This window comes from Hungatella sp. (assembly GCF_046966825.1).
In genome coordinates this window covers 1-57671 of record NZ_JBKVCZ010000011.1, presented here as the reverse complement: position 1 = coordinate 57671, position 57671 = coordinate 1, and the positions used below count along the sequence as shown (strand labels likewise).

The 57671-nt window shown below is 48.6% G+C and carries 49 protein-coding genes and 3 pseudogenes (1 of these 52 running past the window's edge); 44 read left to right on the top strand and 8 right to left on the bottom strand.

Annotated features, from left to right (window positions below; genetic code table 11):
- The 5 genes from ACLTD4_RS05610 to ACLTD4_RS05590 all read left to right on the top strand — a co-directional run.
- Positions 1-754, top strand: partial view of a triose-phosphate isomerase gene (locus ACLTD4_RS05610; protein WP_055656156.1) — the 3' portion only. Its footprint begins 83 nt before the window's first position; 754 of the gene's 837 nt are visible here — the last part of the coding sequence; its start codon lies beyond the left edge, outside the window; it ends in the stop codon at positions 752-754.
- Between the two features lie 29 nt (positions 755-783).
- Positions 784-2277: a lactate racemase domain-containing protein gene (locus tag ACLTD4_RS05605; protein ID WP_002600838.1), complete on the top strand. Its 1494-nt coding sequence runs from the start codon at positions 784-786 to the stop codon at positions 2275-2277.
- Positions 2278-2451: 174 nt separating this feature from the next.
- Positions 2452-3597, top strand: coding sequence for an N-acetylglucosamine-6-phosphate deacetylase (gene nagA, locus ACLTD4_RS05600; RefSeq protein WP_243008258.1), 1146 nt, complete (start codon positions 2452-2454; stop codon positions 3595-3597).
- Between the two features lie 36 nt (positions 3598-3633).
- Complete coding sequence (locus ACLTD4_RS05595) at positions 3634-4431, top strand: sulfite exporter TauE/SafE family protein (protein WP_055656153.1); 798 nt, start codon at positions 3634-3636, stop codon at positions 4429-4431.
- Positions 4432-4614: 183 nt separating this feature from the next.
- Positions 4615-5346: a sulfite exporter TauE/SafE family protein gene (locus ACLTD4_RS05590; protein WP_117620874.1), complete on the top strand. Its 732-nt coding sequence runs from the start codon at positions 4615-4617 to the stop codon at positions 5344-5346.
- A 117-nt stretch (positions 5347-5463) separates the two neighbouring features.
- Here ACLTD4_RS05590 and ACLTD4_RS05585 read toward each other — a convergent pair.
- Positions 5464-5556, bottom strand: a pseudogene (locus ACLTD4_RS05585) (hypothetical protein); the annotation flags it as partial.
- Positions 5557-6683: 1127 nt separating this feature from the next.
- On the opposite strand from ACLTD4_RS05585, the gene ACLTD4_RS05580 reads away from it, so the two are divergent.
- From ACLTD4_RS05580 to ACLTD4_RS05530, 11 genes are all read left to right on the top strand, one after another.
- Positions 6684-8045, top strand: coding sequence for an ABC transporter substrate-binding protein (locus ACLTD4_RS05580; RefSeq protein ID WP_117620873.1), 1362 nt, complete (start codon positions 6684-6686; stop codon positions 8043-8045).
- A 21-nt stretch (positions 8046-8066) separates the two neighbouring features.
- A complete protein-coding gene (locus tag ACLTD4_RS05575; protein ID WP_055656148.1) occupies positions 8067-9269 on the top strand; it encodes an AGE family epimerase/isomerase in 1203 nt (400 codons plus the stop codon).
- Positions 9270-9297: 28 nt separating this feature from the next.
- Entirely contained in the window at positions 9298-10731 is a 1434-nt protein-coding gene (locus ACLTD4_RS05570) for an ABC transporter substrate-binding protein (protein ID WP_117620872.1), read from the top strand.
- A gap of 245 nt (positions 10732-10976) precedes the next feature.
- Positions 10977-12320, top strand: coding sequence for an L-fucose/L-arabinose isomerase family protein (locus ACLTD4_RS05565; RefSeq protein WP_117620871.1), 1344 nt, complete (start codon positions 10977-10979; stop codon positions 12318-12320).
- Positions 12321-12420: 100 nt separating this feature from the next.
- Entirely contained in the window at positions 12421-13431 is a 1011-nt protein-coding gene (locus ACLTD4_RS05560) for a LacI family DNA-binding transcriptional regulator (RefSeq protein WP_117620870.1), read from the top strand.
- A gap of 216 nt (positions 13432-13647) precedes the next feature.
- Entirely contained in the window at positions 13648-15003 is a 1356-nt protein-coding gene (locus ACLTD4_RS05555) for an ABC transporter substrate-binding protein (RefSeq protein WP_117620869.1), read from the top strand.
- Between the two features lie 51 nt (positions 15004-15054).
- Positions 15055-16461, top strand: a complete 1407-nt coding sequence (locus ACLTD4_RS05550; RefSeq protein WP_117620868.1) for a sulfatase-like hydrolase/transferase — start codon at positions 15055-15057, stop codon at positions 16459-16461.
- Positions 16462-16475: 14 nt separating this feature from the next.
- A complete protein-coding gene (locus ACLTD4_RS05545; RefSeq protein WP_055656136.1) occupies positions 16476-17396 on the top strand; it encodes a carbohydrate ABC transporter permease in 921 nt (306 codons plus the stop codon).
- Positions 17397-17412: 16 nt separating this feature from the next.
- Positions 17413-18252, top strand: coding sequence for a carbohydrate ABC transporter permease (locus tag ACLTD4_RS05540; protein ID WP_055656134.1), 840 nt, complete (start codon positions 17413-17415; stop codon positions 18250-18252).
- Between the two features lie 16 nt (positions 18253-18268).
- Positions 18269-19123 (top strand): class II fructose-bisphosphate aldolase, encoded by an 855-nt coding sequence (locus ACLTD4_RS05535; protein ID WP_055656132.1) that lies wholly within the window; start codon positions 18269-18271, stop codon positions 19121-19123.
- 23 nt (positions 19124-19146) lie between these two features.
- Positions 19147-20202, top strand: a complete 1056-nt coding sequence (locus ACLTD4_RS05530) for an SIS domain-containing protein (protein ID WP_055656130.1) — start codon at positions 19147-19149, stop codon at positions 20200-20202.
- A gap of 183 nt (positions 20203-20385) precedes the next feature.
- On the opposite strand, the gene ACLTD4_RS05525 is transcribed toward ACLTD4_RS05530, so the two are convergent.
- Positions 20386-21978 carry a response regulator transcription factor gene (locus tag ACLTD4_RS05525; RefSeq protein ID WP_117620867.1) on the bottom strand — a complete coding sequence of 531 codons (1593 nt, stop codon included), beginning with the start codon at positions 21976-21978 and terminating at the stop codon, positions 20386-20388.
- A gap of 23 nt (positions 21979-22001) precedes the next feature.
- The gene (locus tag ACLTD4_RS05520; RefSeq protein ID WP_412331197.1) at positions 22002-23927 is read right to left on the bottom strand and encodes a sensor histidine kinase; all 1926 of its coding nucleotides are present in this window, start codon (positions 23925-23927) and stop codon (positions 22002-22004) included.
- A gap of 177 nt (positions 23928-24104) precedes the next feature.
- Between ACLTD4_RS05520 and ACLTD4_RS05515 the strand changes: the two genes are divergently transcribed.
- From ACLTD4_RS05515 to larE, 21 genes and pseudogenes are all read left to right on the top strand, one after another.
- On the top strand, positions 24105-25016 hold the full coding sequence (locus tag ACLTD4_RS05515) for a carbohydrate ABC transporter permease (protein WP_081034251.1): 912 nt from the start codon (positions 24105-24107) through the stop codon (positions 25014-25016).
- Positions 25016-25846 (top strand): carbohydrate ABC transporter permease, encoded by an 831-nt coding sequence (locus ACLTD4_RS05510; protein ID WP_055656124.1) that lies wholly within the window; start codon positions 25016-25018, stop codon positions 25844-25846. Before ACLTD4_RS05515 ends, ACLTD4_RS05510 begins: the two co-directional genes overlap by 1 nt.
- Positions 25847-25917: 71 nt before the next feature.
- Complete coding sequence (locus tag ACLTD4_RS05505; RefSeq protein WP_117620865.1) at positions 25918-27306, top strand: ABC transporter substrate-binding protein; 1389 nt, start codon at positions 25918-25920, stop codon at positions 27304-27306.
- Between the two features lie 31 nt (positions 27307-27337).
- Positions 27338-28090 carry a hypothetical protein gene (locus ACLTD4_RS05500; RefSeq protein ID WP_147335883.1) on the top strand — a complete coding sequence of 251 codons (753 nt, stop codon included), beginning with the start codon at positions 27338-27340 and terminating at the stop codon, positions 28088-28090.
- Positions 28090-28866 (top strand): hypothetical protein, encoded by a 777-nt coding sequence (locus ACLTD4_RS05495; RefSeq protein ID WP_181988605.1) that lies wholly within the window; start codon positions 28090-28092, stop codon positions 28864-28866. Before ACLTD4_RS05500 ends, ACLTD4_RS05495 begins: the two co-directional genes overlap by 1 nt.
- A 14-nt stretch (positions 28867-28880) precedes the next feature.
- Entirely contained in the window at positions 28881-29627 is a 747-nt protein-coding gene (locus tag ACLTD4_RS05490; protein WP_117620863.1) for a hypothetical protein, read from the top strand.
- A 243-nt stretch (positions 29628-29870) separates the two neighbouring features.
- Positions 29871-30596 (top strand): transglycosylase domain-containing protein, encoded by a 726-nt coding sequence (locus ACLTD4_RS05485; protein ID WP_055660867.1) that lies wholly within the window; start codon positions 29871-29873, stop codon positions 30594-30596.
- 325 nt (positions 30597-30921) lie between these two features.
- Positions 30922-31485 (top strand): Uma2 family endonuclease, encoded by a 564-nt coding sequence (locus ACLTD4_RS05480; RefSeq protein WP_412331196.1) that lies wholly within the window; start codon positions 30922-30924, stop codon positions 31483-31485.
- An 82-nt stretch (positions 31486-31567) separates the two neighbouring features.
- Positions 31568-32242 carry a PolC-type DNA polymerase III gene (locus tag ACLTD4_RS05475; protein WP_117620862.1) on the top strand — a complete coding sequence of 225 codons (675 nt, stop codon included), beginning with the start codon at positions 31568-31570 and terminating at the stop codon, positions 32240-32242.
- Positions 32243-32335: 93 nt separating this feature from the next.
- Positions 32336-32512: a hypothetical protein gene (locus ACLTD4_RS05470; RefSeq protein WP_002600821.1), complete on the top strand. Its 177-nt coding sequence runs from the start codon at positions 32336-32338 to the stop codon at positions 32510-32512.
- A gap of 38 nt (positions 32513-32550) precedes the next feature.
- Positions 32551-33132, top strand: a complete 582-nt coding sequence (locus ACLTD4_RS05465) for a VanZ family protein (protein ID WP_412331195.1) — start codon at positions 32551-32553, stop codon at positions 33130-33132.
- On the top strand, positions 33129-33659 hold the full coding sequence (locus ACLTD4_RS05460; protein WP_117620860.1) for a GNAT family N-acetyltransferase: 531 nt from the start codon (positions 33129-33131) through the stop codon (positions 33657-33659). Before ACLTD4_RS05465 ends, ACLTD4_RS05460 begins: the two co-directional genes overlap by 4 nt.
- A 66-nt stretch (positions 33660-33725) precedes the next feature.
- Entirely contained in the window at positions 33726-34685 is a 960-nt protein-coding gene (locus ACLTD4_RS05455) for an adenosine deaminase (RefSeq protein ID WP_117620859.1), read from the top strand.
- Between the two features lie 585 nt (positions 34686-35270).
- The gene (locus tag ACLTD4_RS05450) at positions 35271-36950 is read left to right on the top strand and encodes an ABC transporter substrate-binding protein (RefSeq protein ID WP_117620858.1); all 1680 of its coding nucleotides are present in this window, start codon (positions 35271-35273) and stop codon (positions 36948-36950) included.
- 104 nt (positions 36951-37054) lie between these two features.
- Positions 37055-38003 (top strand): annotated as a pseudogene (locus tag ACLTD4_RS05445) (ABC transporter permease).
- A complete protein-coding gene (locus ACLTD4_RS05440) occupies positions 38000-38815 on the top strand; it encodes an ABC transporter permease (protein WP_412331194.1) in 816 nt (271 codons plus the stop codon). Before ACLTD4_RS05445 ends, ACLTD4_RS05440 begins: the two are co-directional and overlap by 4 nt.
- Before the next feature lie 88 nt (positions 38816-38903).
- A complete protein-coding gene (locus ACLTD4_RS05435; protein ID WP_117620857.1) occupies positions 38904-39887 on the top strand; it encodes an ABC transporter ATP-binding protein in 984 nt (327 codons plus the stop codon).
- Positions 39850-40449 carry an ABC transporter ATP-binding protein gene (locus ACLTD4_RS05430; protein WP_055660881.1) on the top strand — a complete coding sequence of 200 codons (600 nt, stop codon included), beginning with the start codon at positions 39850-39852 and terminating at the stop codon, positions 40447-40449. The genes ACLTD4_RS05435 and ACLTD4_RS05430 overlap by 38 nt, the downstream gene beginning before the upstream one ends.
- A 95-nt stretch (positions 40450-40544) precedes the next feature.
- Positions 40545-41288 (top strand): nickel pincer cofactor biosynthesis protein LarB, encoded by a 744-nt coding sequence (gene larB / locus ACLTD4_RS05425; RefSeq protein ID WP_110321606.1) that lies wholly within the window; start codon positions 40545-40547, stop codon positions 41286-41288.
- Positions 41289-42578, top strand: coding sequence for a nickel pincer cofactor biosynthesis protein LarC (larC, locus tag ACLTD4_RS05420; RefSeq protein WP_117620856.1), 1290 nt, complete (start codon positions 41289-41291; stop codon positions 42576-42578). It abuts the gene before it with no gap.
- A gap of 30 nt (positions 42579-42608) precedes the next feature.
- Positions 42609-43430, top strand: a complete 822-nt coding sequence (gene larE, locus ACLTD4_RS05415; protein WP_117620855.1) for an ATP-dependent sacrificial sulfur transferase LarE — start codon at positions 42609-42611, stop codon at positions 43428-43430.
- Between the two features lie 82 nt (positions 43431-43512).
- Here the strand turns inward: larE and ACLTD4_RS05410 are convergent, their stop codons facing one another.
- Both ACLTD4_RS05410 and ACLTD4_RS05405 read right to left on the bottom strand, forming a co-directional pair.
- Entirely contained in the window at positions 43513-44430 is a 918-nt protein-coding gene (locus tag ACLTD4_RS05410) for a ketopantoate reductase family protein (protein ID WP_117620854.1), read from the bottom strand.
- A gap of 473 nt (positions 44431-44903) precedes the next feature.
- Entirely contained in the window at positions 44904-45836 is a 933-nt protein-coding gene (locus ACLTD4_RS05405; RefSeq protein ID WP_055657239.1) for a LysR family transcriptional regulator, read from the bottom strand.
- A 169-nt stretch (positions 45837-46005) separates the two neighbouring features.
- On the opposite strand from ACLTD4_RS05405, the gene ACLTD4_RS05400 reads away from it, so the two are divergent.
- From ACLTD4_RS05400 to ytvI, 7 genes are all read left to right on the top strand, one after another.
- Entirely contained in the window at positions 46006-46839 is an 834-nt protein-coding gene (locus ACLTD4_RS05400) for an ABC transporter permease (RefSeq protein WP_025530094.1), read from the top strand.
- Positions 46832-47614 (top strand): ABC transporter permease, encoded by a 783-nt coding sequence (locus ACLTD4_RS05395; protein WP_055657241.1) that lies wholly within the window; start codon positions 46832-46834, stop codon positions 47612-47614. The genes ACLTD4_RS05400 and ACLTD4_RS05395 overlap by 8 nt, the downstream gene beginning before the upstream one ends.
- 47 nt (positions 47615-47661) lie before the next feature.
- Positions 47662-48720 carry an ABC transporter ATP-binding protein gene (locus tag ACLTD4_RS05390; RefSeq protein ID WP_117620853.1) on the top strand — a complete coding sequence of 353 codons (1059 nt, stop codon included), beginning with the start codon at positions 47662-47664 and terminating at the stop codon, positions 48718-48720.
- A gap of 29 nt (positions 48721-48749) precedes the next feature.
- The gene (locus tag ACLTD4_RS05385) at positions 48750-49805 is read left to right on the top strand and encodes an ABC transporter substrate-binding protein (RefSeq protein ID WP_002600803.1); all 1056 of its coding nucleotides are present in this window, start codon (positions 48750-48752) and stop codon (positions 49803-49805) included.
- A 314-nt stretch (positions 49806-50119) separates the two neighbouring features.
- Positions 50120-52009, top strand: a complete 1890-nt coding sequence (locus ACLTD4_RS05380; RefSeq protein WP_243008257.1) for an adenine deaminase C-terminal domain-containing protein — start codon at positions 50120-50122, stop codon at positions 52007-52009.
- Positions 52006-53367: an amidohydrolase gene (locus tag ACLTD4_RS05375; RefSeq protein WP_117620852.1), complete on the top strand. Its 1362-nt coding sequence runs from the start codon at positions 52006-52008 to the stop codon at positions 53365-53367. The genes ACLTD4_RS05380 and ACLTD4_RS05375 overlap by 4 nt, the downstream gene beginning before the upstream one ends.
- 447 nt (positions 53368-53814) lie before the next feature.
- On the top strand, positions 53815-54909 hold the full coding sequence (gene ytvI / locus ACLTD4_RS05370; protein ID WP_117620851.1) for a sporulation integral membrane protein YtvI: 1095 nt from the start codon (positions 53815-53817) through the stop codon (positions 54907-54909).
- Positions 54910-54987: 78 nt separating this feature from the next.
- Here ytvI and ACLTD4_RS05365 read toward each other — a convergent pair whose 3' ends face one another.
- The 3 genes and pseudogenes from ACLTD4_RS05365 to ACLTD4_RS05355 all read right to left on the bottom strand — a co-directional run.
- Entirely contained in the window at positions 54988-55725 is a 738-nt protein-coding gene (locus ACLTD4_RS05365) for an SDR family NAD(P)-dependent oxidoreductase (RefSeq protein WP_025530099.1), read from the bottom strand.
- 4 nt (positions 55726-55729) lie between these two features.
- Complete coding sequence (locus tag ACLTD4_RS05360; protein WP_025530101.1) at positions 55730-57025, bottom strand: purine/pyrimidine permease; 1296 nt, start codon at positions 57023-57025, stop codon at positions 55730-55732.
- Positions 57026-57056: 31 nt separating this feature from the next.
- Positions 57057-57671 (bottom strand): annotated as a pseudogene (locus ACLTD4_RS05355) (pyrimidine reductase); the annotation flags it as partial.

Here is a 57671-nt window from a genome sequence, read left to right as displayed (position 1 = left end):
GTGGGGAAGCTTTATTGTATCCAATACCCAGGAGCAGTTAAAAAAATATGCCGGTGAAGACGTGGAATTTGCCATGTATTTTCCGGAGGCCCACTTGATTCCGGCCGCAGGCGCACTGTGTGAGGACAGCCCGGTTAAGGTTGGATGCCAGAGCGTATACCGCGACGATACGGCGGCCTACGGCAATTTCGGCGCATTTACCACCAACAGGACGGCTAACGCGGCGAAAGCCATCGGCTGCACCACGACAATTATCGGCCACTGTGAAGAGAGAAAAGACAAGGCGGGAATCCTGGCGGAAGCTGGAGTGACGGATACAAAGGCGGTGAACCGTCTGCTGAATCAGGAGATAAAAAAGGCTGTTTCTTCCGGTCTGTCTGTGTTATACTGTATCGGAGAGTCCTCTGAAGAGCAGGAGAGATGGAAAGAGGTATTAAAGGAGCAGATTACTGTCGGCCTGGAAGGCGTGGATAAGAGCCTGGTTACCATTGCGTATGAACCGATCTGGGCCATCGGACCTGGAAAGATTCCGCCGGATAAGGACTATATCACCATGATCGGCACTTATATTAAGGAAATCACCGATGGATGCGATGTTGTGTACGGCGGTGGATTAAAGGTGGATAATGCAGAGATGCTGGCTTCCGTTCCGGTAATGGACGGCGGGCTTATCGCACTGACCAGATTCCAGGGAGAGATTGGATTTTACCCGGAAGAGTATCTGGAAATCATTAAAACCTACATGGGACATTGATTGCAAATCAAAAGCAGGAGGAAATTTATATGAAATTATCATTTGAATACGGCGCCGGCCTTATGGCGGCAGAACTTCCCGATACAACTGACATCTTTATTCCGGGTGAGACCGTGCCGGATCCGGCATGCATTCCGGAGGACCGTCTGGTAGAGGAGACTTTAAAATCCATCAGAAACCCTATGGGTATGGAACCTCTCTCTGAACTGGCGCATAAGGGCTCCAAGGTTACCATTATTTTCCCGGACCGTGTAAAAGGCGGAGAGCAGCCGACGTCCCACCGCAAGATTTCCATTAAACTGATTTTGGACGAACTGTATGCGGCTGGTGTGGAGAAAAAAGATATTTTACTGATCTGTTCCAACGGCCTTCACCGGAAGAATACAGAGCAGGAGATTCATAATATTCTGGGCGACGAGCTGTTCCATGAGTTCTGGCATACCCATCAGATCATCAATCACGACAGCGAGGATTACGATCATCTGGTAGATTTAGGAACCACGGACAGAGGCGACCCTGTTCTGATGAATAAGTATGTTTACGACAGTGATGTCGCTATTCTGATCGGCCATACACAGGGGAATCCTTATGGCGGATATTCAGGCGGCTACAAGCACTGCGCGACAGGAATTACGCACTGGCGTTCCATCGCCTCCCACCATGTGCCGGAGGTTATGCACCGGAAGGACTTTACTCCGGTCAGCGGTACGTCACTGATGAGAACAAAGTTTGACGAGATCGGACAGCACATGGAGAAATGCATGGGCAAGAAATTCTTCTGCTGTGACGCGGTTCTCGATACGAAATCCAGACAGATTGAGATCAACAGCGGATACGCAAAGGTAATGCAGCCTCACTCCTGGATCATGGCAGACAAGAGAACGTATGTGCCGTGGGCAGAGAAGAAGTACGATGTTATGGTGTTTGGTATGCCTCAGTTCTTCCACTACGGAGAAGGCATGGGAACCAATCCGATCATGCTGCTTCAGGCTATTTCCGCCCAGGTCATCAGACATAAGAGAATCATGAGCGATAACTGTGTAATTATCTGCGCTTCTCTCTGCAACGGATACTTCCATGATGAACTGTGGCCGTATCTTAGAGAGATGTACGATATGTTCCAGCACGACTATATGAATACACTTCCGGATATGAACCGCTATGGCGAGTACTTTGCAACCAATGAGGAGTATATCAGAAAGTATCGTTACTGCAACGCGTTCCATCCATTCCACGGCTTCTCCATGATCAGCTGCGGCCACATTGCAGAGATGAACACTTCCGCAATCTATCTCTGCGGCGCTCAGGATCCGGGATATGCAAGAGGAATGGGACTTAAGACGAGAGCAACCATCGAAGAGGCGCTGGAGGATGCAAAGAAGAAATTTGTAGGACCGAATCCGAACATTCTTGCTCTTCCGCAGACATTTAAGCTGGGAGCCGTTCATCTGATGATGAAGGATGACGTATATGAGGGAAAGGGCGCGGAAGACTGTGCCTGTGCGGCTCATATGCACCACTAAAGGGTGTTTGATGATTTCTGATTAAAACAATGACGGAACGGCCTTACAGCGGCAGAACCTTGTGGCTGACGGGCCGTTCTAAGTAATGCCCGGGGTATTGCTTTATACAGTTAACCCAGTGCTGACTGGCGTATTTACGCCGGACGGTACTAATTTATGGAAGGGGGTTTTTTAGTGAAAACATTGATTAAAAATGCATCTGTCTATCACAACCACCGTTTTGAGACGCTGGATCTTCTGCTGAAGGACGGCCGGATTGCCCGTATGGGCGGCTGTGGAGATGAGTCCTGTGACAAGGTGATTGATGCCGGCGGAAGCCGTGTGGTTCCCGGCTTCCTTGATATTCACACCCACGGAGCGGTCGGCGTGGACGTCAATGGGGCGGACGCGGAAGGCTTTGAGAAAATCTGCCGTTTCTTCGCTTCGCAGGGAACGACCAGCTGGCTCTGTTCCGTCCTTACGGATACGAAGGAGCAGACGATGCAGGCCATCGATATGTATAAAGAATGGAAGAAGACGGAGCATCATGGTGCGAATCTGATGGGAATCCATCTGGAGGGACCATTCTTATGTCCGGATTACAAAGGAGCCATGCCGGAGCACCTCTTAAAGAAGCCTGACATGGAGCTTTTAAAGGCTTATCAGGAAGAGGCGGAAGGGGAGGTCCGCTATATTACGGTTTCGCCTGAGGTGGAAGGCATCGTAGATTTCATCCCCTACATCAAGAGCCTGGGCATCCAGGTTGCCATCGGCCATTCAGGCGCGGATTATGATACGGCGCGAAAAGCCATACAAAACGGTGCGTTAGGGGCAACTCATACCGGCAACGCCATGAAGCTGCTGCATCAGCATTTCCCGGCGATCTGGGGAGCTGTACTGGAGGATGACGATGTGTACTGTGAAATGATTTGTGACGGCAGACACCTTCATCCGGGCACAGTCCGTTTTATCATTAAGATTAAGGGGCTGGACCGTGTGGTTGCGATCACGGATTCCATCATGGCCGCCGGACTTCCGGATGGCAATTATAAGCTGGGAGTCAATGACGTGGTGGTAGTGGACGGCGATGCGAAGCTGGCTACCGACGGAACCCGCGCAGGCAGCACGCTGACAACCGGAAAGGCGCTTAAGAATCTTCTGGAATTTACGGGCCGTTCTCTGACGGATATCATTCCTATGCTGACAGAGAATCCGGCCAGACTGATTGGTGTCTATGACCGGGTAGGCTCCATCGAGCCAGGCAAGGATGCGGATCTCGTATTTTTAGATGAGGAATGTAATGTTGTGCGCACCTTTGTTAAGGGGAAAGAGTGTTACTAAATATATAAAAATGAGTGAGAAAGAGACGGTTAGATAATGAGTGGATATCTTTATATTTTATTCTGGATTGTCAGCTTCGGGGCATCCATAGCAGGAGCGATCTGTGGAATTGGCGGAGGTGTCATCATAAAGCCTACGCTTGACGCATTTGGAGTCTTAAGCGTTTCAACTATCAGTTTCCTGTCAGGCTGCACGGTGCTGGCCATGACCTGCTATTCCGTAATCAAGGGAAAGATGAGCGGGGAATCATTGATTGACATGAAGACGGGGACACCCTTAGCGATTGGTGCCGCGATCGGAGGCGTAGTTGGAAAATCCATGTTCCAGGCGCTTTCCGACATGTTTGTGAATAAAGATATGGTGGGAGCAGTTCAGGCAGGATGTCTGCTCATTATCACACTGGGAACTCTAATTTATACGCTAAAAAAGGATAAGATAAAAACGCTTCACGTGACGAATGCGGCATTATGTATCGTCATAGGTATCGTGCTGGGAATTTTCTCCTCCTTCCTGGGAATCGGAGGAGGCCCGATCAATCTGGTTGTCCTGTTCTATTTCTTCTCGATGGAGACAAAAACAGCGGCCCAGAATTCCCTATACATCATTCTCTTCTCCCAAATCACCAGCCTGATAAATTCCCTGGTCACCAGAACCGTACCAGAGTTCACCATGTGGCTTCTAGTGCTCATGGTAATCGGCGGCATTCTGGGCGGAATGAGCGGCCGGATCATCAATAAAAAAATTGATTCCAAAGTGGTCGACAAGTTATTCATCATTTTAATGATTGTGATCATATTTATCAATATTTACAATATTTATCAATTTGCACGTTAGCAATGAGCAGTGCGAAAAAAGCCAAAGGAAAATTTGTGTTGTGCTCGCACATAAACAAATTTTCCTTTGGCTTTTTTCATAGGGCGAAGCCCGTGACCGAAGTGGAGCGGAGCGGAACTGAGGTGCACTGCGGACCAGCGGGCAGCGGAACTGAGGTGCCCAGCAACCAGCAAAGGAGATGCGATGGAACAGATACTAATAGTAATTTTCTCCTCCTTCTGCGGAGGACTCGTGCAGGCAGTTACAGGATTTGGCGGTGCAGTAATCATCATGATTTTTCTTCCGCTTATACTAAATATGACGGCGGCCCCGGCACTTAGCGATGTCATAACCATGACACTGTCATTTTCCATGTTTTGGAGATACCGTAAGGCGGTGCATTATAAAAGCATCCTGATACCGGCCGCCGTTTATCTGGTTACCAGCACACTGGCGATCCATGGTTCCGCCTATGTGGACGCGGGAAAGCTGAAAGGATTTTTCGGTGTATTTCTGATTTTACTGTCGGTATACTTCTTTGCCTTTTCAGGCAAACTTTCGGTGAAACCGACATTCTTTATGAAGCTTGGATGCGGCGCTCTGGCTGGCATCTGCGGCGGTTTATTTGGAATCAGCGGGCCGCCGGCCAGTCTGTTTTATCTGGCAGCGACGGATACAAAAGAAGAGTATTTAGGAACCCTGAATGCATTTTTTTCCTTCACGGTAATTTTTAACCTGATATCCAGGATCTGCAATGGCTTTCTGACTGTATCACTGATCCCTCTGATGGGGGTCGGGATTGCTGCCATCTTAACCGGATGTGTCCTTGGAAGCAGGATTGTTAAGAAGATCAACATTGATGTTATGAGAAAGTGTGTGTATGGGTTTATGGCATTTGCGGGAGTGGTGATTGTGGTGCAGGGAGGGCTTCGGTGATACATATTCAATATTGCGAACAGCGTCAATTACACGTAATACGACATGTGATTCATGTCTCTTTCTGTAGCGGTTAGCTTTTGTTGTATTCCCATAGACCGGACAGCTCTGACTGGTGCTCTTTGGGGCTGCCGCAAGGACTTCTGACTGCGACAGTGCGGCTTTGTATTCCAGCGTCTCATGGAACTGTCGGAATGCCTGGGAGACCATTACGTACGAAAAAGGGGGGCTTTCTCACGGAGCTTCTTCAGTTTCCACTTTGCTGATTTTGTCCCATGTCTGCAGGCGTTTTCGCAGGGCAAGGGCTTTCGCGCGATCAATTCCAACGATATGGTTTAAGATATTCCTGTTCTCTACTTACAGGGTGACTGGAATATGCAGATAATATTTCCTGTTTTTCCGAATCAGCCTGGCAGTGCCAAAGCGTCCGCCGGCACGCAGCCAGTGTTCTATCCCTTTCGATTCAAAGGAGATATGTAACCTGCCGGAAAGGGTATTTAAGCTAACGGACTGATCCGATATGGAGTAATCCCGGTTCCAGACAAGATCATACTCGAAGTTTCAAAAAGATACTTTCGAAAAGGGTGTCCATTGCTTTTCATGGATTTATATTTTGCAAGGACGGTCTTAAATACACTCTCTGTCATCTGAGAGCAGAGTCCAAACTGCTGCCTGACCGGGTAGTATAAGGCAAGCTTTGATTCGGGATAGCGGATGCCCTCCATGGGGGTATAAGTACGGCATCCGGTTTTTAGGAGGATAAAAAAGGAGTACTGGATACTGTGACCAACAGTGGCTGGTATGAATACTCATATGTATCCCTGTCTGTTCCATTGTATCTGCCCCTGTTATTAATACCTCGTCTGATCAAATTATGATGAATTAAGAGAAGGTGAGTTTTCGCATCTGCCCCGCCCAGGAGTTGAAATGTAATGAATCCTGTATGGGGCATTTTATATCAAGGGAAAGATGTTGCGATAGGAATGTCAAAGTTTAAGGGAAAGAAAGGATATTTATCACCCCTTTATTGATTTTGAAAAATGTGGCATAAAAAAGAAAAATATTATATTAATATGAGCACTATTACTCAAAATATAAAAAAGATATTGACAAGTCATTTAGTGTGTGGTAAATATGTAGTATACACACGTATTTATAATAAACTGATTATGCAAAATGCTATATATGCGAATATTCAATTACATAATTTAAAAACGTGTATTAAATTTATACTTAAGAAATAAAATGGTCGACCATTTTATATAACTGATATACACACGTGTGTATATTGGAAGCACAAAATTGGGGTTATGTACTAAGAAAGAGAGGGGATCTACATGAAGAAAAGAAGATGGATGGCACTTGCACTTGCCTGTACAATGATTTTTACAGCGGGCTGTCAAAAAGGGGGAAAAGAAACAACTGAGGTGCCGGTTAACAAGGAAACAAAAGAAAGCCAGGCAGAGACGGCCAAGAAGGAGGTTCCAAACACAGAAAATACGAAGAGCCAGGAGGAGCCGGTTACAATTAAGTTTGCTAATTACGCGGTGTTGGAGGAAGGAAACAGCGCCTTCTGGGAAAAGATTAAAACAGATTTTGAAGCAGAGAATCCCAATATAACGATTGAATGGATTACGGCACCGTTTGGGGAAATGGTGCAGCAGGTTATTAATATGGCAGGAGGCGGCGAGAATGTTGACCTGATTTTTGGTGAATTGGACTGGACTCCAACTTTGGCGGATTCGGGAATAGCATGTCCGGTATCAGACATTATGTCGGCGGAGTATCTGGCGGATTTCTATCCTAATGTTTTGGAAGCACACTCGATTGATCATGTGCTTTATTCTCTTCCATTATATGTAGGACCGTATATTTTGTACATCAATAAGGATTTGTTTGAGCAGGCCGGGTTGGATGCATCGAATCCTCCGACTACCTATGAGGAGATGCTTAAGTGCGCAGAGAAACTTTCTGAATTAAAGGACGCAGATGGAAATCAGGTATATGCATTTGGTCAGACTACGGCATCGGTGCCGGTATCGGGTGCTTCCCTGACGAGCATGGTATTCAATTTTGGAGGCCAGGTGCTCGATGAAAATGGAAAGTTAAGCTGTGACAATGAAGGATTTAAGCAGGCCTTTGAAATGCTGAAGCTTCTGGATGAGAAAGGCTATAACCCACAGAATGCAAAGCTGAAGGATTTGAGAAACTTATTTGCTCTGGGCAGACTTGCCATGTATTATGATCAATCATGGGGATTTGCAGGTATAAAACCGATTAATCCGGAATCGGAAGCATTTACGGTTACAGCAAAGCCTTTAAAAGGCGGTAGCGGTACGGGACAGAGTATTTTACAGTCCCACTGCCTGATGATGGTGGATAATGGAGAAGCACGAAAGAAAGCTGTAGAAAAGCTTGTTGAATATATCATAACGAATGATAATCTAAGTTACCGTATGTCTAATGAGACGCTTGCATACCCGGCTAAGAAATCTATGGAACACGCGGTGGATGATAGTCTGATTTTAAAGGGAGCTGCCGGTTCTGAGGCAAATACAAAGACACAGGTTTTCATTCCGCAGAACAGTGATTTAAATCTTGAACTCTGTGCACTGGCTCAGGCGGTAACCGTTGGAAAAACGGATGTGGACAAGGCAATCGCAGACTTTAAGAAGGCTGCAGAAATGATTCTTGATTAAGTACGTTCAGAGAGGATTAGTATGGAAACGGGAATAAAAAGCGAAGAAGCCAGGGAACTGGCTGCCATGTATAGAAGTCAGCTCTCAGATATTATGGAAGAGTGGGCGAAGCATACTGTGGACCCGACCGGCGGTTATATAACCGATTTCGGCGAGGATTGGGAACTGGTTTCCAGGCGTAAGAATATATGGGCTCAAGCACGCCAAACGTATATGTTTGCTGCCTATTATGAATATTCTGGTCATGAGGATAAGTGGCTTTCACTGGCTAAGCTGGGACGTGATTTTCTGGTTCACCATGCATACGCCGGAGAGGGCCGATGGTATTATGAGGTGTCGGAAGATGGAGGACGGGTGATAGAAGGAACAACCACCATCTTTACGGATCTATTTGCCCTGATTGCGCTGGCACAGTATGCATCTGCATCGGGAGACCAGACGGATTATGAACTGATTAGGGAGACGTTTGATCGTGCGAAAAATCATATTATGGATCCTGAGTTCCGGGATATAAAACCGCATGTGTGGCTAAAAGGGATAGAGAGACATTCTCCATACATGATTGCTGTTCATTCATCCATGATAGCTGAAAAAGTTCTTGGAAAAGATGTCACTGGACCATTTATTGATTTCTGTATTCATAAACTGTTGTATTTCTTTGGGAAAAATAAAAGCGGATATCTGTTGGAAAGTCTTAAAGAAGATGGGACTGTATGGGATACTCCGGAGGGACGTATTGTCAATCCTGGCCATATTTTTGAAGGAATGTGGTTTTGTATCGATTATGCAAGAGGAATGGATGATGATGTGATTTCGAGTGCGCTCAGCATTATCCAAGATACTGCTGAAGTGGCAGTTGACCGGACATATGGGGGTGTGATTCATCGGTTTGACTGCTATGGGAAGGAGGGAGAGGATACACTAAAAACGGATACAGGAGAACTTAAGCCGGATGACAAGGTGGACTGGGTGAACTGTGAGAGTCTTTATGCGTTTGCTCTTGCGGCGGTGCTGACAGGAAACGAGACTTCGATCGAGCAGTTTCGTCACCTTCATCAATTTTGCCAGACGCATTTTAAACCTGAGAAAGGAGGAGACTGGTATCCCGTCCTGGATCGGGAAGGGACGCCGCTTCGCAAAAATAAAGGGGGAAAGCACAGGGTGGCGTTTCATGTACCGCGTGCGCTGATGAATCTCAGCGTATTATTTGAAACTGTGAGTTGATCTGTGTTTAGAAAGGAGAAGGAAACTTATGACAAGAAGGAGGAGGTTAGCGCTTGTACTGGCTTGTCTGCTGGTAGTGATGACGGGGTGTGCAAATCATAATACTGCACAGGAGAGTGGTGCAGAAATAGAGTCAGATACAAAGGCAAATACCAACGCAAATACCAACGCAGAGAAAAAGACTGGTAAAGACAAGGAAAACAACGGGGAATCCAGCGAAAAGATAGAGGAAAACGCTCCAACGGCCAATACTTCAGGATCGAATTCCGGAAGTCCGGTAACCATAAAGATTGCAAATTATGCAGTTCTCGAAAAGGGGTATGAGGAATTCTGGCAGAATGTAAAAGAGGGATATGAGGCGAAATATCCCAATATAACAGTGGAATGGGTGACAGCACCTTACGGCGAGATTTTAAACCAGGTTATTAATATGGCAGGAGGCGGAGACAAAGTGGATTGTGTCTTCGGCGAGGATATCTGGATTCCGTCGTTGGTTGAAGCCGGACTGGCGGCCCCTATGGATCAGGTACTGGATTCGGATTTTTTGAATGACTATTATCCGAATGCATTAGCGGCACATTCTATGGATGGCACTGTTTATGCAGCTCCTCTGTATTTGACTCCGCCGGTATTATTTTACAACAAGGAACTTTTTAAGGAGGCTGGTCTGGACCCGGAGAAGCCGCCGAAGTCTTATGACGAAATGATGGTGATGGCAGAGAAGTTGTCACAGTTAAAGTCATCTGACGGAAACAAGGTATATGCGTTCGGATTCCCAACTGGATCGGTGATTGTAGTGGGATCTTATCTGCAGGGGCTGATAAAGAATTTTGGCGGCGAGATATTCGATGCGGATGGAAAGCTGAATGTGAAAAATACTGGATTCGTTGATGCCTTTAAATTTTTACAGGAGTTAGATGAAAAGGGCTATAATCCCCAGAACGCAAAGGCAAAGGATCTAAGAAATCTTTTTGCACTGGGGCAGCTGGCTATGTATTATGATAAGACTGGCGGAATCAACGGTGTCACTTCTATTAATCCGGCAGCAGCAGATTTTACAGCTACTGCATGTCCACTGGCTGGAGGCGGGGGAAGCGGTGAGACAGTTTCACAGTCCCACTGTTTTATTGCAATTGACAACGGCCAGGAGAAAAAAGAAGCGGTTAAGAATTTCATTCAGTATGTGATTACTCCTGAAGTAATGGAAGACTACATGACAAATATTGCACCAGCGTACCCGGCTAAGAAAGCCATGGAACATATGGAGGGTGTGAATAACAGCGCATTTTTGGCAGGCGCCAGGGATACAGTAAACCATCTCTCTCCCAGTTTGATGTTTCCGACAGTGGCAGATTTTAATTTGGAACTCTGCGCTCTGGCTCAGGCTGTGACGATGGGGGATGAGGAGGTCCAGACGGCGGCAGCAGATTTTGAGAAGTCTGTTCAGCCATTGCTGCCATAAAATAGGCCAGTGGTATCAACGGTTTTGCAAGCGGCAGCACGTGACTGAAATAAGAAACGTGCTGCCGCTTTGTTTATAGGAAAATTTGATCATTAGACGGAGAGCATGGACTGCTATATTTCCTAAAACAAAAATAATTAAAAAAAGGTATTGACAACGACATTTAGTTATGGTAAAAATGATATATACACACGAGTTGATATAAATTATAATTGTGCAAATTACTAAGAAATGGGGAAGGTAATATGATGCAGTTAACGATTGGTTTTATAACAACCTGTTCAGGACGATGGCCGAGAGAGATTCCTGAGCAAAGAAATAAAGAGTACGGAGACTGGCTCGAAGCCCAGATGCCGGAATCAAAAGTAGTCCGTGCGCCAGAACTTGGCAGCGGAAGTGAGTCTGTAGAAGCGGCGGTCAAAGAATTTAAGCGACAGGAAGTTGATGTCATCGTTCTTGTATATGGGGCGTTTACTGGTGATGATGTAGCTTCTTATCTTGCAGAAATGCTTCAGAAACCGATTATCCTCTGGGCACCGTATGAGGTCCCCTTTGAAAGGGAAGACAGACTGTATTCCAATGCACTCTGTTCCATGACAATGAATGCAGCCGCATTAAGACGGCTGGGAGTCTCCTGTCATACGGTTTACGGAAGCAGGGAAGAGGATAGGGCAGCAGAGAAAGTCATAAATCTTCTTCGTGCCTATGGAGCGGTTAAGTCCTTAAAGCATACGACATTAGGTCTGTTGGGATACCGTCCGACAGCATTTTATAACTGTGCATTCGATGAAGGACTGATTCGAAGAACCTTTGGAGTTAAGATTGAAGAGACCGATCTAAAAGTAGTTTTTGATAAGATGGATCGTTTGCCGGCGGAAGTATATGAGGCAGATATGGCGAAGATGGCGGAAACTTATGATATTGAGAACCTGCCAAAGGGTCATATGGATAATCATTCCAGATTATACCTGGCATTAAAAGATGTAATGGCAGAACAGCATTACGATTTTGCAGCGATTAAGTGCTGGCCGGAGATGGGAAATTTACATACGACACCGTGTGCAGTGTTGGGAAGGCTGGCTGATGATGGGATTATCATTGGGTGTGAAGGCGATGTCGATGCAGAACTGGCTCAGATGACAGAGTATTATCTCACGGGAGAGCCAAGTTTTATTACAGATTTGATTAATATTGATGAGGAGAAGAATGTAATCACCTTCTGGCACTGTGGAAATGCAGCTCCATCTTTATTTAATAAGGAGTATGAGGTGGAAATCAGAAACCATCCGCTGGCTGGACAGGGAACCGCTTTTTATGGGGCCCTGAAGCCTGGAAAGGTGACGGTTGCCAGGTTCTGTAATATTGACGGAGCATATAAACTCTTTCTTCTCAGCGGAGAAGCAGTCGCAATGGATCGCTGTACAAAAGGCGTTACAGCCAGTGTAAAAGTGGAGCGGCCGGTTAGAGAGATCATAGAAGGAATTATAGCAGAGGGAATTCCTCACCATTACAGTATTGTCTGGGAAGATGTGGCGGAAGCCATGAAGGGGATCTGTGCATTGCTTAATATTCCGGTTATTGAGATGTAAAAGCTGACTGTGGTCATTGACACTTTTTCTCATACAGAGGTATACTGAATAAAAGTACAGCACTGGAGTTTCAGTGTATGCGGCAAGGAGAAAAGAACGTATGGAGAGAAACAGTGAGCGGGTCACAAGAGCAGATGTGGCAAAGGCGGCAGGGGTGAGCGAAACCATTGTATCGTATGTCGTGAATAACAATCGTTATGTAGCGAAAGATAAAAGGCAGAGAGTGGAAGAGGCTATTGCGGCCCTGCACTACCGGCCTAACAATGTGGCGAGAGCTTTAAAAGGAAAACGAAGTAATCAGCTGCTTTTCATTGCAGATCAGATCACGAATGAATATTTCAGCAGAATTGTCAGCGAGATGGATAAGTATGCGTATGAAGCGGGATTTCTGATTTCTCTTTGCGCCAACCGAAATACACCGGAGTTTGTTTCGCAGGTCATAAGCCGCCAGTATGATGGAATTATTATCAGTTCTATCAGCTTTCCGGAAGAATATGTAAGACACTTCAGTAAGGCCGGAATTCCGGTACTGCTGTTTGAACATAAGAAACACGATACTCTGCCTGAGAATGTGGCGACGCTGGCTTCCGGATTGTATTCCGGCGCGAGACGAGGAGTAAACCACCTGATCAGCAGAGGAAAAAAGAACATAATCTACATTGATCGAATCAGCAGGCGGGGGAATGTTAGCGGTCCATCAGATCTGCGACTCAGCGGTTACTTAGATGAGCTTCACGATCACGGCTTGCAGGCTAGTGATGGTACAGTAATAGCCGGATGCCATACGGAAGAGGAGCTGACAGCGACTGTGGCGAATTACTTACGGAGTCACGAGTATGTGGATGGAATGATGGGACGTAACGATATGGTAGCCTGTATAGCCATGCAGGCGGCGATTGGGATTGGAAAACGCGTACCTGAGGATATCGGTGTTGTGGGATTTGATAATTCCAGCATCAGCCAGTTTTGTTCTCCTAAGCTTACTACACTGGAGATGCAGCGGGAAGAGATAAGCAGAACGGTTATTGATATGATGGTTCAGATGATCGGGGGGAAGATGCCGGAAAATGCGACATTTGAGACGAAACTGATCGTTCGTGAAAGCACTTAAGAAGGCGCTTGAAAAGTAAAAAAATATAGGAAGATGCGGGATAGAAAAATGAAAGACTTACAGAAAAAAGTGAAAAGCGCCGAACGCAGCATTATGAAATTATAAAATGGGAAACCATTTTATATTGGGGAATATACACTCGTGTGTATATTCCCCAAGCTAATAATATAGAAACTCTAAAAACTATATTTTAATGAGGAAAGAGAGGGTATTACAATGAAAAAAAGAAGACTGGCAGCACTGGCACTTGCATGTGTTATGGCGTTAACCACAGGATGTTCCGGTGGAGGCGGCAGTACGGCGGGGAGTGCAGCAGACACGGAAGCGAAGACAGAGGCAGGGGCAAAAGAGGAAACGAAGACGAGCGAAGCTGGAAGCGGAGAAAAGGTTACATTAAAGATTGCCAACTACGCCGTTCTGGAAAAGGGATATGATGAGTTCTGGAGCAGTGTAAAGGCCGGATATGAAGAGAAATACCCGAATGTAACGATTGAATGGGTAACAGCCCCTTATGGAGAGATATTAAATCAGGTTATCAACATGGCAGGCGGCGGAGACCGTGTGGACTGTGTTTTCAGTGAGATGATCTGGCTGCCAGCACTGGTAGATTCTGGTCTGGCAATGCCGATGAAGGACGTCCTGGATGAATCTTTCTTAAATGACTACTATGCGAATATTCTTGAGGCACACTCCATCGATGGAGAGGTTTACGGAGCGCCGCTTTATGTATCACCGTCCCTTTTATTCTACAACAAGGAATTGTTTAAGAAAGCCGGTCTTGATCCGAATCAGCCGCCAAAAACATATGACGAGATGCTTACGATGGCTGAGAAGTTATCAACTCTGACAACGGATGATGGAAATAAAGTATATGCGTTTGGGCAGCCGACAGCGTCTGTTATCGTAATTGGTTCTTCTATTCAGGCGTTTGCAGCTAACTTTGGTGGAAAGGTTATTGACGATAATGGCAAGCTTACTGCTGACGATCCTGCATTTAAAGAATCCCTGGAGATGTTAAAACTTCTGGATCAGAAGGGGTACAATCCGCAGAACGCGAAACCGAAGGATTTAAGAAATTTATTTGCACTTGGCCAGTTGGCTATGTATTACGATAATTCATGGGGCTTTAACGGTGCAAAATCCATTAACCCTGATGTAGTGAACTTTGCAGCAGCAGCAGAGCCGCTAAAGGGCGGAAACGGTGATGGTGCATCAACACTTCAGTCTCACTGCTTTGTAGCAGTGGACAATGGACCGGAACATGTAGAAGCAGTTAAAAATTTTATCCAGTACGTAATTACACCTGAAGTATTAAATGACTATATTGCCAACATTGCACCAGCTCTTCCGGCGAAAAATTCTATGAAGGATATGGAAGCTGTAAAAAACAGCCCGATTTTAAATGGTGCTGGAGATTCTGTTGAGAAGGCAGAACCGGTTTACATGTTCCCAACATTATCTGAATTTAACCTGGAACTTTGTGCACTGTCACAGGCAGTAACGGTAGGAGGAGAGGACGTGGATACGGCGATCGAAGGATTTAAGACGGCCGTACAGCCGCTGCTTCCATAGGGAATGAAAGATAGTATAAGAATCAAAGAAAGAGAAAAGAGGTAGAAAGATATGGCAGGAAAGAAACCGAACGTTGTATTTATTCTGACGGATGATCAGGGAATCTGGTCCATGGGCTGTTATGGCAATTACGAGATCCGGACGCCAAACCTTGATAAGTTGGCGAGACAGGGAGTGAGATTTGATAACTTTTTCTGTACGTCACCGGTTTGTTCTCCTGCCAGAGCTTCTCTGTTAACTGGAAAGATTCCGTCACAACACGGAATTCTTGATTATCTAAGCGGGGGAAACGGAGGCGCTTCCCAGGCTGCAATTGAGTTTTTAAAGGATCACCGCGGGTATACGGATATCCTGGCCGAAGAAGGCTACACCTGTGGCTTGAGCGGAAAATGGCATTTAGGCGACGGCGGCCATCCGCAGAAGGGCTTCTCCTTCTGGTACGCACACCAGAAGGGGGGCGGCCCCTACTATAATGCACCAATGTTCCGGGACGGAAAAAAGGTGGAGGAAGAGGGGTACATAACTGATATTATTACTGATGAAGCGATATCTTTCATAGACAGAGAAAAGAATAAAAAGCAACCATTTTATTTAAGCGTGCATTATACTGCTCCCCATTCTCCGTGGATTGACTGCCATCCGAAGAAATATACGGATCTCTATGAGGATTGTCCGTTTGAAACATGTCCACAGGGAGAGACGCATCCGTGGGCAAAGACAGAAGTACTCGCAGGATATCAAAGGCCCAGAGAATCCCTGATCGGTTATTTTGCAGCGGTTACGGCTATGGATGATAATGTAGGACGTATTTTAAAGAAGCTGGAAGAGGAGAATCTGATGGAAGATACTTTGATCATTTTCTCCAGTGATAACGGCTTTAACTGCGGTCATCATGGAATATGGGGGAAGGGAAATGGTACGTTCCCGCTCAATATGTATGATTCTTCTGTAAAGGTTCCTTTAATTATGTGTCATAAGGGCCATATTCCGGAGAATCAGGTATGTGATGAGATGCACAGCGGATATGATTTTATGCCGACTCTTTTGGAATATCTGGGATTTGAGAATGACGAAGCGGATGAACTTCCGGGAAAGAGTTTTCTGCCGGCACTGATGGGACAGGAGCATAAGAGTGAAGATGGCAGAGTTGTTGTATTTGATGAGTATGGGCCAGTCCGTATGATTAGGAGCAGGAAGTATAAGCTGGTACATAGATATCCATATGGTCCTGATGAATTCTATGATTTGGAAGCGGATCCGGGGGAGACGCATAACGGAATCGAAGATGAACAGTATCAGGATATGATACAGGATATGAAGAAGCAGATGGAACTGTGGTTTTTACAGTACGTGGATCCAAGAATTGATGGTGCTAAGGAGCCGGTTATGGGCGGCGGACAGAGAGACTTAGCAGGACTTTTGGGACCTGGTATCAATGTATATGGGGAAAATATATAAAGGGAGTTGTAACGATGGAGAAAGGTATTAAGAAATCCCTCTGGAAGAGCCAGACGGGTGATAAAATATTTGCGATCGCGCTGATGATTCCGGCCATTATCACAACAGTTTCATTTATTCTGGTTCCTGTTGTGGATTCAATTTACCGAAGTTTTTTCGATTATAAGGTGAGAAATATTATCTCGGGTCAGCCGGGGGTATGGAATAACTTCGCCAATTATACAAAGTTGTTTTCCAACGGAAAGCTGATTCCATCCATGACTAACACCCTGGCGTTTGTCTTTGGAGTGGTTATTGCTCAGTTCGTACTCGGTATGGCTTTGGCACTGATTCTTAACAGCAATGTGAAATTTTCAAGGTTTATCCGAAGTATTATGATGGTTCCCTGGGTGGTTCCGACACTGATATCTGGTCTTGTATGGTTGTGGATGTTCCAGCCTCAGTACGGTCTGGTTAAGTATTTCGTAGGAATCTTAACAAAAGGTAGAATTACGGATTTTGCGATTTTAAATAATCCAGCTACGGCCATGTTTGGTGTATCGGTAGCGGCATTGTGGAAGCAGATTCCACTTGCTACACTGCTTCTGCTGGCCGGACTTGCCAATGTCCCGGAGGATATGCAGGAAGCAGCAAAGATTGATGGAGCGAACGGCGTTCAGCGATTTTTCCGCATCGTCCTTCCATACATGAAGAGTGTAATCAAGGTTACGGTATCCATGTCCATTATTGAGAACTTCAAACAGTTCCCGCTGTTCTGGACTATGACAGGCGGTGGCCCCAATAACTCGACGACCACTATGGCGATCTTAAGCTACCGGGAGGCGTTCGTCTCCAACAACTTTGGATCAGGAGCTGCGGTTACAACCGTCTGGATGCTGATGATGATTATCGTAGTCTATATTTATAACCGTATCTTCAAGAGCGAAGACATGTAGAGGGGGTGGAAAGCTTATGAAACGGAAACGTATCCTTAATGGCGTAATAAAATACGTGGTGTTAATTATAATTCTCGTCTTTTTGCTGTTCCCCCTTTTGTGGGTATTGCTGACGTCCTTTAAGACCAATATGGAGGCGTACAAATTCCCTCCGACCTTTATTGTGAGGAATCCTACTTTCCAGAGTTATATCAATCTGTTTACTGTGGATAATGATTTCTTTACCTATTATAAGAACAACTTTATTGTAGCCGGTTCCACCGCGCTGCTGACAACCTTTATGGCAATTATTTCCGGTTATGCACTGTCCCGTTTCCACTTTAAATGGAATAAATGGATTATAGCTGCATTTACCTCCGCTCAGATGTTCCCGGTTGTCAGCCGTTTGATTTCCCTGTATAAAATACTTGGAGATGTTAATCTGATTAATACCCATGCGGGACTAATCCTGGCCATTGCTGCCGGACAGCTGCCGTTCACTATCATGCTGATGTCCAGTTTCTATGACGGGATTCCGAGAGAACTGGAAGAGGCAGCTCGTGTAGACGGAGCAGGCAGGTTTGGAACACTGTTTCGAGTCGTTGTTCCATTAGTGAAACCTGGCATGCTGGCAGTTGGCATTTACGCATTCTTGCTGTCCTGGGATGATTATTTACACGCATCCACACTCATACAGACAGACTCGCTTCGGACATTATCCGCAGGCGTGGCGCTTCGCTATCTGGGCGAGCTTTCCTATGACTGGTCTCTGATCAATACGATATCCATTGTGGGCACAATACCTATGGTGATTGTATTCTTCTTCTTCCAGAAATATATGATTAAGGGCCTGGTAGCTGGAGCCGTAAAAGGTTAAGAAAAAGGAGAAAATTATGCTTGTAACTAACAAAGAAAATCTAATTGAGGCATCCAAAAACGGATATGCCATTCCAGCACTCAACACGCAGGGCGGAAACTACGATATCATATGGGCTGCATGCCGTGCGGCTGAGGAGATGAAATCTCCTATCATTCTGGCGCACTATGTGTCTACTGGCGCTTATTCTGGTCATGACTGGTTTGTACAGGTCTGCAAGTGGTGTGCCGACAAGGTGTCAGTCCCTGTATCCATTCATCTGGACCATGGTGCTGATTTCGACATTTGTATGGAGGCGCTGAAGTTAGGCTTTACCTCCGTGATGATCGACGGTTCCACAAGTCCTATCAAAGAGAATGCGGCTATGACCAATGAGGTAATTAAGGTGGCAAAGTGCTTTGGTGTGCCGGTGGAGGCGGAAATCGGAGAACTCCTTCGTCTTGACAATATGGGGACAGTGATGGAAAATAAGAATATTGTAGATCCCTGTGAAGTGAAGGAATTCTTGGAAATGTGCCAGCCCGATTCCCTGGCGATTGGCATTGGTAATGCCCATGGCTATTACAAAGGAGAGCCGGATATCCATTTAGAAGTACTGGAGGCAGTGAGAAAATTTACGGATATCCCACTGGTACTTCATGGCTGTACTGGAATGAAGGAAGAGATTGTGAAGGAAGCGATTAAGCTGGGTGTGGCAAAAATTAATTTTGGTACCGAGATCCGGTATAAATACGTGGAACACTATGAAGAAGGACTTAAGACTCTGGATCATCAGGGACATTCCTGGAAACTGTCCCAGTTTGCCAATGACAGACTGACAGAAGACATCAAGGATATTATCCGCCTGGCCGGTTCTGAAGGAAAAGCTTAAAATAACAGAGAGGACTTATTAAAATGGAAAAGAGAAACAGTGAAGTTACATACAAAGAAATTTACTTACAGCCGGAGTCATTCGAGGCAATCAACAACACGCTTGAGGACATCTATGGTGTTCTTGACAAGGTATTCGCAGAAGATTACGATGAGCTGATCTTTACCGGCTGCGGCACCAGCCTCTATCTGGCCCAGGCAGCGGCCCACGCGTTTTCAAGCTACAACGCGATACCGTCAAAAGCGGTGTGCTGTTCGGAGCTCTATTATTTCCCGGAGACCTTTGTGAAGAACCGGAAGGTGCTTGTACTCCCGATTACGAGAAAGAGCTATACGACAGAAGTGCGCATGGCCATCGATAAAGTGAGAAGCTATCCTGGAGTAAAATCGCTGGCAATTACCTGTGATCAGGACAGCGCGCTCTACAATGACTTTATGATCCTTTCCCCGGATACGGCGGAGGACAGTGTAATCATGACCCGTTCTTTCACCAGCATGGTGTATTTGGCAGCTGTCATGGCAATGTATGCAGGCGGTAAGAAGGACGAGATCGCGGCCATGGCCGGCTACGGCGACAGCGCCCGGGACGCGTTAAAGAAGATGGATGATCTGGCAAAGAGTATCATCACAGAGCATGAGGGACTGAATCTGTTTATCACGCTTGGCCAGGGCATCAACTACGGCGTCGCCAACGAGTGCATGAACAAGATGAAGGAGATGGGACTCTCCAATTCGGAGGCTTACTTCTCACTGGAATACCGCCACGGCCCGATGAGCCTGGTGGATGAGAACACCCTGATTATCTTTTTAAGCCATTCTGAAACCGTCAAAGAGGATGCGAAGCTCCTCGCGCAGATGAAGGAATACGGAGCAGTGACAGTAGCAATCGGAAACACAGCCTCCGCAGATCTGAAAGACGCGGACTACTGCCTCGACCTGCCATATGGCTATAACGATACGCAGAATGCGGCAATTATTGGATTCATCGGTCAGTTTATAGGCTATTATATTGCAGAAAAGAAGGGGATTGATGCAGATTCCCCGAGGCATTTATCCCAGGCGATTGTGATATCCGCGTAGGCAATGAGCCATGCGAAAAACGGTATGCAGAAAATTGCGTTGTGCTCGCACATAAGCAATTTTTTGTGTGCCGTTTTTCATAGGGCGAAGCCCGCGACCGAATGACCGCAGGTCATGAGGTGCATGGCGGACTTAGCCCCCCAAAACCCCGCCTCCCTCCACCTCCAGTCCCTAAATTCCCCGTCACTTACTATGACGATATTCATTCGGTGTCATCCCAGTACACTTCTTAAAGGTTCTGATAAAATACTTCTCATCATTATACCCAATCTGAATCGCGATATCTGTAATCTTAGCGTTGCTGGAGCGCAGCAGCTTCTTTGCATGCTCGATCCGTATTTCATTCAAACGGGTTACCATGCTCACGCCGTAAGCCTCCTTAAATTTTCTGCACAGATAATCCTTATTCATGTGAAACAGCTCTGCGTATTCCGTCTGATCGAAGGGCTGGTTGTAGTTAATTTCCAGATAGCTGCCAATCTGTCGGAAAACATCGCCGGATCGACAGACGTCATGAAGATTCGCAGCCAGCTCCATCAAAATCTCTCTGCACCGGCTGGCTGCATGTTCTGCCTGGAAATGGTAAGCTTCGTCGAAGAGACTGCAGGGAGTCAGGGCTGATGCGTTACCAGGTGTAAAACCGGGATAGCGTTCCGTAAAGTACCCGCACCAGTGGGAATACATAGTTTCAAAATCTGTACTGATTCTTTTTATGGTACCATAAGTGACCGGCGCAGAAAGAAGCTTACCGGATAGCCACTGCTGTACGCTGACTGTAATCGTCATTTCCTCATTCATCATGATGGATGACAGAAGCTGCGCCTCATTTCTGTCATCTGCAGGCGATGTGGTGTGAAAGAATCCCGGCAGCATGGTGATGAGAGGAGTTCTGCCATTCTGATTGACTTCCATACTGTAGAAGGCTCTGCGGGCGGAATCGTAGGCTGACAGAATATCTTCCGGCCTGTTGCTTCCGGAACAGCATCCAAAGTGGAAGGGATAGCCGGACTGACGCCGGAAATGAGAGACGGCAGTCTGAACGGAGTTAAGCCCCCGGTCTGTCCGTCCATAGAGGATCACTGCGGCATCATGGGGATTCCAATGGCGCAGAATTGCAGCGCCCAGCCCGCGGCTCTCCAAATCTGTTTTCATCATATCAAAAAATGCTGTGAAGCTGCGCTGAAAGGCGGCATCCTCCTTTGAAGGATAAAATGTTAAATCACTGTAAAAGATGAGGCAGGTATCGGCTTTGGAAAAACTGTCGCTTAAGGAGGACAGCTCCTGATAAGCCGCCTGGCTGGCCGCGGGAGAGAGCAGCTGGGAAAGAAGCGTGTGCCTTCGTTCGGAACTTAAGTAATTGATCTGATGAAGCAGCGACCGGGCGTCATCGTTTTTCCTGCGGTCCTCCTTCCAGATATTGACAGCCTTTTCGACTGCTGCCAGCAGGGCGGTCCGTTCCAGGGGTTTCAGCAGATAATCAACGCAGCCTAAGACCAGCATGCTTCTGACGTACTCAAAATCACTGTAACCGGATATGGCAATAACTTTGGAGGAAATCTTCTGTTCGACGACGTAATTCATAAGATCGGTTCCGCGCTCGTCTCCGATCATAATATCAAAGAAAGCCAGCTGCGGCTGCTCACGGCTTAACAGTTCCCGGGCTTCCGCGGCCGTGGTGGCAGAGAGAACCTTATCAATGTCATATTCCTGCCAGGGAACCAGAGCCTTGATCGCATGGATCAGATGAGGCTCATCGTCCACAATCAGTACCTTCATAAATCATGCCTCCTCTATATGAGCTAAAAATAAATTGTGTCGGGTGCGGAGACCTGCGGCTGGCCGGGGAGCTTAAGCCGAACGGTGGTACCGCCATAGTCGTTAGCGAGGATCTCGATGGTGCAGTCTGCCCCAAAGTGAAAAAGCAGGCGCATAAAAACATTGTTGATGCCAATATGTTCTCTGGGAATTCCGTCCGCGTAATAACCGAGCGCCAGGGAACGGTAGTTGGAGGCCGTCTCAAGCTGGGCATAGCGTTCCACAAACCAGTCCTTTTGCATGGAAAAGCTCTTTTGCATCTCCAGCGCCCGTTCTGCCGCAATCGGCTGCCCATTGTCGCAAATAGAGAGAACGAAAAAATTCCCTTCGGTTTCTGCTGTAAATTCGATAAAACCATCCGTTTTTTTCATAACTCCTCCATGGTAAATGCAGTTTTCAATCAGTGGCTGCAGTGTCATCTTGGGGAGAAGAAACAGCCTGGGATAGACGGGACATATCTTAAATTCCGCAATAGAGCAGAACCGCATCTTCTGTAGTGTAAAATAACGGTATACATAGTCGAGCTCTTCCCCCAGCGATGAGACTGTCTGGGAGATTTCCATGGCATAGCGCATCATCTGGCCCAATGCTGTGATATAGTCGTACTGGGCCAGATCGTTGTTAGCCAGGGCATTGTTGGCCAGGCACTGGAGCGTGTTATGGATAAAGTGTGGATTGATCTGAGCCTGCAGCATCTTAAGCTCTGTATCCTGCTGCAGTAATTCCATTTTATATTGGCGGATGGTATAGTGCTGGATAGAGTCCATCATTTCCTGCATGGAGTCAAACAGCATTTTTAACTCATCATTCTGGCGGTATCCCAAATAGTCCGAGAGCTGGAACTTCGAAAAGTCACCGGACTTCCCCTTCGCCTTTGTCAAATACCGGGTGGCCTTTTTGAGCGGTCCGGTAAGTCTGGTAAGCGTAAGTGAATTGAGCACAGTGGCAAGCAGAACACCCAGCAGGAAGGTAGTGGTCAGAAAACGCAGCTGTAAATCGGTACTGCTGTAGATACTGGCATCCGGCGCAGCTTTTATCATATGCCAGTCCAAGTAGGAGGCAGGGAAACTGGATTTCAGATATAGAACGCCATCCTCTGTGAAAGAGTGAAACGCATCGTAGCCGGGAGCCAGAAGTTTTTTTACTATGGGACTGGAAAACAGGATATCACCGGATTGCGGTGATCCGGAAAGTATCATTTCTCCATCGGAATTGACGATACAGACGAATTCCCCTTCTTTATAGGCAAGACAGCAGTTATCGTAGATAAACGTCGCAGGCATATCAATGGAAAGGACGCCGAGCAGCTGTTTCTCTGCCGAGATGCTGTAAATGGGGAGCCATATTGTAAAGACCTCCTCCGTATCGAGACTTCCGGAGGAATAGTAGGTTCTGTGACCGTACGTCGACATGGGATGGACCGGTTCGATGGTAACGTCGGTATATTCAGAAAACGTGGGCCTTTCCGCTTCTGCCGCATTTAAGGATATCATGGATTTCTGCAGTGTGTTTGTGATGAGCAGAAAACTTTTATTTAAACGAAAGGAGAGGAGACGGATCTGCCTGGCGTTGGGGGCAACGGTATAAATGCCCTGCATATAGCTGAAGATCCGGCCCGGCTCTGTGAATTCCTGGGAGACAAAGTCCTGCGGGCTGCCTTTCAAGAGCATATTGTGCAGGTCAGGATTGGAATAAACTGTTCTGGCAGAGGAGACGCAGGTGGAGATATAGTATTCAATATTTTTTATGGCTACGGACATATTGATCTCAGACTCCCGTCTGTACTGCTCCAGTGCCCGGGATCTCTCGTAGGAATAGAAATAAAAGGAGAAAATCAGCATGGGGGCGATTGTGCACAGGGCGAGCAGCGTAATAAACCGGGTATTGATGCTGATAAAATGTTTTTTCATACTCAGATCCTCTTTCGAAATGTTTAAACTTATTATAATGAATAGTCTGAATCATTGCAAGACGATGTCAAAATAGTGCACCAAAAGGTAAAAATTGACAGTGCATGAAAATGTTAGCAGGAAGTATAATGCGATTAAAGAGACCGGAAAAAATAAAGAAAAGTTAGAGGTGAGCTTATGGAAGAAGCAAAAATACAGCCGGCAGCGGTCACCAGCAGAAAGCTGCCAAAAGAGTTCCAGTATTATTTTATCTTTATGGGGCCGGCAATCCTGCTGTTTTCATCGCTGTTCGTCATTCCGTTTTTTGGAGAAATCTATTACTCCTTTACTAACTGGAATGGAATTGATCAGACGTATGGGATGGTGGGGATCAACAATTACTTCCGGACATTTCAGGACAAGGGATATTGGAAATCAGTATGGTTTACCATCCGGTTCTCCGCTCTTTCGGTATTGTTTTCCAACCTGATTGCATTTTGCTGGGCCTATATTCTGTCGAAGCCCATCCCATTCAGAAATTTCTGGAGGGCTGTCATTTTCCTCCCGCGTATCATCGGAGGTGTGGTATTGGGATATTTATGGAGATTCATCTTTCAGAATGCATTTGTGCAGTTTGGACAGGCCACCGGGCTTTCCTGGTTTTCCCAAAACTGGTTTACGACTCCGGAGTCGTCCTTTACCGCTCTGGTCATTGTATTTACCTGGACGCTCTCCGGCTATCTGATGCTGATCTACAGTGCGGGCTTTGCCTCAATACCAGGAGATTTACAGGAGGCGGCGATCGTAGACGGGGCGTCACCGCTGCAGGTGCTTAAAAATGTGATCATTCCCATGATTATGCCTTCCATTACCCAGTGCCTGTTTATTGCCATCAACTGGACAATGCTTTTGTATGATACCAATATATCGCTGACCGACGGCAATCCTTACCGTTCGTCCGAAGGCGTTACCATGAATATTTACGCGACGGCTTACCGGTCGAACCAGATTGGCTACGGTGCGGCCAAGTCCTGTATCTTTATTGTCATCATTGTTGCAATTACCATGATCCAGATTTATGCAACCTCAAAGAGGGAGGTGGAGCTGTAATGAAGCGTTCGGAAAAGATAAGAATCGGAGTATCGTTACTCATTCTGGCTGTCAGTGTGACAATCGTCATCGTCCCGCTGTACCTGGTAGTGCTGAACTCCTTTAAGCCATACTCGGAGATTGCGAAAAATATCAGCGCTCTGCCAAAGGAGATTACGCTTATCAACTACCAGCAGGCATGGAAAAGGCTGAATTTCTCCACTGTATTTAAAAATACCATGATCATAGCAGTTTTCTCCAATATCGGCAGCATTGTGTTTGCCGGAATGATGGGATACTGGATCGTGAGGCATCCATGCAGATTCACAAAGGCATGGTATTTGATCATCATCGCGGGCATGTCGGTGCCGTTTCAGGGGATTATGATTACGTTTGCGAAGATGGCGGGATTTTTGAAGCTCACCAACCATCTTTACGGCGTGGTGATCAGCAACTGGGTCTTCTCCATGCCTATGAGCATGTTTCTGACTGCAGGGGCGGTGAAATCAGTTCCGTATGAAATTGAGGAATCGGCCAGGATCGATGGCTGCGGCCCGCTTAAGACGTACTGGACCATTGTATTCCCGCTGATTAAAGGAACGGTTTTTACGGTAGCTTCACTCAATGTCATCACGTACTGGAATGATTACTTAATGACGCAGTTCCTGTTGACGAAAAAGGGGCTCAGGACTCTTCAGATAGCCATGCAGTCTCTGTTTAATGAAGCATTTTTTGCCTGGGACACGGCTTTGGGAGCAATATCTCTTTCAATCCTGCCTTTGTTCATTTTCTTCATTTTTTCGCAGAAACAGGTGCTTGATGGTGTGGCCGCAGGGGCGGTGAAAGGTTAGCGCGTCCGTATGAGAAAACGAAGGGAAAATCCCTTGTTGGTTAAATTATTATTTAGAAGGAGGTATTACTTATGAAGAAAAGAGTGAGTTCTCTGATGTTGGCGGCGGTGCTGGCGGCGATGTCTGTCACGGCGTGCTCCGGGGGAAAAGAATCGGGGACGACGCCTGTCACGACGGCTGCTGCGGAGAAGGCGGCAGAAGAGACGAAGTCGGAGCAGCAGACAGCTGAGACACCTGCGCCCACAGAAGAAAAGGCGGCGGATGGCTCTGTCGATTTGACGGTAACCATGCCGCTGGGACAGTGGACCGACAACTTTGATATTCTGATCGAGGCGTATAAGGCGGAGCATCCGGAGATTGGTACGATTGAAGCAACATTTCCGTCCACCTCGGATTATAATGACCTGCTGAAAGCCGCAGCTGCAGCAGGTGAGCTTCCGGATATCATCGGAACGAATTACGGGGAACCATTTAAGGAATGGAACAACTATATGGCAGATTTAAGCACGGACTTCCCTGCGTATGAACTGTTTACAGAGGATCAGAAGACTCTTGGCACTGTTAACGGCAAGGTTGTGGTGGCGCCGATCTATCTGGAGGGGACGGGAATTCTTTACAACATGGCGCTGCTTGAAAAAGCAGGCTGGAAAGAGGTTCCGAAAACCAGAGATGAACTGAAAAAACTGTGCGAGGACTTGACAGCCGCGGGAATTCAGCCTTTTATGCACCAATGGGCGGAGACAAATCTGAACCTGTTTAACTGGGTAGGACCGACATGGCTCGGCAATAAAGAGAACGGCGGACTCGATTTTATCCAGAAGATGCTGTCCGGAGAGGATATGGATCTGGCAAACGATCCGGAGATGAATGAATTCCTGGATTACTATGACATTGCCATTCAGTATGCCCAGCCAAACGCCACAGCGACTGACAAATGGACGGCCAGAAATGCGTTCTTCTTAGAAGAGGCGGCCATGCTGACCGGCGAGGGAAGCTGGGAGTATCCCAATATCATGAATGTGAATCCGGATCTGATGAACCATATTAAGCAGGATGTGATTCCGTGCTCCAACGATGCGGACAAGAATCATTTACAGATCCAGACCATGTGTGCAGGGGTCAGCAGCCAGTCGAAGAATGTGAAGGCGGCTAAGGATTTCCTTTCCTATATTATATCATCGGAGGCGGCCCGTGTATGGCATCAGGAGACAATGGGAAGTCCGACATCCATCGTGTCTCTGGAAATTTCAGATAAACTTCCGTGTATCGCGGTCGATGTGCTGGATCATGTGGCGGCTGGAAAGGCCAGTGAATCCATGTGGGAGTTCACACCGGCAGTTCTTGCGACTGACCTGGAAGAAATCTGGTCCAGATACGTAAATCAGCAGATATCCAGGGAAGATTTTACGGCCAGATATGCGGAGATATTCAAGGATTATGCCGCTGGAAAATATAACTAAACAGCCATTGGCGCAGGAAAGGATGGAAGACATGGCAATTATGAATTTTGAGGACGCCGTTTTTGAAAAGGCGTACGGCAGTGACGGAACGGTGTGTGTGGAACTTCTGCCGGGCACAGTGGAAGGAATACAGAATTACAAGTATTATCTGAGAGCAGGAGCAAGGGTAACTCCGCCGCGGTATGCGGACAAGGCAGTGGTATTGATCTTCGGAAAGGGGAGGGGATACGTAGCCGGAACAGATGGAGGATTTAAGATTGAAGAGCTTAGCTTCTACGCTCCGGACTTTGAAAACGCGGAGTATTATGTTTATGCTGTAGAAGACATGGAATTTATTATGTGCGCGGCAGATATGAATGACTACGACCGTGTGAGAGCGGGAGAGTGCAGGGTACATACCCCATTTTTCAGAACTGTCAGGCAGTGTTATGGATACGACCAGAGCTGCAAGACAGCCGGAACGTGGTCAAAATCCGTTCTGTTCGGGGATTTTGGGAGATTGGGTAAGCTTACGATCGGTGTGGTTCATGGCGGCGGCTCCGCGGAGGGAGGAACCATAGAAAAGGGCCATGGCGAGGTTCATCAATGGAACTATTGTGTGGGAAATTCCGATTTTACCCTGACCGTGGAGGACGAGAAGGTTCACCAGAAAGCAGGGGACTGGAGCTTTGTTCCGGCGGGACTCGATCATAGTCTGTGTGCGGAGGAAGGCAAAGAAGTGTATTATGTCTGGGTGGAACTCTATACCAGTGAACACGGAATATATCAGACGGAGGGATTTTGATGATGGATAATTTTGTATGCAGGGCGGAGAAGGCCAGGCATGAATATAACGGGTGTGGTTACGCGCAGGAAGAACTTCTGCCGGGAGCTGATGCGGTCAATGCAAAATTTTACCGCTGTTCCCTGCGGGCAGGCTGCAGCGTAACGCCTGAACTGGATCGGGAGAAGATTACCATTCTTATTTTTAATGGAAAAACAGGATATATAACGACACCGTATGATTTATATAACGTAACAGAACCTTCCTTTTTTATTCCGGATTTCGACCGTGTTCCATATACGGTTCACGCGGTAGAAGATAGCGAGTTCATCAGGGCTGTCTTTTCTATGAATCAGTGGGACAGGGAATTCTATGAAAAATGGAATCTGCATCTTCCGTTTTTTAGCAAATATTCGGATGGAGTGCAGTACGATCAGGACTGCAAGGGGCCAAATACAAGGTCTTACAGCATTCTTCAGCCGTTCCAGTTAGGGCACGTATCCATTGGAGTGGTAAAGGCAATCGGGGAAGGGACGGATGAGAAGGGACACGGCCTTCTTCATCAGTGGAATTACTGCCTGGGCAATTCGGACTTTGATTTAACGGTGGAGGAAGAGACAGAGACGCAGAAGCCAGGTGACTGGAGCTTTATCTATGCTGGAAAGGATCATAAGCTTCTGGCAAAGCCCGGGAAGGAAGTCTTTTATGTCTGGGTGGAGTATTTTACGGATGAGGATCTGCAGAAATACTATCTATGCCAGATTCATAATGGAAGCCTGACCGAGGCACAGGACTGACAGGAGGAAGAAAAATGAACGTTATTTCCTACGTGAAGAGAGAAGATATCCTGTTTCATCGTGTTTCTGAAGGCTATTGCCGGGGGGAGATGCTGCCGGGGGCGATGGAAGGAATATTTACGAATAAATGCAGGATCGAGGCCGGCGCACGGGTATGGCCTGCCTGTTACGCAGACCGTGTCACCGCGCTTTTCATCTTTAAGGGAACAGGCCGGATCAGAAGCGGAAGCCAGGTATTTGAAATTACGGAGAGGTGCCTGTTCTGCCCGGATTTTGACCATGAGGAGTATTCGATCGAGGCAGATACGGAGATGGAATATCTGGAGCTTAGCCAGAGGATGAGCGAGGAAGACTGGAAGCATCATGAAATGTACCACATTGTACTGCCGTGGTTTCATACGCATTCCAACTGGCATCTGTACATCGAGGGGTTCCGGGCATCGGAATTAAAATCCTATGCGGTTCTTCACCAGTATTATGTGAGCCGGATGAGCCTTGGAGAAGTGACCGGGCCTGGGGAGGCGAGGCTGGAACCGCACACGCATCCAGAATTGTACCAGTGGTTTTATGGACTTCCAGGGACGGATCCATTCCTGTTTAAGGCTCAGGATGAGGAAGTGGAGGTCAGAGAAGGTGACTGGATCTGCATTCCCAATGAGGTGGCTCACATCGTATCTCCGATGAAGAGCGGGGATTATATCGATTACGTATGGTTTGAGGTTGTGGTACCAGGAAAAGAAATGTGTCCGTATTTTTATTAAACAGACAGGGCAGGCGCGATCTGCCGCACAGAGAAGGAGGGTGCGGCAGAACGGCGCCTGTTTTCCTGTTGTAAACAGGGGAGAAAGTTGTTTTTCGTAATAATTGTTCAGATTCTCGTCAGTATTTGCCAGAATCTGTCAGATTATTATAAGGGTTTATTAAAGTCTTCCGTTTGAAAATCTGTTACAATAGAACCAGTAAAACAAAAAAAGTCTGAAACCAAAAAGAAAGGAGCAGATGCAATGAAAAAAATAAAGGTTACGAAACTAATTAAATGGTTTATCGTTCTGACAATGGTACTCTGTATCTGTTCCGGTTTCGTTGTTGCCGGTAAGGGATACTCCATGTACCGGAACGCGCTGGATCAGATGAGTCTGGCAGATAAAGTTGAGTCCATCCAGGATAAGGAACATTATACGACATTTGAAGAGCTGCCGGAGGTGTATGTGAACGCGGTGGTTTCTGTGGAAGACCACAGATTTTACAATCACTCGGGAATCGATCTCATCGCCATCGGAAGAGCCGTGTTTAATGACTTGCGTGCAGGCAGGTTCGTGGAGGGCGGAAGCACCATCACCCAGCAGCTGGCAAAGAATCTTTACTTCAGCCAGGAAAAGGAGATGACGAGGAAAGCCGCCGAGGTCTTCATGGCTTTTGACCTGGAACGTAATTACAGCAAGGAAGAGATCCTGGAGCTGTATGTAAATACGATCTATTACGGAGACGGATATTACACCGTGGCCGATGCCAGCGAAGGCTATTTTGGCAAGGCGCCGGAAGAGATGAGTCAGTATGAGAGCACGCTTCTGGCGGGAATCCCGAATGCACCTTCCAGATATGCGCCGACAAAAAATCCCGTTCTGGCGGAAAAACGCCAGATGCAGGTGTTAAGACGCATGGAAGACTGTGGCTATTTCTCTACGGAAGAAGCGGAAACAGTGGCGGCACAGATGGTTGCAATCAATTAATCTGATTAACTAAATATTGAAATCACCGGTGTTACTCCAGACTGAAAAAGAGTTTGAGCGGAGCGGCTCCGGTGATTTTTTATGTGCAGTGACAAGCATTGAAAATGGGGAAGAGGAAAAATGACTGGAAGTACTCTGGGAAAACAAGTATAATTGTAGGAGCGTTAAGCAAGGGGGCGTCAAGCGGATCAGGGACAGTCTTCTCTTGTACGAAAATAAAAACATGATAAAATTGTAAACTTTACTATAAAATGCTATAATCGGACATGAGGCTGGAAATGGATTCGTATGGGGCGTGGAGTCTTAAGAAAGCGAGGCCTGAAGTGTGAAGGATTTGCCAGAAGAAAGTAATGCAAGAGAGTGTAATACAAGAGAAAGAAGTGCAAACGCTGTAGAGGAACCGCTTGCCGAGCGGATTGATGGCCGGATTTATATTATGAGGAAGCCGAAACGGTGGCATCAGCGGATTGTCAGAATTTTAAAGGAAATGATTGAGGAGTACCGGAAAAAGAATCCGGGACTCTGTGAAGTGCGTACGGCTCCCTTTGGCCGTACTCTGGCCGGAGGGGGGACGACCTATCTGATCCCTGATCTCTGTGTGATTCTTGACCGTGGAAAGCTGACGGACCATGGCTGCAACGGGGCGCCGGAGATTGTGATCGAGGTGGTAGCGCCGGAGTCCCAGTATATGGATTACCGGATCAAACTGACCAGATACCGGAATGCTGGTGTAAAAGAGTACTGGATCGTGGATCGGGACTGGGATCACGGTTACGTCTATTACTTTGATGACGGTGATATGGATCTGGCCTCTTTTTCCGGTGCGCTGGGGTCCAGGGTGTGCAGGGGACTGGTGTTTGATTTCTCCAGATTAAAACACCAGAAGTAAAGTTTCTGGTGGAAATCCTGCGGGAAATCCGGTATAATTACGGAAAACGAGGAAGCTGATATACGGAAAGGAAGAAACGATTATGGCAGCAGCGGGAAACAAAGGAAAAAGGCTCAGCAAATATGTGGACAATTACGTGGTGTTTGATCTGGAAACTACGGGAATCAGCTCGGTAAAGGATGATATTATCGAGATATCCGCTCTGAAGGTGAAGAATCATGAACGGGTGGAGACCTTTTCAAGGCTTGTGAATCCGGGACGTCCTATTCCGGCAGGGGCCACGAAGGTGAACGGGATTACCGATGAGATGGTTCAGAATGAGCCTGGGCTCGCCCATATCCTGCCGGAGTTTTTAAACTTTATCGGCGGAGAGATTTTGATCGGCCATAATATTCAGTCTTTTGATCTTCTGTTTCTGAACCGCGTGGCAGGCGAGGTGTGTGGGACGGCAGTGCTCAACGATTTTATTGATACGCTATATATGGCCAGAGCATGCCTTCCGGGGCTTTCCCATTACCGGCTTACGGATCTGGCGGAGTATTTTAAGATCAGTTCGGAGGGGGCTCACAGGGCGCTTAACGACTGCGTGATGAACCAGATCTGCTATGAGCATATGGGAAAACTATTGAAGGACGCGGGCCTTCCGGTCTGCCCCAGATGCGGGGGAGAGCTTACAAAACGAAATGGCAAATTCGGACCATTCTATGGCTGCTCCAACTACCCGGTCTGCAGGTATACGAAAAATATTGTTGTATAAGATGTAAGAAAACGGAAAGAGACATGGCGCCTGTTTTGTGATACACTGAAAGAAAAGAGTGAAGCGTGCCGGAAGGCAGGAAAGGACAGGGAGATGGAGGATAAGAATCTGTATAACAAAGTCATGCTGATTGCATTTTGTATTATTCTTGTACTGCTGGGAGCGGGAATGTACAGCCGCAGCACAGCCGCACAGCGGGCCTCGGAGAATTACGTTCCCAGAGGAAACGTCCAGGAAGTACAATTGGAAACAGAGCGTACCGCTGTATGAACACTGTTTTGACATACATAAGGAATATGGCGCCTTACATGGCGTATGCGGTACCGGTCATATGGATCGTCCGCTTAATCGCTGTGCGGATGCTGCGTAAGAGTCACAGGAGCACCACAGTATGTCATGAGGCAGGACTGTGGTGCTTTCTGCTCTTTATGGCGGGGCTGGCATCCATTACTGTCATTCCGCGCAGCGCGGATGGCGGGCTTACCGGTTTTGTGGGGCTGAAGGGATTTTCGAGGATCAATCTGATTCCGTTCCGCATTATTGTGGATTCGTGGAAAGCCCTGTCAGACGGAAACTGGATTTATCCCATGATTAATATAGCAGGCAATATCGTGATGTTCATGCCGGCGGGCTTTTTCGCAGCGCTCCTCTGGAAAGGGGAGTCCTTAAAGAAAGCGGCTTTTGCGGGCTTCTTTTTTTCGCTTACGGTGGAAATCTGTCAGCTGCCCCAGGCGAGGGGGACGGATATCGATGATTTGTGGCTCAACACGCTGGGCGCTGTTCTGGGCTATGGCGTATTTTGGTTGATGAGAAGATACAGACCGCTGTGGATCCCGGGATTTCGGGTCAGAGAGACAACTGGTATGCAGGTTAAAGGAGAGACGAAATGACATTTGAGATTGTGAAGGCGGAGGAGAAGGATTATGAGCTTTTTGCCTCCATTATTCAGGAAGTATATGAGGCGATGGAGCAGAAGGAGTGGTTTGCGGCCGATAATGCGGAGTACACATACGAAATGCTGAAATACAGCAACGGGGTCGGTTATAAGGCGATTCATCAGCCCTCGGGCGCGGTGGCTGGAATTTTACTTACGACATTTCCCGGGGATTCCGAGGAAAATCTGGGGCGAGATATTGGCCTTCCGGAATCGGAGCTTATGCTGGTGGCTCATATGGATTCCGTGGCAATTCTTCCGGAGTACCGCGGTGCAGGCCTCCAGAAAAGGCTGATGCAGCACGCGGAGCAGGAACTGGCAGAACAGGGATACCGTTATTTTATGTGCACGGTGCATCCGGAAAACCGGTACAGCAGGCAGAATATCATCAAGCAGGGCTTTAAACCGGTAAAAACTGCGTTGAAGTATGGCGGTTATCAGCGGGAGATATTTTTACGCGACAGGAGCGAAGGTCTGGATTGACGGATCATCATTTGATGGATGATCATTTGACGGATGATAATAATAAATAGAAATGGAAGTTCGGGTATGGGTGATAAATGGTCGGAAGCCTTTATAAAGGCGTTAAAGGATGGGGATACAGAGCGGGTGAAGCAGATTCCGAAAGCGGACTTACATAATCATTTTGTGCTGGGAGGCAGCAGGGCCTTTATTCGTGAAAGAAAGGGGCTCGTGATTCCTGCGCTGGAAGGCATTCTGGAATCGATGCAGGAGATGGACCGCTGGAATCAGGAGTATATTGGAAAGTATTTTGAAAGCGGGGAAGGGCGGCGTTTCCTCATTGAGGCGGCGTTTGTTCAGGCCAGGGAAGACGGCGTCACAGTCCTGGAGATTGGAGAGGACGTATGGGGGCTGGGGCAGTACTTTGGCCATGATGTGAATGGATTGACAGAGGCATTTTTATCGGCACGGGACCAGTATGCGCCTGATCTTGAACTGCGGCTTGTAATCGGGCTTTCGAGGCACTGTCCGGTGAAATGGCTGCTGGAACAGCTGGAACCGTTCTGGGGACGGCCGGAGTTCTATTCAATCGATTTGTATGGCGATGAGATGGCCCAGCCGATTGAAAATTTTGTGCCTGTTTACCGGAAGGCGGAAGAAAATCATCTTGTACGGAAGGCGCATATCGGAGAGTGGGGAACGGCGGAAGATATCAGGACTGGTGTGGAACTCCTTCATCTTGATGAGGTTCAGCATGGAATCGCAGCTGTGAACTCGAAAGAGGTGATGCAGTATCTCGCAGAGCGCCGGATCAGGCTTAATATAACGCCAACCAGCAACCGGAAGCTGGGGCGGGTGGCTACCTACGAGGAGCATCCGATTAAGACTCTCTACCGGGAGGGGATCGAAGTGACAATTAATTCCGACGATGTGCTGATGTTTGACAGCGATGTATCGAAGGAGTATCAGCGGCTCTATGATCACGGTACCCTTCTGGCAGAGGAATTAGATGAGATCAGGGTGTGCGGGCTGCGGCCTGTGGGCTGAATGAGGAACATTTATACACGGAGGGAGAACACAAATTTTCATCAAACGTTTGCGTGAAATATGATTGACGTTTTCCCTCTTTTTTCGTATACTTTCTATAACGGCTGACTGAAGTCACCACCCTGAAACAGAATGGTTGCAGGCATAAGAAATGCATGGCATTGGATGAAAGCAAATATAGATAAAATATGACAATACTACGTTACGGATGAAATATGACAATTTCTGTTTTTTGCACTCTGGACTCAGAATGTTGATTGAAATAATAGTATGATTGCGTAACGGTACAATAGCGGAAGTTTATAACAATACAACCGATATAGGAATCGCAGTAACCGGGGTACCGGTCAGCAGAGCAGAAGTGAATAGAATGATGATCAGATACCAGGAAGGTATGAGTATTCCCAAGGAGTACGCCTGAACCTGGTATTTTTATTTTGCAGATCATTCCTTTAGGATAGTACGCGAAAACGTCTGCGCCAAAGGCCTTACGCCGTATCTAAAACCGCTGCTGCATCTCCTGTTATGCTTGGTCTGTTATATTTTATGAGCCTTTGCCGGCAGAAAACAGGAAGGGAAAGAAAGATGAAAAAAAGAGGATGGAAACTGAAAACAGCGGTTTTATTGGCTGCGGCAGCGATTGTGATTACTGGATGCAGTGCCGGTAAGAGTCAGGAAGCAACGGGGACGGAAGGAAAGGAAGAGCGCACGGAGCAGAGTGCGGCGGGCGGTACAGAGAGTAAGACCGAAGGAACAGGCGCGGGTAAAGACAGCGTAATCGTGGTGATGGGGCCCAGCTCGGAGCCGGAGGCGGGATTTGACCCGGCTTATGGCTGGGGTGCGGGAGAACACGTGCATGAGCCGCTGATTCAGAGTACGCTGACCGTGACGACAGCGGATTTAAAGATTGATTACGACCTTGCTACAGATATGAGCGTCAGCGATGACGGACTTACCTGGACCGTGAAGATTCGGGATGGCGTCTCCTTTACCGACGGAGAGAAGCTGACTGCGAAGGATGTGGCATTTACATATAATACGCTGAAGAGTACGAGCTCAGTCAATGATTTTACCATGCTGGACTCCGTCCAGGCGGTGGACGACACGACCGTGGTTTTCCACATGAAACGGGCCTATTCGATCTGGCCGTATACCATGGCAATCGTGGGAATCGTTCCGGAGCATGCGTATGGCGCTGATTACGGAGAGCACCCGATCGGTTCCGGCCGCTATATAATGAAGCAGTGGGACAGAGGACAGCAGGTGATATTTGAGGCAAATCCCGACTATTACGGGGAAGCGCCGAAGATGAAAAAGGTGACTGTGCTGTTTATGGAAGAGGACGCGGCATTTGCGGCGGTGCAGTCCGGACAGGTGGATCTTGCCTATACTGCGGCTTCTTATTCGGATCAGACCATTTCCGGCTATGATCTGCTTTCCTTCGAGACAGTGGACAACCGCGGCTTCAATCTTCCGGCTATAGCAGCGGGAGGCAGCGATGCCAACGGAAATCCCATTGGCAACGATTTTACCTCAGATGTGCGTGTGAGACGGGCCATCAATATCGCTATCGACAGAGACGAGATGATTGAAAATGTGTTGAGTGGTTACGGAAGCCCGGCCTACAGTGTCTGCGACAAGATGCCGTGGTACAATAACGCGGCAGAAACAAAGTATGACGCAAATGGCGCGAAGGCGCTCTTAGAGGAAGCCGGATGGACAGAAGGAAATGACGGAATCAGGGAAAAGGACGGCAAAAAGGCTGGCTTTACGCTGATGTATCCGGCCGGGGATTCTGTGAGACAGGCTCTTGCCGCAGATACGGCAAACCAGCTGAAGGAGATCGGCATCGACGTAAAGACTGAAGGCGTGGGCTGGGATACCGCCTATGACCGCGCGCAGGCAGAACCGCTGATGTGGGGCTGGGGAGCACATACGCCGATGGAGCTTTATAATATTTACCACACCATGAAGGACACAGGGCTGGCGGAATACTCTCCATACGGCAATGAATCCGTGGACCGCTATATGGATGAAGCACTGGCAAGCAGCAGCCTCGAGGAGTCTTATGAGCTGTGGAAGAAAGCGCAGTGGGACGGAGAGACCGGTATTACGGAACAGGGCGATATTCCGTGGATCTGGCTCGTCAATATTGATCACCTTTACTGGGCGAAATCTGATCTGGCTGTGGCAGAGCAGAAGCTGCATCCTCACGGTCACGGATGGTCTATTGTAAATAACGTGGATCAGTGGAGCTGGAAGTAAGCAGTAAGAGTAAAAGAAAATAAAATAAAAGTAAAAGGAAATTCAGGAGGCGTACGGCATTGGAAAAAAGTGTGCCATGGTTTATTCTAAAAAATTTAATACGGATGGCAGTACTTCTGCTGTTGGTGAGTGCGGCGGCCTTTTTCCTGGTGTCGGCGTCTCCTCTTGATCCGCTTAAGACGAATGTAGGGCAGACTGCGCTGGGATCCATGAGCCAGGAGCAGATTGCGAAGCTGGAGGAATACTGGGGGATGAATACCCCGCCGCTTAAGCGGTTTGTCTCCTGGGCCATGGATTTTTCGGGGTGATATGGGGACATCCTCGCTTTACCGTCAGCCGGTGGCCCATGTGATCTCAGTGAAGCTGAAGGATTCCTTGTGGCTCATGGGAACTGCCTGGCTGATATCCGGTGCGGCAGGATTGCTGCTCGGAGTGGCGGCGGGGGCGAACCGCGGAAAGACGGTGGATAAGGTGATTACCGGGTACGCGCTGGTGACCGCCAGCACACCGGCATTCTGGCTGGCGCTGGTGCTGCTCATGATCTTCGCCGTATGGCTGAAGGTGCTTCCGATCGGTTTCAGTGTTCCGATCGGAGTGGAGGCCGCCGGAGTTACTGTTTCCGACAGAATCGCTCATGGTATTCTGCCGGCTTTGACGCTTTCCATTACCGGACTGTCTAACATCATACTGCATACCAGGGAGAAGATGGCCGAGGCCATGGAAAGCGATTACGTGCTGTTTGCAAAGGCAAGAGGCGAGTCCGGGGGGCAGATTATTCTGCGTCACGGTCTCCGCAATATCATACTGCCTGCCATGACTTTGCAGTTTGCCTCGATCAGTGAAATTTTCGGGGGCTCCGTTCTGGTGGAGCAGGTATTCTCTTATCCGGGAATCGGACAGGCGGCTGTGACGGCCGGACTGGGAGGAGATGTTCCGCTGCTTCTGGGAATTACCGTGATCAGCGCGGCGATTGTATTTGCAGGGAATTTCACCGCCAATGTGCTTTACGGTGTCGTGGATCCAAGAATCAGAAGAGGGAGGGCAAAGGCATGAACAGGAGGAAGATGACAATTTTTCTCGCGGGCCTGTCGATTCTGATGCTGGCGGCAATTACGGTGGCAGGCCAGCTCCTTTCGGAGGCTGCCATGGTGACGGATTTTTCCAGAAAGAATCTGGCGCCCTGTCTCTCTTATCCATTTGGAACGGACTGGATGGGAAGAGACATGTTTGTCCGTACCATAACGGGACTTTCCATGAGCATACGGATCGGACTTCTGACGGCGGCCATCAGCGCGGTGATTGCATTTCTCATGGGAATTCTGGCCGCGACCATGGGGAAAATCGCGGCTGGCCTGATCATTGGGCTCATCGATCTGGTTATGGGAATTCCTCATATCCTTTTGCTGGTGCTCATATCCTTTGCACTGGGAAAGGGATTTTGGGGTGTTGTGACCGGAATTGCGCTGACGCACTGGACCTCCCTTGCACGCCTGATCCGCGGAGAGGTTCTGCAGCTGAAGCAGAGCCAGTACATAAAGATAGCGGAAAAACTGGGACAGGGAAAGCTTACCATTGCGTTGAAACATATGACGCCTCATCTGATTCCGCAGCTGTTCGTTGGGCTGGTTCTGATGTTTCCCCATGCGATCCTGCACGAAGCCAGCATTACATTTCTGGGCTTTGGACTGTCTCCGGAACAGCCGGCCATCGGCGTCATATTGTCGGAAAGCATGAAATATCTCGCTATGGGAAAATGGTGGCTCGCCTTTTTCCCGGGATTGTTTCTGGTCTTTGTGGTGCTGCTGTTTCATTTTATGGGAAGTACCATCAGCCAGCTTTTGGATCCGGCACACGCACATCAGTGAAATATCCGGCGAGAGTCAGATGGATCCGCAAGCGCGTCCGCCTGGCTCGCTGCTCGCGGGAATTAATTGAAAGGATGGAAGAGGTTCGATGGAAGAGAGAAAAACGGTTCTGTCCGTGGAACATTTATCGGTGAAATTCACCCAGTATGAAAGGGGCTTTCACCAGATTGAGTTTCCCGCGATTCGCGATTTGAGTCTTACGGTGAAGGAAGGGGAAATGGTGGCGGTGGTAGGCTCCAGTGGTTCGGGCAAGAGCCTCCTGGCCCACGCCGTGCTGGGAATCCTTCCGTATAACGCCGTGACCGGAGGGCGCATTGATTATGACGGGATGGAGCTGACGGAGAAGAGAATAAGAGCCCTGCGCGGCAGGGAGATCGTTCTTGTCCCTCAGAGTGTTTCCTATCTGGATCCGCTTATGAAGGCGGGAGCATCTGTGAGGAAAGGCAAAAAGGATTCGGAAACCAGAAGGAAATGCAGGGAGGTTCTGGCACGCTATGGACTTGGAAAGGAGACGGAGGAACTGTATCCGTTTGAACTTTCCGGGGGTATGACGAGGCGTGTGCTGATTTCCACAGCGGTGATGGAAAAACCGAGACTGGTCATTGCAGACGAGCCTACGCCGGGACTTCATATGGAAGCGGCCAAACGGGTGCTTTCTCATTTTCGGGAGATTGCAGACGAGGGGGCGGGAGTCCTCCTGATCACCCACGATCTGGAACTAGCTTTAGAGGCGGCCGACCGGATTGTTGTCTTCTATGCGGGAACCAATGTGGAGGAGGCTCCGGTAGCTGATTTTGAGGAGGAAGAAAGACTTCGCCATCCCTATACGAAGGCACTGTTCCGCGCTATGCCGCAGCACGGCTTCGTCCCGGTTTCCGGCAGTCAGCCTTATGGAAAGGAATTTTTGTCCGGATGTCCGTATGCGTCCCGGTGTGAACTGGCAGATGTAAGCTGCGGCAAAGAGGTGGAATATACGAGTCTTCGCGGAGGCATGGTGAGATGCCGGAAAGCCGTGGAAGGAGGGAACGGAAGATATGAAGCTGGAGGCGAGAGCGCTCTCTTTTCGATATGACAATGGAAACAGGCAGATTTTAAACAATTTAAGCATGACGCTTACAAGCACGGATCGTCTGGGGCTCATTGCACCCAGCGGGTTCGGAAAAACGACATTCTGCAAGATTCTGGCGGGATATGAGAAGCCGGACAGCGGTGAAGTGCTTTTGGATGGAAAGCCGCTTTCAGACTGGAAGGGGTACTGCCCGGTGCAGATGATATGGCAGCATCCGGAGTTGTCGGTCAATCCCAGGTGGAAGATGGGAGAGGTTTTAAAAGAGGGGGACCAGGTGGAACAGAGGATTATGGACGGCCTGGGAATTGAGCCGGACTGGCTTAACCGGTACCCTTCGGAGTTGTCCGGCGGCGAGCTCCAGCGTTTCTGCATTGCCAGGGCACTGGGACAGAGAACGCGGTTCCTTCTGGCGGATGAGATCAGCACGATGCTGGATTTAATTACCCAGAGCCAGCTGTGGAATTTCATACTGGAGGAAGTGAAGAACAGAGAAATCGGCCTTCTGGCGGTGAGTCATTCGGATGCGCTGCTGGAACGGATCTGTACGAAAATGCTGAGACTGTAGTGCAGGGCGGCACTGGGGTCGGCGGCACCAGGTTCGGCGGCACTAGAATAATGCTGCACAGCGGAAACAATAAAAGGAGAAAGGATACAATTGCGATGGATGTAAAAAAGGTGTTGGAACGTGTGAGCAGTGGAGTGATGGATGTGGCAGAGGCAGAGGCACTTTTAAAGGATCTTCCCTATGAGGACCTGGGATATGCCAAACTGGATCATCACAGGAAGCTGCGTTCCGGGTTTGGAGAGACCGTGTTCTGTCAGGGAAAGCCGGATCCATATCTGGTGGAGATTATGAAGCGGTTTTATGAGCGGGACGGTGAGGTTCTGGGAACGCGGGCGTCTGCGGAACAGTTTCTTCTGGTGAAAGAGGTGGTGCCGGAGATCGAATACGATGCGGTGTCCAGAATTCTGAAGGTGGAGAAAAAGGATAAGGAAAGAAAGGGCTGCGTGGCGGTGTGTACCGGTGGGACCGCGGATATTCCGGTGGCGGAGGAAGCAGCCCAGACGGCGGAATATTTCGGCTGTGCGGTGGACCGGATCTATGATGTGGGCGTGGCGGGAATCCACCGCCTGTTGTCACAGAGAGATCGTCTCATGAAGGCAAACTGTATCATTGCGGTGGCCGGAATGGAGGGGGCCCTGGGAACGGTAGTGGCCGGTCTGGTGGACTGCCCTGTGATTGCGGTTCCGACATCAGTCGGTTACGGCGCCAGCTTCCACGGAGTTTCAGCCCTACTGACCATGCTGAATTCCTGCGCGAACGGGATTTCCGTGGTAAATATCGATAATGGATACGGCGCAGGTTATCTGGCAACACAAATAAACAGACTGGCGGTGAAATAAATGGGGAAAATACTGTATTTGGAATGTAATTCGGGAATTAGCGGAGATATGACAGTCGGAGCACTTTTGGATCTTGGCGCCGACAGAGAAGTTTTGGAGCGGGCACTCGGAAGCCTGGGCGTGGAGGGATACCATCTCCATTTTGGCAGGGCGGTGAAATGCGGGTTGGATGCATATGATTTTGATGTGCATTTGGAGGAAGAGGGGCATGAACATGAGTGTGAAGAGAGCCATGGGCATGATCATGAGCACGTGGAAGGCCATTCCCATGATCATGAGCATACGCACTCTCACAGCCATGGACATTCCCATTCACACATCCACCGGAATCTTTCGGATATTTACAGGATTATTGAGCGCCTGGATTCCAAGGAAGAAGTAAAGGAACTGGCCAGAAATATGTTTCTTATTGTGGCGGAGGCGGAAGCGAAAGCGCATGGCCTTCCCATCGATGAAGTCCATTTCCATGAGGTGGGGGCAATTGATTCTATCGTCGATATCATCAGTGTGGCAGTCTGCCTCGACAACCTGGGAGTAAAGGACGTAGTGGTATCTCCGCTGGCGGAGGGACACGGCCAGATCCGGTGTCAGCACGGAGTGATACCGGTACCGGTGCCTGCTACGGCTAATATTGCAGCGGCTCACGGCCTTGCACTGCGGCTGACGGATCAGGAGGGGGAGATGGTGACGCCTACGGGAGCAGCCATCGCGGCGGCGGTCCGGACGAGAGAAAAACTGCCTGCTTCCTGCAGAATCGTAAAGACTGGCATGGGGGCTGGTAAAAAGGATTTCGCTCATGCCAATGTACTGCGCGCCATGCTTCTTGAGACGGATGAAGAGGAGAAAGACCAGGCCTGGGTGCTGGAGACCAATGTAGACGACTGCAGCGGTGAAATGTTGGGATTTGTGATGGAAGAACTGTTCGCCGCAGGAGCGCTGGATGTGTGGAACACGCCCATTTACATGAAGAAAAACCGGCCGGCCTATCTGCTCTCCACGCTCTGCATGGAAAATGACATCGAAAAGATGGAAGATCTGATCTTTGTACATACGACGACAATAGGTGTACGCCGCTACCCGGTTTCCAGAACTATTTTGGAGAGAAGGAAGGCAGAAGTCGAGACCCGGTTTGGTAATGCCTCGGTCAAAATCTGTACCAGAAACGAGAAAACGTTCTGTTATCCGGAATATGAGAGTGTGCGTGCCATCTGCAGAGAGACAGGCGCGGATTTCCAAAGTGTATACTGCGAGATCAGAAAAGCTGCAGAAGATTTGTTCTGCCGACAGTAAGCAAATTGACAGGAAAGACGGGAGATTACAATGACACGGACAGAAGAAAAGAAAAGACAGCTGGAAAGCGCAATGGCGCAGTATGGAAAAGAAGACATCTGCCTTGCATTTTCCGGTGGTGTGGATTCAAGCCTCCTTTTAAAGGCGGCGTCGGATGCGGCCAGGGAAAATGGGACAAAAGTCTACGCGGTGACCTTCGACAGCAGGCTTCATCCTTCCTGTGATTTAGAGATTGCGAGCCGTGTGGCGAAGGAGCTGGGCGGAATTCATGAGGTTATTACGGTAGATGAACTGGAACAGGAGGAAATCCGCCATAATCCGGTAAACCGCTGTTATCTGTGTAAACGCCATTTGTTTCAGGGACTCAGGGATTTTGCAGTACAGAGGGGCGTCCGGATTATCCTTGACGGGACGAATGAAGACGATCTGCACGTTTACCGCCCGGGAATCCAGGCCTTGAAGGAACTGGAGATTATCAGCCCGTTGGCCGAACTGCATATAACGAAGGCGGAGGTAAAGGAGCTGGCGGCAGAATATGGAATCTCTGTGGCTTCCCGGCCGTCTACACCGTGTATGGCAACCAGAATACCTTATGATACGGATATTGATTATGGGGTGCTGGAAAGAATTGCGCAAGGTGAGGCACGCTTGAGAGCACAGATTGACGGCAATGTACGTCTGCGTCTGCATGGTGACATTGTGCGGATTGAGGTAGACGGTAATGCCTTCTTAAGGGTACTGGAAATTAAGGATGAGATAATCAGAGGCCTAAAGGAACTGGGATTTCTATATATCACTCTGGATCTGGAGGGCTTTCGGTCTGGGAGTATGGATTTAAAAATCGAAAAGTGATGTAAGTCAAAAGAACGTGTATCTGCTGGCCAATCAATACCAGCCGGGATACACGGTCTTATTGCTTCATTTTTTACAATCCTCAGGAGTACTGCGCTTCCATTTCTTTAATTCTTTCATACAGCCGGTCGTTGACAGGTGTAGAGAGGCCATGTTTTTTAGCCATGCGGCCTACGGTTCCGGCAAACATTTCCACCTCCGAAGGGCGGTGCGAAAGCCCATCCTGCCGCATGGACGGCATACCGTCGGGGGAAAGTGTCTCCAGCAGTCTGATGTAATCCTCTAAATCCTGTTCTGTCAGATTGACATGCTCCGCTTTAGCAAGGGCAATGACCTCACGCATGGCGCCTACCATGGTATCGTGTGCTTCGCCTGGCGTCAGGGCGCCGGAGTAGGTGGTCTCGTACGCCATGCATGTCTGGTTTACACCGACATTCAGCATGAATTTCCCCCACAGGCGGTGCAGGATATCGTCTTCAGCCACATAGGCGATCTTCGCCCTGTCCAGGAAGTCAGTCATGGCTTTTAAGCGGTCAGCCTGGTCCGGTGTCCGGACACCAATTCTCAGTTCTCCGAATTTTGTGTAGGTCAGGGCGGCTCCGAATTTCATGGCATCCATGCCCTGGGCGATGGAGTAGAGTACTTTTTCGTGACCGTATCGTTCTCCGATTATCTGCTCGCTGCTGATCCCATTCATGACAGAGATGATGGTGGTATCCGGCCCTACACAGTGTTTCATGGTATCCAAAGCAGCGGGAAGCGCGTTGTATTTGACTGCAACGATTATAAAATCAGCAGGGGCAGCCGTTTCACAGTCCTCAACCGGAAAGGAACGGCGCTCCCCGTTGACAGTAAAATTCATTTCCTTGTATTTTTTAATCCGGTCTTTGTCTGCAATGAAACGGACGGCAGATGTCCCGAGCTCTGCTGCTATCTGATTTCCGTATAATAAGCCTAGCGCGCCCATGCCGACGATGGCGGTGGTCTGTATTTCTTTCATGATTTGCCTCCCTTACAGCGATTTTATTTATCATACCACTGGAGGTATCATAAGTAAAACAGAAACGGTAAAAATATGGATAAAATCCAAAAAGGTACTTGTAAAATACAAGTACCTCGGGTATAATGTACTTAGAAGTGATCAAAAGATTTGTGGTGTCTGATGATCAAAACTTCGGATAACTGAGTAATTTATAGTTACAAGCTATCCTCTACTGGTAATAGAGGATAGCTATTTTCTATTCTGACGATTATCTATGTAGGCCAGTGCTGTGAAGATAACCAGCACCAGTGTCAACACTTCAAGTGTATTCATACCACATATCCTCCTTCGCATATTTCCGAAGGAAACCATCAGACTATCCTCTGACCATTATACAATTATACAAAGTTATTTTAACATAAAAACAAGGTAAAATCAATGGCAGTTTTTATTGCAGCCCCTTTTGATTTTCGACAAATCACTCTCTCTTTTTATCTTACAATATTTCCCTTACAATACTCCCGTATCATATCCAGGTAAACCCTCGCATACTGGGGCAGATACCGGTTTTTCTGATAAGCGGCGATCAGGGTGTTTTCGATTTTTTTATTTCCTATAGAAAAGCATGCACAGGGAGAACTGGACTGTTTCTTTAAATAATGGTAATAGCTCTCCGGTGCGAAGGCCGCGCCCATGCCTTCCATGGCCAGGCGGATGGACATCTCGCTGTTGCGGGTGTGCATCAGGATATGAGGTTCCATTCCATATTCGGAAAACAGTTTCAGGGCAATGCCTCCGGTATTCTGGTCGGGATAGAGGAGGATGAAGTCTTCTTCCGCAAGCAGCCGTAAATCCAGCCATGGGTATTTGAAGCCTTCTCTCTCCACAGCCTTTGAGGCCGCGGGGCTGGAAGCGGAGAGTACCAGGACCATCTCTTCCTTTCCGAGAATCTGATAATCTAAATCCCTGGGATATTCGTGTACATTATAGAAGGTTAAATCCACAGTATGGTCGTTTAAGGTGTGCTCCGCGACGAAATTGACTTCTTCCATCATATTTACTGTTACGTGGGGAAATTGTTTGTGAAAACGCGGCAGAGTGGGGCCGATTATGCTGTTGCCAAGCATGATCGGAATCGCAATGTTTAAACGGCCGTGGTTTTGGTGCATAATATCATCAAGCTCTGTATCCCATTCCAGGCCGTATTCCACGATTTTCTCCGCGTAATGGAGATAGCGCTCGCCCACATAGGTAGGGAAGTAGCCGTTTCCAATCCGGTCGAACAGGCGGGTTCCAAGCTGCTGCTCCAAATTTTTTAAATATTTACTTAAGGAAGGCTGGGAGATGAACAGGGCCTCGGCCGCCTTGCTGATGCTCTTGTGGCGGGCGATGGCGAGAATGTAGCGGGCTTCTTTTAATTCCATGGCGGGCTCCTCCTGGGTGAAAGAAAATGGATCAATGGGAAATTATAGCTTTACTGCATAAAAAATATAGATTATATGTATTTGACGTACAGTATATCACATTTTATAATAAATGTACATCATTGGATTAACTAAACTAATAAATAAAAAAGAATTTGGAGAGGTCGAGATGAAGAAAAGTAGTGCATTTGTTATGGTGGTGCCCGGACTTGTCATCCTGGTGGTGTGTCTGTTTCTTCCGCTTTTGAAGGTTCTGGTCCCCACGCTCTTTGCCGGTGAGTATCCGTTAAGCTCTTACGTGGACTTTTTCCTGGACGAGTATTATCTGAAGATATTCGCAAGGACCGTGAAGGTAGCGGTTATTACGACGGCGGCATGTATGGCGGCAGGTGTTCCGACCGCGTATTTTATCAGCCGGTGCAGCAGAAAATGGCGGGGAATCCTTCTTGCAGTTTCCATTTTCCCGATGATGACAAATTCTGTCATCCGAAGCTTCGCATGGATCAATATTCTGGGAAGCAATGGGATCATGAACCGATTTCTGATGGCCGCGGGATTTGCGGATAAACCGGTGAAGTTATTATATACCGATTTCGCCATTATCATCGGTTCTGTTTACTTATTCCTTCCGTTGATGATCGTTACGGTGGCTGGTGTCATGGAGAACATTGGGGACGATATGATGGAAGCCGCTCAGAGCCTGGGTGCCAACCGGTTTACCGCGTTTCTGAAGGTTGTTTTCCCCATGAGCCTTCCGGGAATTATTGTAGGCGGTATCCTCGTGTTTACCGGAACGCTGACAGCCTATACCACACCGCAGCTGCTGGGCGGCAATAAAAATATGGTGCTGTCGACCTTTATTTACCAGCGCGCCATGACTGTGGGTGACTGGAATGGAGCGGCGGTTATATCCCTGATTATGATTATTGTGACGTTGATTGTCATCAAAGGATTTAACGCTCTGGCAAACAGGCTGGACAGAAGAGGAGGAAGCCATGCGTAAGAATAAACTGCTCACGATTTTTGCGGTGCTGGTATTTGCATTTCTGATTATACCGCTCATCATCATCACCGTGACGGCGTTTGGCGGGGGAAATGCCATAACTTTCCCGATTGAGTCATTTTCCATGAAATGGTTTCTCAATGTCTTCTCTCTGAAATCCTTCCGGAAATCGTTTTTAACGAGCCTGGAGATTGCGTTTCTGGCTACCTTTATCGCTCTTCTGGTGGGAATTCCGGCGGCCTACGCGCTGGCCAGATCCGGGATGAGGGGAAAAGGGATCTTAAAGTCGGTGTTCCTGTCGCCTACCATTGTTCCGGGTATTGTCATCGGTTTTGTGCTTTACCAGTTTCTTGTGCTGTCGTTGAGAATTCCGGTGTATGCGGGACTTCTGGCAGGCCATTTCATGGTGACGCTTCCATATGTGATCCGGGTGGTAGGATCGAGTCTGGACCAGTTTGATTTCTCGGTGGAGGAAGCAGCGTGGAGCCTGGGCTGCGGCAAGATTTCCGCATTTTTCAAGGTGGTGCTTCCGAATATCACGTCGGGAATTTCTGCGGCCTTTATGCTTGCGTTTATCAATTCCTTCAATAATATTCCGGTATCCATGTTTCTTTCCGGTCCGGGGGTATCCACGTTCCCGGCAACCCTGATGAATTATATCGAATATAATTATGACCCGACCGTATCGGCGGTATCTGTGCTTTTAATGGCGGCCACGGTCATCATTATGGTAATTGTAGATAAGACGCTGGGAATCGCTGCGCTGACAAAATAGCAGGAAAGCGGGGCACGCGGAGTGCTTATAATGAGGAGGAAAAAACGATGGCATTTATGACACTTAAGGATATTGATGTCTGTTATGATAAGAAAAAACAGGTTTTAAAGGGACTGAATCTGGAGGTAGAGGAGGGCGAGCTGGTATCTCTCTTAGGCCCCAGCGGCTGCGGCAAGACGACGACGCTCCGGGTGGTGGCCGGATTTATTGAACCGCAGGGCGGAATCTTCTCTCTGGATGGAGCGGATTTAACAAAGGTGCCGGTGCATAAGAGAAATTTCGGTATCGTATTTCAGAGTTATGCGCTGTTTCCTCATTTGTCAGTCTATAATAATGTGGCGTTTGGTTTGAAAATCAGGAAGCTGGACAAGGCGGAAATGGACAAAAAGGTGAAGAACATTCTTGAGGTGTGCGGACTCACGGAATTCGCGAGCCGTTTTCCACAGCAGATGTCCGGCGGACAGCGGCAGAGAGTCGCTCTTGCCAGGGCGCTGGTGATCGAGCCAAAGCTTTTGCTGCTCGATGAGCCGCTCAGCAACTTAGATGCCAAGCTGCGCATCAATATGAGAATGGAGATCAAACGGATTCAGAAGCAGTTGGGAATCACCACTCTGTTCGTCACCCATGACCAGGAGGAGTGCTTCTCCATCTCAGATAAGGTAGCTGTTATGAACCGCGGTGTGATCGAACAGTATGACACACCGGAGCACATTTACAGCAGGCCGGAGACGGAGTTTGTGGCGAGGTTTATCGGTTTTGAGAATTTCCTTACGCTTCATAAGGGCGGGGATATTTACCATACAGACGGAGGGGAGGCATTTTCCGTGAAGACGGCTCATGGGACGGTTCCGTCCGAAGAAACGGTTACCGGAACGATCAGACCGGAAGATATTCTGGTGGATACAGAAAACAGGACCGTAAATGTGCTGACCGGATCTGTGGGGGTGCGCACCTTTTTGGGAAAGAGCTATCAGTATGAGGTAAATACCGCAGCCGGAAAATTCCTGGTGAACAGAACAGCGGATGAATCGTATGAAGAGGGCCAGGTGATTCGCCTGTACCTGCCGGAAGAAAAACTGATTTTAGTAAACCGTAACAGTAAATAAATAATTGAGAAAAGTGAGGTACTATTATTATGAAGAAAATCATTGCATTGTCTCTTTGCGCAGCGCTGGCGCTGACCGGTTGTGGAAGCTCCAATTCTGCAGAGGGCGGAAAAAATGACGAGGGTACGAAGAAACTGATTCTCTCCACTTATGGGCTCAGCGAGGATATATCCGAGGAGGAAGTCTATAAGCCGTTCGAGGACGAATTTGGCTGCAAAATTGTAACAGAGACAGGAAGCACCAACGAACGTTATACAAAATTGTCGGCAGACTCGGAAACAGTCATTGATGTGATCGAGCTGTCTCAGGCCATGACAGCGAAGGGCATCGAGGAAGGCTTATTCGAGCCGATCGACTTAAGCAAAATTGAAAACAGCAAGTATTTGATCGGCGCTGCGAAGAAGATGGCGGAAGCGGGACAGGGTGTCGCTTATACCATCAACAGCATCGGTATCATGTACAATCCGGAGGATGTGGGATTTGAGATAAAGAGCTTTGATGACCTTTGGGATGCGAGACTCGAGGGACGGATCGCGATTCCGGATATCACCACAACCTTTGGACCGGCCATGGTGTATATGGCGAGTGATTACAAAGGGGCGGACGTGACAGCAGATCAGGGAGCCGCGGCCTTTGAAGCGCTTAAGGAACTGAAACCGAATATCGTGAAGACGTATGCAAAGTCTTCGGACCTGATTAATATGTTTACATCCGGCGAAATCTCTGCGGCCATTGTTGGTGATTTCGGCGTGCCGACGATTCAGGCGGCGGATCAGAGCCTCGTCTACGTGACTCCTGATGTGACATACGCGAACTTTAATACGATCAGCATTACGAAGAACTCGAAAAATAAGGAACTGGCTTATGAGTACATCAATTACAGACTGAGCCAGGAACTCCAGACCAAGACAGGAAAAGCGCTGAATGAGGCGCCTACAAATAACCAGGTGGCATTTACAGAGGAAGAGTCCGCGAATATGACGTATGGCGATGCGGCGGAGAACGCGAAGGTGATTGATTATTCGTTTGTGAATCCGATACTGGGAGAGTGGATTGATCAGTGGAATCGGATTATTAATTCTTAGTTCGAAAATTTTTGGGTGATGGCGAAGGGACGCGGACTTTGCGGAGGGGGCTGAGGAAAGCGGGCGCGGGAGCTTTGCCCGTTCCCTGCCCGCGTCCCCCACGCCCGCTTTCCGGCGAGGTTGTGAAAAGTCCGCTGGGGCAGGCGGCATTAGAAATTTGTGAACGAAGGGGATCTGTGGGAGATGGCGGGCGGCGAAAAATATTGATGAGATAAAGGATTTGAAAGATAACGAGGCTGTAAAAAAGCCGGATAAACAGAGAGAAGGAAAGTAAAAAGTGGGCTGAGGGGTAAAATCGGGATAATTGGAGAATTTTGGCTAACGGGAATGACGGAGGTGTTGTGGTTGTGAAAGTGGATCTGGTGATAGAGAATGCCTGGGTTTATCGGACTTTCAGGCAGTGCTTTGAACGGATGGATATTGCAGTGACAGGAGGAAAGTTTTTTGACGTTTCTCCTGTTTCTGATTTTGTGGAAGATTCGGAGCAGCGGGTAGGAGCACGGCGCGGGGAATGGGAAACGGAGTCGGTCTTTGATGGGACCGGGAAGTTCGTGATTCCCGGGTTGGTGGACATTCATATGCATGTGGAAAGCTCGATGACGTATCCGGAGGAATTTTCGCGGGCCGTGGTGCCGTTTGGAGTCACAACTGTGGTGGCGGATCCCCATGAGATTGCCAATGTGTTTGGAGTCGAAGGGATTTTAAGTTTTATGGAAGAGGAGACGGAGCTGGATATTTTTTATGGTATTCCGTCCAGCGTTCCGGCTACCAGAACAGAGATGGAGACATCAGGGGCGGAGTTTGGGGAAAAGGAACTTCGGGAGCTTCTGCGGGATGAGCGGGTGGTTTGTCTCGGGGAAGTGATGAACTTTAAAGATCTGGTGGCAGAAGGGGATACAAAGAGTAAAAGCTTTCTGAAAGTCTGCGGGGAATGCGGCAGAAAAATCAGAATTGAAGGGCATTGTCCGGGGCTGTCAGGCGGAGATTTAGCGGCGTTTATCAGAGCAGGCGTGGATGCGGATCATACGGAACAGACGGCGGAATCGATTCTGGAGAAGACAGATATGGGGATGTTTCTGGAATTGCAGGAGAAATCTTTAAAAGAGGAAGTCGTGGAAGTGGTAAAACGGAAGCAGCTCTATGAAAATATTGCACTGGTAACCGATGATACGATGCCTGACCGGTTGATGGAAGGACACTTGAACCGGATTGTCAGGCTGGCGATGGAGAAGGGGATGCCGGCAGAGAAAGCAATTTATCTGGCTACATTTACTCCGGCCAGGAGAATGCATCTCGACGACAGGGGAATCATCGCGCCGGGGAAGAAGGCGGATTTCGTCGTTCTTCCAGATCTGGAAAGCTTTGTGCCGGAAGCGGTTTTTAAAGACGGAAAGCGCTGTGTGGACGCGGCGGCGGAGGGCGTGGGAAAACGTTTGAAAAGAAGGTTTCCTGACCATTTTTACAGTTCGGTGAAGTGCAGGCTGGCACTGGCATCGGATTTTATATTGCCGGTTGCTGATTTCTGGAAGGAAGAGTGTCGGAATGAGTGCCGGGAAGAGGCTTTGTCCGGGAAGCCAAGCGGGAGTGAGGTACAAAAACTGTCTGGAACCGCTGTGGTGAATGTGATGCAGATTCAGACCTTTGGAACCAGGGCAAAGCATGTGCAGAGAGAAATTCCTGTACAGGACGGAAACCTTTGCTGGCAGGAGGCGGGGCTGTGCCTGGCTGCTGTTTTCGAGAGATATGGGAAAAATGGAAACGTCTCGTGGGGATTCGTGGAACACGCGCTGGAGCAGAAAGGGGCCGTGGCGACTACGTGGTCCCATGACAGCCATAATCTGCTGGTGCTGGGGAATTCTGTGGAAGATATGGTTCTGGCACAGAATGAGGTGGTGCATATGCAGGGCGGTTATGTGACGGCGAGCGGCGGCAGGGTGACAGCAGCGGCCAAACTGCCGGTGGGCGGAATTATATCTGATAAGAGCCTTCCGGAGCTGGCGGCAGAGATCAGGGCTGTGAGGGGAGAGATCGAGCGAATGGGTTATGTGAACAATAATGTCATTATGTCCATTTCCACACTGTCTCTTCTGGTGTCTCCGGAGCTCAAGTTAAGCGATCAGGGTATGTTCGATGTGAAGAGCCAGAGAAAAATTCCTCTGGTAGAAGCATTTCAGATACAGGAAGAAAAGGTAGTGGAACAGTGAGTACAATTATTACGAATGTAGCCGTGGTGACGATGAATGAAACGCGTGAAGTGATACAACACGGGTTTGCCGCATGGAAAGGCGGAGAGATCACCGCGGTTGGAACGATGGATATGCTGGAGGCGCTGATTGCGGAGGAAACGGACGATGAAACAGAAGATGAAACAGGGGAAAGTCTTCGTCTGATCGACGGGAAGGGCGGAATCCTCATGCCGGGTATGGTAAACCTTCATGCGCATATGGGGATGATACCGTTTCGGGGGCTGGGCGACGACTGCAAGGACCGTCTGAGAGTATTTCTTTTGCCTATGGAACAGAGGGCCATGGATGCCGAGCTCGTCTATCTTTCTACGAAATATGCCGCGGCGGAAATGCTGCTGGCCGGGGTCACCACAGTTTTTGATATGTATTATTTCGAGGCGGAGGCTGCACGTGCCATGGATGAGATGGGGATTCGTGGAATCGCGGGAGAAACCATAATGGAAGAGGAAGCCTGTGATTTTAAAGACCCGTATGAGGCGCTTTCCTATGGGGAGAGCCTTATGAAGAAGTACCAGGGCCACTCCAGGATTTCCGCCTGTGTGGCGCCGCATGGGACGACTACCTGCTCTGCCGGCCTCCTTAAGGCAGCGTGGAAGCTGGACGATGCGTTTGGGGCTCCCTTCAGCCTTCACACGGCGGAAATGGATTATGAGATGGATTATTTCCGGAAGACTTCTGAACAGACTCCGGCGGGATATCTGGATTCCCTGGGAGTCCTGGGGGAACATACGCTGGCTGCACACTGCATCCAGATGACGGAAGCGGATTTGCAGCTGTTTGCAAAGAGGGGAGCCTCGGTAGCTCACTGTATCGGTTCCAACACGAAGGCGGCCAAGGGCGTCGCTCCGGTCAGCCGTATGCGGGAGCTGGGGATTTTAGTGGGACTCGGCACTGATGGGCCGGCCAGCGGCAATACGCTGGACCTTTTTACGCAGATGAAGCTGTTTGCCAACTTCCATAAGAATGAGACGAGGAACCGGAGTGCATTTCCGGCATGGCAGGTGGTGGAGATGGCTACGGCCGGGGGCGCGAAGGCCCTTCATATGGAACAGAAGATCGGCTCCATTGAAGTGGGAAAACGGGCGGATCTGGTTCTGGTGGAGACCCGCTCCGCCAATATGTTCCCCATCTACGATCCTTATTCGGCTCTGGTCTACAGCGCCGGCCCCTCCAATGTGGACATGGTGTTTGTGGAAGGGACGTGCGTTGTAAAGGATGGGAAGCTGGCTTTAAAGAGCATGGAGGTTTTACGAGGGGAACTGGCAGGAAAGATGGCGAAGACTGCGTTTGCGGAGGAAGTACTGTTTTCTCTGTAAAGATGTCGTTAAGCTTCCTTAAGTTCGCTTGACGAAAGGGTTTTCTGTTTCTATAATGGCGTCAGATGGTTATTGATCACTGGCAGTATCCCGCGAGGCGTTTTTTGTGAGTGCAGTGCAGCGAAAGTCACAGAAAACCCGAGGACAGCAGCGCGAAACGGTGTTTTTGCCGTTTCTGTGAATCGCGAAGCGTGTTGCTGTTCACGGAGTGAACAGTAACGTCAGATGCAGGCTTCGGTCCGGCATACCCCATCAAGTGGTGGACATGCAGACGCCTGCTCAAACTATGACGATAAGAGGAAACAATGAACCACGCCGACAGCGACGCAGAGATAAAAATGATAAGAAAAGGCATGGCCTGCATTTTTTATGGCAGGTTGTGCCTTTTTGTGCATGAATTGGACAAAATCATAATAAGATGCATGAGGAAGGGAAGGATATCCAAATATGGAAGAGAGTAAGGAAAGTGCAGTACAGAAACGCAGGATGGAAGGCAGGAAACGGTTTATAACGAATTTTATCTACTTTATCATTTTAGGAGGGATTTTTCTCTTTGTGATGAAGCGGTTTGTTCCCATGTTTTTCCCGTTTATTTTAGGACTTGCGGTGGCGGCCGTGCTGTCGCCGCTGATCGGAAAGCTGTGTGAGAAGACAGGAGGAAAACGTGCGCTGGTGTCGATCGTGGTACTTCTGGTATTTTATGGGCTGCTGGTGCTGGCGGCTCTGTTTTCCGCGAGCCATGTCGTTACCTTTATTCAGAACCTGGCCGGAAAGCTGCCTCAGTTTTATGTGGAGGTGATAGAGCCGGAACTGGGAATTCTGTTTGAACGGATCGTGGTAAGCTTCCCGGAATATCAGGATTGGGTGAGTCAGATGTCCGCCAGCCTGGAAAATGCCCTGCAGAGCGGGATTATGACCGTGTCAGGCACTCTGATCGGCTGGGGGGCCTCCTGGATCGTGGGATTTCCTGCGATTCTGGTGCAGACGATATTTACGATTATTTCGTCCTTTTTCTTCACAATCGATTATGACCGGATCTGGGACTTTGTTTTGCGGCAGTTTAAAGAGGAGCAGAGGAAGATGATTGCGGAGACTGCGGCGGGGGCGAGAACGACGATCTGGAAGATTCTCCGGGTCTATGCCCTTATGATGACGATTACCTTTGCTGAGCTGTATCTGGGATTTGTGCTGCTGAAGATTCCGCTGCCGCTGCTGCTGGCATTTCTGGTGGCTGTGGTCGATATCCTTCCGGTACTGGGAACCGGAACGGTCCTGATTCCGTGGGCGCTTATTCTCTGCATTATCGGGAAGACAGGACTCGGAGTGGGGATATTTGTTCTGTATGTGATTATCACTATAGTCAGGCAGACTCTGGAACCGAAGGTGATCGGACAGCAGGTGGGACTTCATCCGATTGTCACCCTGCTGTGTATTTTTGCGGGGGCGCAGCTGATCGGGGTGCTGGGGATCTTTACATTTCCGGTTATCGCTACCATTGTGAAGAAAATGAATGATGAGGGGACGATTCATTTGATTAAATAGGGATCAGCCGTATATTAAAATTTAATACGGCTGACCACTAGATACATTTAGCTATGAATGATATATTTCACACTCTGCCTATTCCATCTGGCTGCCGCCGCTGACGCAGATCGTTTCCCCTGTAATGAACGAGCTTTCTTCTGTGGAGAGGAAGAGGGCGGCGTTTTCCATGTCGGAAACCTGGGCGATTCGTTTCATCGGATACTGGTTCTCGTAGCTGGCGCGTAAGGCGGCCGGATCTTCTGCGGTCTCGAAACGGCAGGTGATCATAGGAGTCTCTGTAATGCCAGGGCAGATGATATTGCAGCGGACATCGGGCGCATATTCCATGGCGATACAGCGGCTTAACTGGATCACAGCGGCTTTTGAGGGGCCGTAGCCGATCCAGCCCTTCATGGTCTTAAATGCGCAGTCCGAGGCGATGTTGACGATGGTAGCGCCCTTCTGTTCCTTTAAATATGGGATAGCGGCCTTGCAGATGTGAAACATGCCGAAGACGTTGACAGCAAATTCTTTCTGCATATCTTCCACGGATAAGTCCTCCAGACCGCCGAGGAGGGCGATCCCCGCACAGTTCACCATGGAATCAATCTTTCCAAACGTTTTGACGGCGGTGTCGATCACGTTTTTGGCATCCTCATACCTGCTTAAATCTCCCTTCACATAGACGGCGCGCTCGTGTTCTATAGGCATGGAGTCTTTGATATCACAGCCAACCACGCAGGCCCCTTCTTCCAGCCAGCGTCTCACCATGCCGGCTCCGATTCCTGATGCTGCTCCTGTAATGACTGCGACTCTTCCTTCTAAACGACTCATAATTTCAATTCTCCTTTTCTTTTTTATGAATTCTGATTACTTCCATAATCAATGCGATAATGGTACCAACAATAAGGCCATTGCTTAAAAATGTGGACAGGAACGCCGGAAGTGCCATGGTAAATCCGGTTCCGGGTACGTTCATGATTCCGATGCCGATCAGCACCGAAAGTCCTACGGTCTGATACATGCTCTTCTTGTCCTCCGCGCCCTCCAGGCATTCAATGGAGAAGCCGCACAGGCTTACGAATGGAACGAAGAGGGCCGCATAGCCAACCGACTCCGGTATCATGGAGAGCAGGCTGGTGATCGGCGGGAAGAAGCTGATCGCCGCGATGATGATTCCGCCGATGATCAGGGGCTTCGTCCTTGTCATGCCGGTGCTTACGACGAAGCCGCCGCCCTCCGACGTGGGGATCAGTCCGGTGACACCGAAACAGCCCAGCAGGATATAGATAAAAGAAAAACAGTTGCCTGCCTGTTTCGTGCGCCCGGTGGCCACCTCATCATACTGGGAGACCATCTGCTGGGCGATCTTCATGCTGCTGAGTAAATTTGTGACCAGCAGCAGGGTGCATAAGAACGAGGTGATAATCATGGACAGCTCAATCCGCGGTGGTCCGAAAGGGAAAATTCTCGGCATGCGCACCAGCTGTGACGGCATCTCATAGGGGGTGGACAGTCCCAGCAGCGTGTAGAGGCCCCAGCCCACCACGATACTGATCAGGACGGAATAGGCCTTTAACCGGGTGTTCATCAGGAAAAAGGTCAGTACGATGATGACAACGGAGCAGAGCACCACCTTCAAATTCATTCCGTAACCGTCGCCGTAGACGGATGTCATGGCCTGGAAGAAGAATTTCGAACACAGGGCCACTAAAAGAAGCAGGTTTGTTCCGACGACGGTGGGGGTAAAATACTTTTCCAGCTTCTCAATGACGCCCAGCATATTCAGAATAAATCCGAATACACCGCACAGGATCAGAGAGAATTCCAGAACGCGAAGCGTTTCCGATTCTGAGCCGAATAACGTGACTCCGATGGTGGCATACATGGTGAAGATGCCGAACCAGAGGCCGCAGGGCGTTTCGTTGATGGGGAGGCGGTGGCCGAAGACCGCCTGCGTGATGGTGGCGAGGCCGATGCACAGCAGCGTAACCTGGATGTACATGCTGGCATCCGACGGGCTTAAGTGATAGCTCTGTCCGATGACCACGGGCATGACGATACCCGTGGAAATCATATAAAGGGCCCACTGGAGTCCGCCCAGAAGGTTTTTAACGGTTGACTGATTTTTCATGGTTTCCTTTTCTCCTTTTTTGCAGTTCGTTCTATTCCCTTCCCTTTACACCGTGGATGACCGCTTCGCGGAAGCAGAACCAGTGGTCAGGCGATGCCTTTGCGTTGACAATGCTCAGCATCTTTGTATGCGGATGGTCCGTTGAGGTGCATGATTTTGAGTGAAGACCGATGGACATGGCGCCGCCCCCCACGTAAATGCAGGCATAGTTTAGGAACAATTCATCCATCAGGCCGTTCATCATCAGATGGTGGGTATATACCGGTGTCTCAATCAAGAGACGCTCGATTCCCATATGGCGCAGGATTCGAAACAGGATGTTGGAATCGGTCTGGGCACCCTCTCCGGTGACAACGACGGGAATCTTTCCTTTGTTTTCTTCCAGCAGCCGGTCAAGCTTAACAAAGTCCACATCCTCCATGGTGTGGTAGGGGCCAACCAGGAAGATCGGGTTCTGGCATTTTTCACGGACGACTTCCCAGCCGACAGGGGAGGTGTTGATCATCTTCGGAACTTCGTCCTTTTTGAAAATGGTGTGGTCAAACAGAAGATCGGTGCCATCCAGCGTGGAAATGATGTTGAGCGGAACCGGCGGCAGACCGTTGTCAATTCTCGCCTGCTCTAAATCCACATCGTATAAGTGAAC

Coding starts and splice junctions, on each gene's coding strand:
- ACLTD4_RS05595 (WP_055656153.1), top strand. CDS start 3,634: ATGAGTGGATATCTTTATATTTTATTCTGGATTGTCAGCTTCGGGGCA.
- larB (WP_110321606.1), top strand. CDS start 40,545: ATGGATGTAAAAAAGGTGTTGGAACGTGTGAGCAGTGGAGTGATGGAT.
- ACLTD4_RS05530 (WP_055656130.1), top strand. CDS start 19,147: ATGGAAAAGAGAAACAGTGAAGTTACATACAAAGAAATTTACTTACAG.
- ACLTD4_RS05435 (WP_117620857.1), top strand. CDS start 38,904: ATGGAAGAGAGAAAAACGGTTCTGTCCGTGGAACATTTATCGGTGAAA.
- ACLTD4_RS05565 (WP_117620871.1), top strand. CDS start 10,977: ATGATGCAGTTAACGATTGGTTTTATAACAACCTGTTCAGGACGATGG.
- ACLTD4_RS05405 (WP_055657239.1), bottom strand. CDS start 45,836: ATGGAATTAAAAGAAGCCCGCTACATTCTCGCCATCGCCCGCCACAAG.
- ACLTD4_RS05590 (WP_117620874.1), top strand. CDS start 4,615: ATGGAACAGATACTAATAGTAATTTTCTCCTCCTTCTGCGGAGGACTC.
- ACLTD4_RS05365 (WP_025530099.1), bottom strand. CDS start 55,725: ATGAGTCGTTTAGAAGGAAGAGTCGCAGTCATTACAGGAGCAGCATCA.
- ACLTD4_RS05400 (WP_025530094.1), top strand. CDS start 46,006: ATGAAGAAAAGTAGTGCATTTGTTATGGTGGTGCCCGGACTTGTCATC.
- ACLTD4_RS05410 (WP_117620854.1), bottom strand. CDS start 44,430: ATGAAAGAAATACAGACCACCGCCATCGTCGGCATGGGCGCGCTAGGC.
- ACLTD4_RS05555 (WP_117620869.1), top strand. CDS start 13,648: ATGAAAAAAAGAAGACTGGCAGCACTGGCACTTGCATGTGTTATGGCG.
- ACLTD4_RS05450 (WP_117620858.1), top strand. CDS start 35,271: ATGAAAAAAAGAGGATGGAAACTGAAAACAGCGGTTTTATTGGCTGCG.
- ACLTD4_RS05550 (WP_117620868.1), top strand. CDS start 15,055: ATGGCAGGAAAGAAACCGAACGTTGTATTTATTCTGACGGATGATCAG.
- ACLTD4_RS05440 (WP_412331194.1), top strand. CDS start 38,000: ATGAACAGGAGGAAGATGACAATTTTTCTCGCGGGCCTGTCGATTCTG.
- larE (WP_117620855.1), top strand. CDS start 42,609: ATGACACGGACAGAAGAAAAGAAAAGACAGCTGGAAAGCGCAATGGCG.
- ACLTD4_RS05515 (WP_081034251.1), top strand. CDS start 24,105: ATGGAAGAAGCAAAAATACAGCCGGCAGCGGTCACCAGCAGAAAGCTG.
- ACLTD4_RS05475 (WP_117620862.1), top strand. CDS start 31,568: ATGGCAGCAGCGGGAAACAAAGGAAAAAGGCTCAGCAAATATGTGGAC.
- ACLTD4_RS05465 (WP_412331195.1), top strand. CDS start 32,551: ATGGCGTATGCGGTACCGGTCATATGGATCGTCCGCTTAATCGCTGTG.
- ACLTD4_RS05495 (WP_181988605.1), top strand. CDS start 28,090: ATGATGGATAATTTTGTATGCAGGGCGGAGAAGGCCAGGCATGAATAT.
- ACLTD4_RS05575 (WP_055656148.1), top strand. CDS start 8,067: ATGGAAACGGGAATAAAAAGCGAAGAAGCCAGGGAACTGGCTGCCATG.
- ACLTD4_RS05540 (WP_055656134.1), top strand. CDS start 17,413: ATGAAACGGAAACGTATCCTTAATGGCGTAATAAAATACGTGGTGTTA.
- ACLTD4_RS05430 (WP_055660881.1), top strand. CDS start 39,850: ATGAAGCTGGAGGCGAGAGCGCTCTCTTTTCGATATGACAATGGAAAC.
- ACLTD4_RS05460 (WP_117620860.1), top strand. CDS start 33,129: ATGACATTTGAGATTGTGAAGGCGGAGGAGAAGGATTATGAGCTTTTT.
- ACLTD4_RS05470 (WP_002600821.1), top strand. CDS start 32,336: ATGGAGGATAAGAATCTGTATAACAAAGTCATGCTGATTGCATTTTGT.
- ACLTD4_RS05485 (WP_055660867.1), top strand. CDS start 29,871: ATGAAAAAAATAAAGGTTACGAAACTAATTAAATGGTTTATCGTTCTG.
- larC (WP_117620856.1), top strand. CDS start 41,289: ATGGGGAAAATACTGTATTTGGAATGTAATTCGGGAATTAGCGGAGAT.
- ACLTD4_RS05505 (WP_117620865.1), top strand. CDS start 25,918: ATGAAGAAAAGAGTGAGTTCTCTGATGTTGGCGGCGGTGCTGGCGGCG.
- ACLTD4_RS05570 (WP_117620872.1), top strand. CDS start 9,298: ATGACAAGAAGGAGGAGGTTAGCGCTTGTACTGGCTTGTCTGCTGGTA.
- ACLTD4_RS05510 (WP_055656124.1), top strand. CDS start 25,016: ATGAAGCGTTCGGAAAAGATAAGAATCGGAGTATCGTTACTCATTCTG.
- ACLTD4_RS05395 (WP_055657241.1), top strand. CDS start 46,832: ATGCGTAAGAATAAACTGCTCACGATTTTTGCGGTGCTGGTATTTGCA.
- ACLTD4_RS05360 (WP_025530101.1), bottom strand. CDS start 57,025: ATGAAAAATCAGTCAACCGTTAAAAACCTTCTGGGCGGACTCCAGTGG.
- ACLTD4_RS05560 (WP_117620870.1), top strand. CDS start 12,421: ATGGAGAGAAACAGTGAGCGGGTCACAAGAGCAGATGTGGCAAAGGCG.
- ACLTD4_RS05525 (WP_117620867.1), bottom strand. CDS start 21,978: ATGAAGGTACTGATTGTGGACGATGAGCCTCATCTGATCCATGCGATC.
- ACLTD4_RS05520 (WP_412331197.1), bottom strand. CDS start 23,927: ATGAAAAAACATTTTATCAGCATCAATACCCGGTTTATTACGCTGCTC.
- ACLTD4_RS05580 (WP_117620873.1), top strand. CDS start 6,684: ATGAAGAAAAGAAGATGGATGGCACTTGCACTTGCCTGTACAATGATT.
- ACLTD4_RS05385 (WP_002600803.1), top strand. CDS start 48,750: ATGAAGAAAATCATTGCATTGTCTCTTTGCGCAGCGCTGGCGCTGACC.
- ACLTD4_RS05535 (WP_055656132.1), top strand. CDS start 18,269: ATGCTTGTAACTAACAAAGAAAATCTAATTGAGGCATCCAAAAACGGA.
- ACLTD4_RS05545 (WP_055656136.1), top strand. CDS start 16,476: ATGGAGAAAGGTATTAAGAAATCCCTCTGGAAGAGCCAGACGGGTGAT.
- ACLTD4_RS05605 (WP_002600838.1), top strand. CDS start 784: ATGAAATTATCATTTGAATACGGCGCCGGCCTTATGGCGGCAGAACTT.
- ACLTD4_RS05500 (WP_147335883.1), top strand. CDS start 27,338: ATGGCAATTATGAATTTTGAGGACGCCGTTTTTGAAAAGGCGTACGGC.
- ACLTD4_RS05455 (WP_117620859.1), top strand. CDS start 33,726: ATGGGTGATAAATGGTCGGAAGCCTTTATAAAGGCGTTAAAGGATGGG.
- ACLTD4_RS05490 (WP_117620863.1), top strand. CDS start 28,881: ATGAACGTTATTTCCTACGTGAAGAGAGAAGATATCCTGTTTCATCGT.
- ytvI (WP_117620851.1), top strand. CDS start 53,815: ATGGAAGAGAGTAAGGAAAGTGCAGTACAGAAACGCAGGATGGAAGGC.
- ACLTD4_RS05390 (WP_117620853.1), top strand. CDS start 47,662: ATGGCATTTATGACACTTAAGGATATTGATGTCTGTTATGATAAGAAA.